We start from the raw sequence: 56,014 nt of genomic DNA on the forward strand, positions 1-56,014 counted from the left end.
GAAGCTGTCCGGCGGTATCCGTACCGCGCTGGCCCAGTACCGTGAACTGGCGGCCTTCGCCCAGTTCGCCTCGGACCTGGACGAAGCCACCCGCAAGCAGCTCGAGCATGGTCAGCGCGTCACCGAGCTGATGAAGCAGAAGCAGTACGCGCCGATGTCGATCGCCAACCAGGCACTGTCGATCTACGCCGTCAACGAGGGTTACCTCGACGACGTGCCGGTCAACAAGCTGCTGGCGTTCGAAGAAGGCCTGCACGCCCACTTCGCCAACACCCAGGGCGAGCTGGTCAGCAAGGTCAACGCCACCGGCGGTTGGGACAACGACATCGAAGGTGCCTTCAAGAAGGGCATCGCCGAGTTCAAGACCACCGGCAGCTGGTAATCGCGGTCCTGTAGAGCGGAGCCTCCGGCTCCGCTGGACCAGATGACAAACGGTTGAACAACGCGGGGCAGCAGCCCCGCGCCACGGGAAACAAGAGATGGCAAGCGGACGCGAAATCAAAACCAAGATCAAGAGCGTGCAGAACACCCGCAAGGTGACGCGCGCCCTGGAAATGGTCTCGGCCTCCAAGATCCGCAAGGCGCAGGATCGGATGAAGACCTCGCGTCCGTACGCGCAGGCGATGAAGCAGGTGATCGGCCACCTGGCCCAGGCCAGCACCGATTACCAGCATCCGTTCCTGGTCGAGCGCGAGCAGGTGAAGCGGGTCGGTTTCATCGTGATCTCCTCCGATCGCGGCCTGGCCGGCGGCCTGAACAACAACCTGTTCCGCAAGATGCTGGGCGAAGCCAAGGCATGGCAGGACAAGGGTGCTGAAGTGGACCTGGTGACCATCGGCCAGAAGGCATCGACCTTCTTCCGCCGCGTGAAGGTCAACATGGTCGGCAGCGTGACCCACATCGGTGACGTGCCGAAGCTGGAATCGCTGATCGGTGTGATCAAGGTCATGCTCGACGCCTTCACCGAAGGCAAGGTCGACCGCGTGTACCTGGTCTACAACCGCTTCGTGAACACCATGGTGCAGAAGGCCAGCTTCGATCAGCTGCTGCCGCTGCCGCCGGCCGAGAAGCAGGTCGCTCACCACGACTGGGATTACCTGTACGAACCCGATGCCGCGACCGTGCTCGAGCACGTGATGACGCGTTACATCGAGTCGCTGGTGTACCAGGCACTGCTGGAAAACGTCGCCTCCGAGCATGCCGCACGCATGGTTGCGATGAAGGCGGCGAGCGATAACGCCAACAAGCTGATCGGCACCCTGCAGCTCGTCTACAACAAGGCGCGCCAGGCAGCGATCACCCAGGAAATCTCCGAAATCGTCGGCGGCGCGGCAGCAGTCTGACCGCGTTCGTTCAAAGCACACATTTAGAGGATGCAGCAATGAGTCAGGGCAAGATCGTTCAGATCATCGGCGCGGTCGTCGACGTCGAATTCCCGCGTGAGTCGGTGCCGAAGGTGTACGACGCACTGAAGGTCGACAACACCGAAATCACCCTTGAAGTCCAGCAGCAGCTGGGCGACGGCGTGGTACGTACCATCGCCCTCGGTTCCACCGACGGCCTGAAGCGCAACCTGGTCGCCACCAACACCGACCGCGGCATCTCCGTGCCGGTCGGCGCTGGCACCCTGGGCCGCATCATGGACGTGCTCGGCCGTCCGATCGACGAAGCCGGCCCGGTGGCCGCCAGCGACAACTGGGAAATCCACCGTGCGGCCCCGTCGTATGAAGACCAGTCCCCGGCCACCGAACTGCTGGAAACCGGCATCAAGGTCATCGACCTGATGTGCCCGTTCGCCAAGGGCGGCAAGGTCGGCCTGTTCGGCGGCGCCGGCGTCGGCAAGACCGTCAATATGATGGAACTGATCAACAACATCGCCAAGGCGCACAGCGGTCTGTCCGTGTTCGCCGGCGTGGGTGAGCGTACCCGTGAGGGCAACGACTTCTACCACGAAATGAAGGACTCCAACGTCCTGGACAAGGTGGCGATGGTGTACGGCCAGATGAACGAGCCGCCGGGCAACCGTCTGCGCGTCGCCCTGACCGGCCTGACCATGGCCGAGTACTTCCGCGACGAGAAGGACGAAAACGGCAAGGGTAAGGACGTCCTGCTGTTCGTCGACAACATCTACCGCTACACCCTGGCCGGTACCGAAGTGTCGGCCCTGCTGGGCCGTATGCCGTCCGCCGTGGGTTACCAGCCGACCCTGGCCGAGGAAATGGGCGTCCTGCAGGAGCGCATCACCTCGACCAAGAATGGCTCGATCACCTCGATCCAGGCCGTCTACGTTCCTGCGGACGACCTGACCGACCCGTCGCCGGCGACCACCTTCGCCCACCTGGACTCGACCGTCACCCTGTCGCGTTCGATCGCCTCGCTGGGTATCTACCCGGCTGTCGATCCGCTGGACTCCACCAGCCGCCAGATGGACCCGCTGGTCATCGGCCACGAGCACTACGACACCGCCCAGCGCGTCCAGCAGACCCTGCAGAAGTACAAGGAGCTGAAGGACATCATCGCGATCCTGGGCATGGACGAACTGTCCGAAGAGGACAAGCAGGCCGTGTCGCGCGCCCGCAAGATCGAGCGCTTCTTCAGCCAGCCGTTCCACGTGGCCGAAGTGTTCACCGGTTCGCCGGGCAAGTACGTGCCGCTGAAGGACACCATCCGTGGCTTCAAGGCCATCGTCGATGGCGAGTACGACCACCTGCCGGAGCAGGCGTTCTACATGGTCGGCGGCATCGAAGAAGCGGTCGAGAAGGCCAAGAAGATGGCCGAGAAGGCCTGATCCGGGACGGGCGGGAGCGAATCCTGCCCGACCTGACGCCGGCGCCGGGCAACCGCCCGCGCCGGTGGAATCCCACGGTGGCATTGCGCCGCCGCGAACAGCGAAGAGATTTGCATGAGCACGATCCGTTGCGACATCGTCAGCGCCGAGCAGGAAATCTTCCGTGGCGAAGCGACCCTGGTCGTGGCCACCGGTGAGCTGGGCGAACTGGGCATCGCGCCCAAGCACGCACCGCTGATCACCCGCCTGAAGCCGGGCAAGGTGGTGGTGACCACGCCGAACGGCGAGCAGCTGGATTTCGCCATTTCCGGCGGTATCCTGGAAGTGCAGCCACAGGTGGTGACCGTGCTGGCCGACACCGCGATCCGCGCGCAGGACATCGACGAGGCCTCGGTCCGCAAGGCCAAGGAAGAAGCCGAGCGCATCCTGGCCAACCGCGGCGAAGCGATGGAAGTGGCCGAAGCCCAGCAGAAGCTGGCCGAAGCCGTTGTCCAGCTGCAGGCCCTGGAACGCCTGCGCAAGACCCTCAAGCACTGAGGTTCACGCGCTGCATCCACGAAAACGCCGGCCCTGTGCCGGCGTTTTTGTTTGGGTGGCTGGGTAGCGTCGGCTACCGCGCGCAGCGCGCGAGCTCCGTGGGCTCACCGTCGAGCAGTCGACTCTGCCGATCCCGATCCCTGCGCTGTATCAGCGATACACCACGTAGCGCATCAACAGGAACGAGACGCAGGCCAGCCCACCTTCCACCAGCGGCTTGGCCAGCCACGCGTACTGCAGGCCCAGTGCGTGGTCGACCAGGCTCACCAGCAGCGTGCTTGCTGCGGTCATCAGCAGCCACAGCGCGAAGAAGCGGGCGAAGCGTTTCCAGCCCAGCCGATGCTTGCCGGCCTCGGCGAAGGTATAGCGGCCGTTGAGCCAGAAGCCGAGCAGCATGCCGGCCAGGCGCCCGGCGACGTTGGCCGGGGCCACCGGCAATCCCAACGCCGTGGCCAGCACGAATACCAGCCAGTCGAGCAGCAGCTGCACAAGCCCGATGACGAGGTAGGCACTTCCCTGGCGAACGAGGCTCATCGGGGTGGTGAAGGGATGGGGATGCCCATGTTAACGGCCCACGCTCTAGAATCATCGGCAACGAACCACGGACTGCCGTTGCCATGACCCAACCCCTGCACGTCATCATCCTCGCCGCTGGCGCCGGCAAGCGCATGAAGTCGGTGCTGCCGAAGGTGCTGCAGCCGATCGCCGGCGAGCCGATGCTGGCACACGTGATCGCCGCGGCGCGCGAACTGGAGCCTGCGGCGATCCACGTGGTCTACGGCCACGGCGGCGAAGCCGTGCGCCAGTACTTCGCCGGCCAGCAGGACTTGCAATGGGCCGAACAGTCACAGCAGCTCGGCACCGGCCACGCCGTCGCGCAGGCGATGCCGCAGGTGCCCGATGCCGCACAGGTGCTGGTGCTGTACGGCGACGTACCGCTGATCCGCGCGCAGACCCTGCGCGACCTGCTGGCGCAGCCGGGCCGGCTGGCGGTGCTGGTGGCCGAGGTGGATGACCCGACCGGTTATGGACGCGTGCTGCGCGATGCCGAGGGCAAGGTGGGGGCGATCGTCGAGCAGAAGGATGCCAGCGACGAGCAGCTGCGCGTACGTATCATCAACACCGGCATCATCGCCGCGGAATCGACCGCGCTGCGCCGCTGGCTGTCGCAGCTGTCGAACAGCAACGCGCAGGGCGAGTACTACCTGACCGACGTGTTCGCGTTCGCCGCGCACGAGTACACCCCGGCCGAGATGGCACTGGTGGCCGACGCGCAGGAAGCCGAAGGGGCGAACGATCCGTGGCAGCTGTCGCAGCTGGAGCGTGCCTGGCAGCGCCGCGCGGTGCGTGCGCTGTGCGCGCAGGGCGCGCGCGTTCGCGACCCGGCACGGCTGGACATCCGCGGCACCGTCACCGTCGGCAGCGACGTGCTGATCGACGTCGACGTGGTGCTGGAAGGCAACATCGTGCTCGGTGACGGCGTCACCGTCGGTCCGTTCAACCGCCTGAAGGACGTCAACCTCGGGCCCGGTACCGAAGTGCGCGCGCATTGCGATCTGGAAGGCGTGGTCACCGAAGGCGCTGCGCAGATCGGCCCGTTCGCGCGGCTGCGGCCGGGCACCGTGCTGGCCGATGGCGTGCACGTCGGCAATTTCGTCGAAACAAAGAAGGTCACGCTGGGCGTGGGCAGCAAGGCCAACCACCTGACCTACCTGGGTGATGCAGTGATCGGCAGCAGGGTGAACATCGGCGCCGGAACCATCACCTGCAACTACGACGGGGTGAACAAGTTCACCACCGCCATCGGCGACAACGCGTTCATCGGCTCCAACAGCTCGCTGGTGGCGCCGGTGACCATTGGCGATGGCGCGACCATCGCCGCCGGTTCGGTCATCACCCGCAATGCCCCGGACGGCAAGCTGACCCTGGCACGTGCACGACAGGAAACCATCGATGGCTGGAAACGCCCGCTCAGGAAGTCCTGAGCCCCGCCTTCCACGCGCCGGGGAACTCGGCGTGCTGCCGGGTATCGAGCAGCGCGCCGGCCAGCTTTTGAAGGGCCATGAGGCCTATCCGGTGTTCGCCGGTCATGGCCTGGATCTGCCGGCACTGCAGGACGGCCTTGAGCGCCGGCAGCTGTGGGTGGTGGATGCGGCAGACGGTGGCATCGCCGGCTATCTGCTTGCCGGCGAGCTGGCCGGTGAGTTTCACATACTGCAGATGGATGTGGACCCTGCGCATGCGCGTCGCGGTCATGGCCGTGCGCTGCTGCGCCATGCGCTGGCACAGGCGCGGGCAGGTGGTTATCGCTCGGCTGTGCTCACCACGTTGTCCGACGTGCCGTGGAATGCGGCCTTCTATGCCAGCGAAGGGTTCGTCACCGTGCCGGAGGAGAAGTGGGGTGCGGGCCTGCAGGCCGTGATGGCCGAAGAAGCCGCGCTGGGGTTTCCGATGCATCTTCGGGTGGTAATGCGGCAGATCTGGTAGATGCCGACCTTGGTCGGCACATCCACGCATGGCGTCGATCCGCCCACGTGGCGCCCCAGGTCGGCAACCGCCGGGACCCGATCGGAGCGCTCAACCCACCGGCAACAGGATCGACACGCATAGCCCACCATCGCCGCGATTCTGCAATGAAACACGACCGCCGTGCGCCTCCACGATCTCGCGGGTCAACGCCAATCCCAGCCCGGTACCATTGCGCTTGGTCGAATAGAACGGCATCAGCGCGTTCTCCAGTACCTGCTCGTTCATGCCCTTGCCGCGATCCAGCACATCCAGGCGCAGCCACTGCGGCAGCCGTGTCAGCTGTACCTGCACATCGTCGTTGGGCGGGTCGGCCTCGGCGCAGGCTTCATGCGCATTCTTCAGCAGGTTCAGCAGAGCCTGCCCGAACTGCGCGATGTCGACGCGGCTGCTCAGCTCTTCGTCCGGTTCGCGATCCATGGTGAACGGGATCTGCTGGCGCATGCTGGACAGGAACGGTGCCCAGTGCACGGTCTGCAGCTGCGGCTGCGGCAGCTTGGCAAAGCGGGCGTAGCCGCGGATGAAGCCTTCCAGATGGCGCGCGCGGTCTTCGATGGTGGTGAAGATCTCCGGCAGCCTGTCGAAGCGTTCGCGCTGAACCAGAACGCCGCCGGAATGGGCCAGCGAGGCGATAGGCGCGAGCGAATTGTTGAGTTCGTGGCTGATCACCCGGATCACCTTCTTCCAGGTCTGCACTTCCTGGCGGCGCAGTTCGGCGGTGAGCAGGCGCACCAGCAGCAGGTCATGCGGGCGGCCGTTGAGCTGGAATGCGCGGCGCGACAGATGGTAGACCTGCTCGTCATCTTCATCACCGTCCTCGCCTTCGGCATGCACCGCGAACAGGCTGTCGCCGCCGCGGGCGATGGCATCGCGCAGTTCCACTGGGACCTGCTCCAGCACATCCTCCAGGCGCTGGCCTTCCAGCTTCCAGCCGCCGTGCAGCAGCTTGCGTGCGGCCAGGTTGGAGAACACCACGCGGGCAATGCCATCACCGCCGGAGGCGATCAGCAGCATTGCCACCGGCGTGTTCTGCACCATGGTATCCAGGAGCAGTTCGCGCTGAACCAGGCCCTGCCGCTGCGCGCGCAGCACGTCGCCCAGCTCGCGGTGGGCCTGCACCAGATCGCCAAGTTCGTCATTGCCCGGCCAGTGCACGCCGAAGTTGTACTCGCCATCGCGGTAGCTGCTGGTGGTGCCGGACAGGGCGCGCATCAGCGAACGCACCGGTGCCGTCGCACGGCGCAGCGTCCACCACATCAGCGACAGCAGGATCAGCGCCGATACCGTGGTCACCACCCAGCCATGATCCATCCAGTAGGCAAGCAGCCACGGCAACGCGGCGGCCAGCGCCAGCACCGGCAGCAGGCGCAGGAACAGGCGGAAGGTGAAGGAGCGCCGTTTCATTCGCGTGGAATGCCGTGGCGGTCCATGCGCCGGTACAGCGCCTGGCGGCTCAGGCCGAGTTCGGCAGCGGCCTGCGCGATGACGCCGTGGTTGCGCGACAGCACGTCTTCGATGCGCGCACGGTCGGGATCGTTGCCGGTGCTGGGCGCGGGGCGCGGTGCGGCCGCGGCGCGCGGCAGATTCAGGTCGGCCACTTCGATGTGGTTGCCGGTGGCCAGCAGCTCGGCGCGCTGGATCACGTTGCGCAGCTCGCGCACGTTGCCCGGCCATGCATGCCGCTGCAGGGCGGTGATGGCGGCGCCGGACAGCGGCTTGCCCGCGCTCAGGAAGCGCTCGGCCAGCGGCACGATGTCGCCGGGGCGTTCGGCCAGCGGCGGCAGCACCAGCTCGACGGTGTTGAGGCGGTAGTAGAGGTCTTCGCGGAAGTTGCCGTCGCGGATCATCGCCGGCAGGTCGGCATTGGTCGCGCTGACCACGCGCACCTTGACCTGGCGTTCGCGGTTGGACCCGAGGCGCTCGAAGCGGCCGGTTTCCAGCACGCGCAGCAGCTTCATCTGCCCGCCCAGCGACAGATTGCCGATCTCGTCGAGGAACAGGGTGCCGCCATCAGCGGCTTCAAACTTGCCTTCGCGCGCCTTGGTCGCACCGGTGTAGGCGCCGGATTCGGCACCGAACAGCTCGGCTTCGATCAGCTCGGAGGGTAGTGCGCCGCAGTTGACCGCCACGAACGCGCCCTTGGCGACCAGCGAATTGGCCTGGATGATCTGCGCGATCTTTTCCTTGCCGGCGCCGTTGGGGCCGGTGATCAGCACCGGCAGTTCCGAGCGTGCGACCTGGCAGGCCAGGGTGACTACACGCTCGCTGGCCGGATCGGCGACCACCGCACCGCACAGGTCGTACTTCGCCTCCAGCGCATTGCGCTGGCGCAGTTCACGCGAGCGCCGGCGGTCCAGCTCGCGGCGTGCCTCGGACAGTTCCAGCAGGTTGTTGACCGTGGTCAGCAGCTTGCGATCGTCCCACGGCTTGGCCAGGTAGTCGGCGGCACCGGCCTTGACCAGGTCCACCGCACTGCTCAGGTGGGTCCAGGCGGTGAGCAGGATCACTGGCAGGTCCGGATGGCGCGCGCGGATCTGCGCGAACAGGGCCTCGCCCTCCTCACCGGAGGTGGTGTCCTCGCTGAAATTCATGTCCTGGATGACCAGGTCGACCGGCTGTGATTCAAGCAGCGCCAGCCCGTCGGCGGGCGTCTGCGCCTGCAGGGTGTCGATGTCGTGCAGGGAGAACAGCACGTCCAGCGCGGTGCCCACGCTGGCGTTGTCGTCGATGATCAGGATCGCAGGCATCAAGCGGTTCTGCAGAAAGGGATGGGCGGCGCCGATGGAGCCGTTCGTGTCCACGCACCGGGAGAGCCCGGCGCCACCCATCAAGCATAGCCAAACCCGTGGCGGTGCAGGAGCGCCCGCCGCTCAGCGCCGGGGTCGAGCCGGGGGCGCTGGCGGCGGCGGTGGCGGAGGTGGCGGTGGCGCGTCCAGCGCCTGGCGCCAGGCCGCCGCGTCGACCGCCACCGTCAGCTCGCGCTTGTCGCGGCGCAGCAACAGATAGGCGGTGGCGGCGTAGGAATGGCGCAGGGCCACGGCCAGATGTTCGACCCGGCGCACCGCCGTGTCGTCCATGCGCAGGATGCGGTCGCCGCGGCGCACGCCGAAGCGAACTTCGGGGCTGGCGGCGTCCACATGCACCTGGCCCTCGGTCGAGCGCAGCGACAACCGCGCGCCATCCTGGCGCCATTCCAGCGTCTGCGCGCTGCCACCACCGGCCAGCGTCGGCAGGGGCAGGAGCAGCATCAGGCAGATCGCGCAGGCGCGCATCACGCGCCCCGCGTGGCGACCGCCGGCGGTACCGCTGCGGCACGCCGCGCCGGCCCGAACACGGCGATCTGGCCCAGAACCCACAGCAGCAGCGCACCCAGCGGCAGGTAGTACAGCGGCATGCGCGGCAGCTCGTACAGGTTCATCAGGGCCAGGTTGATCGCATAGGCCGCCAGCATGCCCAGCACGATGCCCAGCGTGGCCAGCAGGAAGTTCTCGGTCTGGAAGTAGCGCAGGATCTGACCGCGGGTCGCACCCAGCGCACGCCGGATGCCGATCTGCTTGCTGCGCTGCTGCACCCAGAAGCTGGCCAGGCCGATGATGCCCAGCGCAGTGACCACCAGCAGCGAGATGCTGACGGTGATCAGCAGGCCGACCATCGCACGGTCGTTCTTGAAGAAGTCCTTGCGCTGGTCTTCATAGGTCAGCTTGTCGCGCATCAACCGGTTGGGATCGTTGCGTTCCAGCGCGGCGGCACCGGCATCGAGTACCTCCTGGCGGCGTTCCGGCGAAGTGCGCAATACATACGTGCCACCCTTGTCGAAGCTGACCCGGGTCGGCAGCAGCATCGAATTGGTCCAGTTGTCATTCCAGCCATTGGGCGTGCTGAGCGTGTCGACGATGCCGACCACGTGCAGCGACTGCTTGCCCATGTAGTAGGTCTTGCCCAGTGCACTGCCATTGGGCTCCATCTTGGCGGCCGTAGCCTGGGTGAGGATGACCGGGATGGCCTTTTCCTTGGCGCCACCTTTGCTGACGTCTTCGAAGTTCTGGTACTCGTCCGGCAGGAAATCGCGGCCAGCGATCAGGTTGATGCCCATCGTGGCCAGCCCGTTCTCGGACAGGGTGTACATCGAGGCGTTGGTGGTCGGCCGTTCCTGGTCGATCACGCGCGAGATGCTGCTGCTGGAGGAACCGTTGCGGAAGGGGATCTGGTTGATGATGGTGACATTGCTGACGCCGGGGATCGCGCGCAGCGATGCCAGGTCCTCGCGGGTGCGGGCCATGGCGTCGGTCTGCTTGCCGATGCCGCTGACGCGCAGCATCACCAGTTCGTTCTCGGCGATGCCGCTGGGCATGCTGATCTTTTCCACGCGCTGGCTGACCAGGAACAGCGCGTTGCAGACGATGGCGCAGGTCAGGGCGACTTCCAGCACGATCAGGGCGGCAGCGGTCTTGTGCCGGCGCAGCGTGCTGAGGATGGGGCGGATGTCCATGGGAGTCCTCGTTCGGGTGCTTACTGCGACTTGAGCTGGATGGCCGGGGTGACCTGCATGGCGCGCCAAGCGGGCAGGAAACCAGCGGCGAGGCTGGCAAACAGGGTCAGGCCCAGTGCGAGCAGCAGCATGTTGCCGTCCAGGTGCGCCAGCTTGGCGTACTCCACCGGCTGCTGGCGCACCGCGAACAGGCCGAGCAGGGCCAGGCCGATGCCGAGCACGCCACCGACCACGCCGACCGCGCCGGCTTCTACCAGGCACTGCAGGAAGATCTGGCCGCGGCTGGCACCGAGCGCACGGCGCACGCCGATCTCACCGCTGCGGCGCAGGAACTTGGCCAGCAGCAGGCCTACCGTATTGACCAGGCAGACACCGAGGAAGCCCAGCGCCAACCACAGCTGCAGGCGCACGTCGCTGGGGACTGCACCATTGAAGTTCAGCCATTCCATCACGGTGCGCAGGCGCACATTCGGCGGATGCTTGAAGCGGCCGGCCTCGCGCTGCTGGGTCGAGTAGTTCTCCAGGTAGCGGCGGTAGTCGCCGGCCTTGGCCGGGTCCATTTCCACCCAGTACTGCAGCCACGCGCACGGCGCATTGAGCGAGTAGCTGTTGCCGTCGGGATTTTCGCCGAAGCAGTTCATGTTGCCGTTGTTGCCGAGCTTCAGGTCGAACGAGGTGGAGATCGGCAGCAGCAGATCCTCGTTCTTGCCGAAGCTGCCGGTGGTCAGGTCATAGAAGTGCGGCTCCGGGCTCCATTCCTTCATCACGCCGACGATGCGGTAGCTCTGGCCTTCCATGCGCAGGTCCCGACCCACGCTGTTGGCGCCCTGGTACAGCTTGTCGTTGAGCGCCTTGGAGATGACCACCACGCGTGCGCGGCCTTCGTCGTCCTCGCGCGTCCAGGGGCGGCCGTACTGCATGGGCACCTCGAACATCGGGAAGAAGTCGGCCGAGGTCCAGCGGGTGTCGATGCTGAAGGGCTTGAGGGTGCTGTTGTCCGGCTCGATGGTGCCGCCGCCGCCGCTCATCAGCGCCTGACGCTCGCCCTTGGCTTCGCGCAGCAGCGCTTCACCGTCGAAGCGGGTCAGCTGGGTTTCCGGCTCTTCGCCGGCGACGTAGGCACCGGTCGCGGCGTCGAGCTGTACGTAGAACAGGCGGTCGCTCTTGCCGGGAATCGGGTCGCCGGACAACACGTGGAACACGGTCAACGTCGTCATCGAGGCGCCGATGCCGAGCGCGATGGCGATCACCATCAGCGCGGTCAGGACCTTGTTGCGGCGGAAGCTGCGCGCCGCCAATCGGGCGTAGTAGGCGAACATGGTCGGGCCCTCAGTCGTTGACGGCGACGATGTGGCGCACCGGCGTGGCCAGCACCGGCTCGCGCACCAGGTCGGTGACCTGGCCATCGACGATGTGCACGTTGCGCTGCGCGCGTGCGGCCAGTTCCGGGTCGTGGGTGACCATCACGATGGTGGTGCCGGCGGCGTTGATTTCCTCCAGCAGTTCCATCACACCGCGGGCCATCTGCGTATCCAGGTTGCCGGTCGGCTCGTCGGCCAGCAGCAGGCGCGGGCTGCCGGCCAGGGCGCGTGCGATCGCCGCACGCTGCTGCTGGCCGCCGGACAGCTCGTTCGGGTAGTGCTTCATGCGCGAGCCGAGGCCGACCTGTGTCAGCGCCTTCTCGATGCGTTCGCGGCGCTCGTTTGCGCTCATCTTGCGATAGCGCAACGGCACGTCGACGTTGTCGAACAGGTTGAGGTCCGGGATCAGGTTGAAGCCCTGGAAGATGAAGCCGATCTTCTGGTTGCGCAGCCGGCTGCGCGCGTCATCGCCCAGCGTGCTCACGTCCTGGCCGTCGAGCATGTAGGTGCCGCTGGTGAATGTTTCCAGCAGGCCGGCGATGTTGAGGAAGGTGGTCTTGCCGGAACCGGACGGGCCGGTGACGGCGACGAACTCGCCTTCCTTGACCTGCAGTTCCAGCGAGCGCAGTGCGTGGGTTTCCACCTGTTCGGTGCGGAAGACCTTGGCGACCGAACGCATTTCGAGCATGTACATGGGGTGTCCTCTCTCCAGGATTCAGGTATCAGTTGACGGAGACGCGTTCGGCGTCCTTGAACAGGTCGCTGCCGGAGACCACGATGCGGTCGCCCGGTTGCACACCCGACTTGATTTCCACTTCGCCCAGGCTGCTGACGCCCAGTTCCACCGGACGGCGCACGGCGGTGCGGCCATCCATCACGTAGGCCATGCCGTTGCCCTGTTCGACGAACGGGCCGCGCTCGACCTTCAGCACGTTCTTGCGGGTATCGAGCAGCACGCGCACCGACATCCGCTGGCTCTGGCGCAGGCCTTCCGGCTGCGCGCTGGCAAAGCGCACGCGGGCGTTGACTTCGCCGTTGACCACTTCCGGTGACACCGCGCTGATCTCACCCGGGAACGGCTGGCCGTTGCCGCCGGTCAGTTGCGCCGGCATGCCGATCGCGAGGTCGCGGGCGAAGCTCTCCGGCACCTTGATCTCGACTTCGAACTTGGACAGGTCGACCACGCCCAGCACCGGGGCATTGGCGGCCAGGTTGGTGGACTGCACCGCCTGCACCTGGCCGACCTGGCCATCGAACGGCGCGCGCAGCGTCAGTGCATCGACCTGGCGCTGCACCTCGGCCACCACGGCCTTCTGGCGATCGGCCAGCAGGCGCTTGTTGCGGGCATCCAGGTCGGCACCCTGGCTCTGCAGGCGCGCATCAGTGGTGGCGTTGGCCAGGGTGATGTCGGCCTTCTTCAGCGAGTCCTTGGCCTTGGCCAGGTCGATCTGCGGCACCGCACCGCCGTCGTAGCCGCGCTGGTAGCGCTGCAGGTCACGGTCGGCAGCCTGCCGTTCGATGGTGGCCTGGTCGGTTTCCTTGCGCGACTTGGCGCGGGCCAGGGTGGCGTCCAGCGCGGCGCGGCTGGCCTCGGCTTCCAGGCCGGCCAGGGTGGCCTGTTCCTGGGCCAGCTTGCTGCGCAATTCCGGGCTGTCGATGATCGCCAGTTCCTGGCCCTTCTTGACCACGTCGCCGGCGACCACCTTCAGGTCCACGGTGCCGGCTGAGATGGCGTACAGGATCGGGCTGTTGGCGGCGATCACGCGGCCGTCGGCGGCAATGTCACGGACCAGGTCGCCACGCTTCACTTCGGCGATGCGCACGCGGCTGCTGTCGTAGGAACGGCTGGCGTTGGACCAGGCATGCACCGCCCAGCCGATGCCGGCGAGCAGGGCGATCGCACCCAGCGCCGGCCAGCGGTAGCGGTGCCAGTGGGCGCGCGGGGCGCTGGCCGGGGCGGAGGAAACGATCTGGTCCTGGGCGGAAGTGTCGCGGATCATCGGGTGCGTGCCTGACGGTGGTAGCCAGTACCAAGCACGTAGCGTGCCAACTTTATTTCCTTTCCCATCAATGGGTTGGGTGGGTGCCTGAAGTGTCCGGGTGTCCGCGGACACCTTTCCGGACACTTTCATTAAGCGGACAGGAGGGGGAAGCCGGACACGCAGGCTAGAATGCGGCGATCGTCTTCAAGGAAACGCGTGACATGTGTGGAATCGTGGGTGCGATCGCTGATCGCGACGTAGTGCCGGTGCTGATCGAAGGCCTGAAGCGCCTGGAGTACCGTGGTTACGATTCCTCCGGCATCGCGGTGATCGACCAGGCCGAGCGCTCCGAGGTGCGTCGCGTGCGTCGTACCGGTCGCGTGTCGGAAATGGCGATGGCGGCCGAGGCCGAGGGCTTCAACGCAGTGCTGGGTATCGGCCACACCCGTTGGGCCACCCACGGCGGTGTCACCGAAGCCAACGCGCATCCGCACATCAGCCAGGGCGTGGCGCTGGTGCACAACGGCATCATCGAGAACCACGAAGAGCAGCGCGAGAAGCTGCGCGCGCTGGGCTACACCTTCGAATCGCAGACCGATACCGAAGTCATCGCGCACCTGATGCACCATCACCTGAAGAGTGGCGACGACCTGCTGGTGGCGTTGCAGCACACGGTGAAGGAACTGACCGGTGCCTACGCGCTGGCCGTGGTCAGCCGCGCCGAGCCGGAACGTTTCGTCTGTGCGCGCATGGGCTGCCCGCTGCTGGTCGGCCTGGGCGAAGGCGAGAACTTCGTCGCCTCCGACGTCTCGGCGGTGATTTCGGCGACGCGCAGGGTGATCTTCCTGGAAGAAGGCGACACCGCCGAGATCCGCCGCGACGGCGTGCGCATCTTTGATGAGCATGACCAGCCGGTCGAGCGCGACGTGCACCTGTCCGACGTGTCGCTGGCCTCGCTGGAGCTGGGCCCGTACCGCCACTTCATGCAGAAGGAAATCCACGAGCAGCCGCGTGCGCTGGGCGACACCATCGAGGCGGCGATCGACGCCGCTGGTTTCCCGGCCGAGCTGTTCGGCAAGAACGCCGGGGCGGTGCTGTCGGGCATCGAAGGCGTGCAGATCATCGCCTGTGGTACCAGCTACTACGCCGGCCTGACCGCGCGCTACTGGATCGAGGCCATCGCCGGCCTGCCGTGCAGCGTGGAGATCGCCAGCGAGTACCGCTACCGCGCCGCGTATGCCAACCCGAAGCATCTGATCGTCACCATTTCCCAGTCCGGCGAAACGCTGGATACGATGGAAGCGCTGAAGTACGCCAAGTCGCTGGGCCACAAGCACACGCTGTCGATCTGCAACGTGCCGGAAAGCGCGATTCCGCGCGCCAGCGAACTGGTCTGCTACACCCGTGCCGGCGCCGAGATCGGCGTGGCGTCGACCAAGGCGTTCACCACCCAGCTGGCCGCGCTGTTCCAGCTGACCGTGGTGCTGGGCAAGCTGAAGGGCCGCATCGACGCGGCACAGGAAGCGGATTACCTGGAGCAGCTGCGCTTCCTGCCGGGCAGCGTGCAGCACGCACTGAACATGGAACCGCAGATTGCCGCTTGGGCCGAGCGTTTCGCGCGCAAGAGCAGCGCGCTGTTCCTCGGCCGTGGCCTGCATTACCCGATCGCGCTGGAAGGCTCGCTCAAGCTCAAGGAAATCTCCTATATCCACGCCGAGGCCTACCCGGCCGGTGAGCTGAAGCATGGCCCGCTGGCGCTGGTGGATGAGGACATGCCGGTGGTGGTGATCGCGCCCAACGACAGCCTGCTGGAGAAGGTGAAGTCGAACATGCAGGAAGTGCGTGCACGCGGGGGCGAGCTGTTCGTGTTCGCCGACCAGGACAGCAACTTCAACGAGTCCGAAGGCGTGCATGTGATCCGCACGCCGCGCCATGCCGGCGTGCTCAGCCCGATCGTGCACACCATCCCGGTGCAGCTGCTGGCGTACCACACCGCACTGGCGCGGGGCACCGACGTGGACAAGCCGCGCAACCTGGCCAAGAGCGTGACGGTGGAGTAAGGCCCACCGGTGCGGCTGGATGTTGGATGTTGCAAGCGTAGGGGCCCCATGCGGGCCCCTTTCGTTTTCGCCGGGGAGCATGGCAAGTGGGACGACGCAAGGCCGTTCTGTCCGCCCTCGGCAGGACGCAATCAATCTTTAACGCATGGCACCGCCAATATTCAGCGGCGGTTTCAGCCACGGTGCCATTCTCTGGATCGTCGGTTGGTTCCCACGACGAAGTGTCCCATCGATGCCGGTAGTGACCGGGGGACGCAGTCGTAGAATCGATTCGTCCGAGATACGGGTTGCGCGGTTGAACCCGCCTCGTTCGCGTTGCAGCACGTCGTCTGCCGATTTCTTTCCAGTGGCAGCCGGCTGCGCCAGACGTGCGCTGAAAGGTCTGTTCCCGGGGAGGGGGCGTATCGGAAGAGCACACTTTTTTGACTTCAGTGACCTGCACCAGGAAACAAGAATGAACGTCCGCGAACTCCTGCAATCCAAGAAAGAAACTGTCATCACCATCGACGCCGAAGACACCATCGGTGCCGCCGCCCACAAGATGAGTGCGAATAAAATCGCTGCCTTGGTGGTGATGAAGGACGATGCCCCGGTCGGCATCATTTCCGAGAAGGACATCGTGCGCACCTTGGCCGACGACGGCCCGCAGGCCGGCCGCCGGGTGATTTCCAGCGTGCCGACGACCGGCCTGGAAGGCATCGCCCCGGAGGCCACGCTGAAGCAGGCCATGTCGCTGATGACGTATTCGCGTCGGCGCCATCTGATGGTCACCGACGGCAACCGCCTGGTCGGCATCCTCAGCTTGGGCGACATCGTGAAGAACCTGCTGGGCGAGCTGGAACTGGAAAAGGCCGTGCTGCAGGACATCTACATGGCGGCGCACTGACGTTCGCGGTGCTGCAACGAAAGAAGCCGGGCATTGCCCGGCTTCTTCGGTCCTGCGGCGGTGGGGATGTCAGAACGTGACTTTCACCGAATCGGCACTGTAGTTGGCGGGGCCGTGGTACACCACTTCGATGTTGTTGCCATCCGGGTCGAGCACGAACGCACCGTAGTAGCCCGGATGGTATGGGCGTTCACCCGGCGCGCCATTGTCGGTGCCACCGGCGGCGATTGCAGCAGTGTGGAAGGCATCGACGGTGGCGGCATCGCGGGCCTGGAACGCCAGGTGGTGGCGGCCGGTCAGCTGGCCGGCGGCCGCCTCGCTGCTGGCAGTGGAAATGAACAGCTCGTCAGCCCAGAAATAGTCCGGCCCTTCGCCGGCAACCGGAATGCCGATCGTGTCGAACACCGCCTGGTAGAAGCGGCGGCTGGCGGCCAGGTCGCGCACCACCAGCTGGATGTGGTCGATCAGGCGGCCGCGGTGCAGTTCCATCGTTTCCATACGAGCCTCGCAACAAAGGGGATGGAGTTGGTGCCCCTTCCGGGGTCAGGCGTTGGCGATGATCTCGACCCAGTAACCGTCCGGGTCCTTGATGAAGGCCAGGTTCTTCATGCGGCCGTCGGTCAGGCGCTTCTGGAAGGTCACGCCGAGGTCTTCGAAGCGCTGGCAGGCGGCCTCGATGTCCGGCACCGACACGCAGATGTGCCCGAAGCCGCGCGGGTCGCTGTTACCGTCGTGGTAGACCGCGCCGTCCTGGGTCTCGGTGCCGTGGTTGTGGGTCAGTTCCAGCACGCCCGGCAGGCCGGCCATCCACAGGCGGCGCTGGGCATCGTCTTCCGGCACCACCGCGCCGGACGGCACGTAGGCCAGGAAGTACAGGCTGAACTGGGCCTCCGGGAAATCGCGCTTGTCGATCAGCTGGTAGCCGAGAACGCGGGTGTAGAAGTCCAGCGAGGCGGTGATGTCCTTGACCCGCAGCATGGTGTGGTTGAACACGAAGCCGGTGGTCCCGGCCGGGGCCTGGGCGGCGACGCCGGGGACATCGCGCAGGGCGGGAATGGTCATGGGGGAGATCCTTCAGACAGGGCCGTTGCCGGCCGGATGGCACCATTCTACCGGCCGGCACCTGACGGCACCGCGACGTACAATGGCCGGATCGCACCGTTCCGTCCTCACAACGATTGACCGCCATGTCGCAGCGTGAATGGGTGGCTGCCGCCATCCGCAAGATCGAAGCCGATTTCAACCGCTCCGCCGATACCCATCTGATCCCGCTGGCGCTGCCCGGGTTCAAGGGCATCGACCTGTACCTGAAGGATGAATCGAGCCATCCCACCGGCAGCCTCAAGCACCGGTTGGCGCGCTCGCTGTTCCTGTATGCGCTGACCAATGGCTGGCTGCGTGAAGGGCGGCCGGTGATCGAGGCCTCCAGCGGTTCGACGGCGGTGTCGGAGGCTTACTTCGCGCGCCTGCTGGGGCTGCCGTTCATCGCGGTGATGCCGGCCACGACCTCGCCGGAGAAGATCGCGGCGATCGAATTCCACGGTGGCCGCTGCCATCTGGTCGAGCGCGCCTGTGACCTCAACTGTGATTCGGAAAAGCTGGCCCGCGAAACCGGCGGCCACTTCATGGACCAGTTCACCTACGCCGAGCGCGCGACCGACTGGCGCGCCAACAACAACATCGCCGAATCCATCTTCAAGCAGATGGCCGAGGAGCCGAGCCCGATTCCGGAATGGATCGTGTGCAGCCCCGGCACCGGCGGCACCGCCGCCACGCTGGGCCGCTATGTCAGCTACCGCCGGCATGACACCCGCATCCTGTGCGCCGACCCGGAAGTGTCGGTGTTCTTCGATGGCTACCAGGCGGCGGTGGCCGGTGAGCAGGACTGGCGGGGCCTGACCTGCAGCGGTGGCTCGCGCGTGGAGGGCATCGGCCGCCCACGGGTGGAGCCGAGCTTCATCCCGACCAGCGTCGATGCGATGGTGAAGGTGCCCGATGCATTGAGCCTGGCGGCGATGCGCCATGTCAGCCGCCAGCTGGGCCGTCGCGTCGGCGGCTCCACCGGCACCAACTTCATCGGCGTGCTGCAGGCCGCGCAGTGGATGCGCGAGGCGGCCCATCAGGGCAGCATCGTCAGCATCCTGTGTGACAGCGGCGAGCGCTACGCGCACAGCTATTACGACCCGGCGTGGTACGTGCGCCAGGGCATCGACGTGGACGGCGCCGATGCGCAGCTGGCCGCGGCGGTGGCCGGGCAGGGGCTGCCCGAACTGCCGTGGCGCAGCCTGGAAGCGTTGTAGGACGGTCGACGTTGTCGCCGGGCATGGCCTGGCGGTCACGAGGGCGTTTCAATACCCCGCCGCGGTGAACGCATCCAGCACCGCATCACGCAGCGCATCGGGCAGGGCCTCGATGTCCATCGCGCGGTCATCCAGGTGCAGGCCGGGATCGAGGGTACTGGCGCGGCCCTGGGCCAGTGCCTGCAGCCACAGCAGCACGCAGATCACGAACTCGCGCTCATGGCCCAGCCGCAACTGGCTGGCGCCGCGTTCGACCACCTCGAACGGATACCACTCCTGCGTATCGTTGAAGGTACCGCCCTGCTGCAGCACCGTCTGCAATTGCTGCAGGTGGCGCGGGGCGTCGTCGCCGGCATCGCACAGCGCGGCGATCCAGGTCAGTTCGGCCTTACTGGCGGACAGCGCCAGCGACCGTGCCGGTGAGGCGGATGCAACTGCAGCCAGACCTTCCATGTGGGGCCTCGTTCGATACGTACCGCTGCGGACTCCCCCGCAAGCAGAGCTTCGGCGCCGAACCGTAAGGCCGACGTGAATGCCGGCCGTCCATGGGGTGCCCCATCCACGCAGCGCGTGCGCCCCCTTGTCTGTGGCCCTGTCAGCGCCATATCCGAGGAGATGCCCGCCTGCCGGGCCCGCACCCTGGAGATCTGCCGTGACCGTTGCCAACCCCCTGCTCGATTTTTCCGGCCTGCCGCATTTCGAGGCGATCCGCCCGGAGCACGTGGCGCCGGCGCTGGAAGTGCTGCTGGCCGAGGCGGAAGCCGCTGTCAGCGCCGCCGAGCAGGTGCAGCCGGTCACCTGGCAGACCTTCGTGGCCCCGCTGGACGATGCCACCGAGCGCCTCTGGCGCGCCTGGGGCCTGGTCGGCCACCTGCAGGGCGTGGTCAACACGCCGGAACTGCGCGAGGCCTACAACAGCAACCTGCCGCGGGTGACCCGCTTTGCCAGTGCACTGGGCCAGAACCTGGCGCTGTACCGCCAGTACCAGGCCCTGGCCGGCAGCCCCGAGGCGGCGACCTTCGATGAGGCCCAGCGCAAGGTGCTGGACAACACCCTGCGCGATTTCCGCCTGGGCGGTGCCGAACTGGCGCCCGAGGCCCAGCAGCGCTTCGCCGCGATCAAGGAAGAACTGTCGGCGCTGTCGGCGAAGTTTTCGCAGAACGTGCTGGATGCCACCGATGCATGGTCGTTGATCATCGAGGATGAGGCACGCCTGGCTGGCGTACCGGACGACGTGAAGGCGGCCGCGCATGCGGCAGCGGAAAAAGACGGCAACAAGGGCTGGAAGCTGACGCTGCAGATGCCGTGCTACCTGCCGGTGCAGACCTGGGCGGAAGACCGCGATCTGCGCGAGATCCTGTACCGCGCCAGCGCGCAGCGTGCGTCCGAGTTCGGCGATGAGGCGCTTGACAACAGCGGCAACATCGACCGGATCCTTGCTCTCCGTGCGGAACTGGCCGCGCTGCTCGGCTTTGGTTCGTATGGTGATTATTCGGTGGCGACCAAGATGGCGCAGGACCCGGCCGAAGTGCTCGGGTTCCTCCGCGACCTGGCTGCACGTGCCAAGCCGTTCGCGGCCAAGGACCGTGCCGAGCTGGAGCAGTTCGCGCGCGAGCAGCTGGGCATCGAGCAGCTGCAGGCCTGGGACCTGGCCTTCGCCGCCGATCGCCTGAAGCAGGCGCGCTACAGCTATTCCGAGCAGGAAGTGAAGCAGTACTTTACCGAACCGAAGGTGCTGGGCGGCCTGTTCTCGGTGATCGAGCAGCTGTACGGGCTGCGCGTGCAGGAAGACAGCGCGCCGGTGTGGCACGAGGACGTGCGCTTCTTCCGACTGGTCGACGCGCAGGGCGCGCTGGTTGGCCAGTTCTATCTGGACCTGTATGCGCGCGAGGGCAAGCGCGGTGGTGCGTGGATGGATGACTGCCGCAACCGTCGCGTGCGTGCCGATGGCAACGTGCAGACGCCGCTGGTCTACCTGGTGTGCAACTTCGGTCGCGGTGCCAATGGCAAGCCGGCCACCTTCAGCCACAACGAAGTGACCACGCTGTTCCATGAAATGGGCCATGGCCTGCACCAGTTGCTGACCCGCATCGGTGAGCTGGGCGTGGCTGGCATCAATGGCGTGGAGTGGGATGCGGTGGAGCTGCCCAGCCAGTTCATGGAGAACTTCTGCTGGGAATGGGAACACCTGCAGGGCATGACCGCGCACGTGGACACCGGCGAGCCGCTGCCGCGCGCGCTGTATGAGCGCATGCTGGCCGCGCGGAACTTCCATAGTGGCATGGCCACCGTTCGCCAGCTGGAGTTCGGCCTGTTCGACATGCTGCTGCACAGCCAGTTCGAGCCGGCGCAGGACAGCGTGCTGGCACTGCTCGATCGCGTGCGGGCGGAAGTGGCGGTGAATCATCCGCCGGCCTGGAACCGCTTCCCGCACCAGTTCAGCCATATCTTCGCCGGCGGCTATGCGGCAGGCTATTACAGCTACAAGTGGGCCGAAGTGCTCAGCGCCGATGCCTACGCTGCGTTCGAGGAAGCACCGCAGGCGCTGGCTGCGACCGGCGCACGCTTCCGCGATGAGATCCTGTCGCGGGGTGGCAGCCGTCCGGCGGCGGAAAACTTCAAGGCCTTCCGCGGCCGCGCACCGCAGATCGACGCGCTGCTGCGCCATTCGGGCATGGCCTGACCGCCGTGGTGGGTGCCAGCCTTGGCTGGCACTTTCTGGCAATGGTACGGACCAAGGTCCGTACCCACCGAAAAGCGGCGCTTATTCGGCGTAGATCATCTTCCGGGTCATGCCGCCGTCGACGATGAAATCCTGGCCGGTGCTGAAGCTGGACAGCGAGGACAGCAGGTACACCGCCAGCGCGCCGATGTCCTCGGGCTGGCCGACCCGGCCGACCGGGTGCTGGGCGTGGTCGTTGGCCGAGTAGTCGGGCGGGTGACGGCGCGATGGCGCCTGCCAGGCCGTGGTACCGATCCAGCCCGGGCTGATGCTGTTCACCCGCACCGCCGGGCCACTGCTGATCGCCAGCGCATGGGTGAACGCGACCAGCCCGCCTTTGGCCGCCGCATACGCTTCGCTGTGCGCCTCCGACTGCCAGGCGCGGGTCGAGGCGATGTTGATGATCGCGCCCGCGCTACTGGCCGAGAGCGCGGGCAGCGCGTGCTTGCTGCACAGGAAGGCGCCGTGCAGCGAGGACAGGCGGCGTTGCCACTCGTCCCAATCCATGTCCTGCAGCAGCGTGCCGTGCGGCCCGGCGATGCCGGCGTTGTTGACCAGCCCGTCGATGTGGCCGAAGCGACGCAGCGCCTCGGCGATGAACGCGCGCACGCTGTCTTCGTTGGCGATGTCCAAGTGCTGGTACGCGGCGTCCTCACCACGCTGCCATTCGGCCAGGCAGGCGTGGCCGGCTTCGTCGTCCAGATCGCCGATCAGCACGCGGCCGCCCGCGCCGAGCACGGCCTGGGCGATGCCGCGGCCGATGCCGTTGGCGCCCCCGGTGATCAGTACCACCTTGCCCGACAGCGGCACGGCCGGCCATGTGGCAATTGGCGGCACCGTGCTCATGACAGGTCGTCGCCACGCAGGCGGCGGTACCAGCCGTCCACGCCGATGCGGTCCAGGGTCTGGATGTTGCGCTCGACGATCACGTCCGGGTCGGGATAGACGTCCACCGCGCGAGCCACGCTGTCTTCGCGCAGCAGGTGCAGGGTCGGGAACGGCGCGCGATTGGTGTAGTTGCTGGCGTCGTCCGGGGCCACGCCTTCGAACTGGTAGTCCGGATGGAAGCTGGCCACCTGCAGGATGCCCTGCAGGTCCAGCGCCTCGATCGCGGCATCGGCGTTGTCGAGGAAGTCGTTGTAGTCGAGGAAGTCGGTCAGCACCTGCGGGTGCACGATCAGCGTGGTGTCGATCTGCTCGGCCGGCGTATCACGAAGCAGCACCAGTTCCTCGGCCAGCTGTTCGACCAGCGCTTCGGGCGTGGTCGCATCGCTGAGCACGAGGCGGACCTGGTCCTTCACGTACACCGCCTTGGCGAACGGGCACAGGTTCAGGCCGATGACGATGCGTTCCAGCCAAAGGCGGGTGGCGGCGATCGGGTCATCGCTGGGCAGGTGGGCATCGGTCATGGCGGGCACGTCGGCTGGCGGGGGCCGCCATTGTAGGCAGTGTGCCGCCGCTGCGCTGTTCACTGTGCAGGAACTGGACAGTCGGCATGCTGGAAATCTCCGCCGATTCAAGCCTTTGCGGGCGACCGTTGGATGGCCGATTGCCGACTGCGGGTGGCGGGCGTGGAATGGACGCACGACACAGGAGGACACCCATGACTGCATCTTCCCCGTGGCTGCCGGACACCCTCTGGGCCGGCGCCTTCTTTGATGGTCACTGGCAGGTGGCCGCGCAACGGCAGCCGGTGATCGAGCCGGCCACCGGCCAGACGCTCGGCCAGATCGGGCTGGCCGACCCGGCGCAGGTGGCGCGCTCGGCGGCGACCGCTGCCCAGGCGCAACTGGCGTGGGCGTCAGCGCCCTACGAGCAGCGCGCTGAGGTCATGCGCAAAGCGGCGCGCCTGGCAGAAGAAAACATCGACACCCTGGTCGAGTGGCTGGTGCGCGAAAGCGGCTCGACCCGGCTCAAGGCCGGCTTCGAGGCCAAGGTCACCATCAAGGCGTTGCATGAGGCCGCCGCGCTGCCGTCGCGCAGCACCGGCGAGATCCTGCCGTCCGAGCCGGGTCGGCTGAACCTGGCGCGGCGCCGGCCCCTGGGCGTGGTCGGCGTCATCTCGCCCTTCAACTTCCCGCTGTACCTGGCCATGCGCGCGGTGGCGCCGGCCATCGCGCTCGGCAATGCCGTGGTGCTCAAGCCGGACCCGCGCACGGCCGTGTGCGGTGGCGCGGTCATCGCCCGCCTGTTCGAACAGGCGGGCCTGCCGGCAGGCGTGCTGCACATGCTGCCCGGCGATGGCGCTGCGGGTGCGGCACTGACCAGTGACCCGCATGTGGCAATGATCCAGTTCACCGGGTCCACCGCCGCAGGCCGCAAGGTCGGCGAAGCCGCCGGCAAGCACCTGAAGAAGGTCTCGCTGGAGCTGGGCGGCAAGAACTCGCTGATCATTCTGGACGATGCCGACCTCGATTTGGCGGTGGCCAACGCCGCGTGGGGCGTCTACCTGCATCAAGGACAGATCTGCATGGCGACCGGCCGCGTGCTGGTGCATCGGAAGATCCATGATGCTTTCCTGCAGAAACTGGTGGCCAAGGCCAATTCGCTGAAGGTGGGCGACCCGGCGCGCGAAGACGTGGCGATCGGCCCGCTGATCAACGCCGGCCAGCGCGACCACGCCGCGCGCCTGGTCGAACAGGCGGTGCAGGCCGGTGCCTCGCTGGAGGCGGGCGGTACCCATCGTGATCTGTTCTTCGCGCCGACCGTGCTTGGCAACGTCTCTGCCGACAATCCGGCGTTCAACGAAGAGATCTTCGCACCGGTGGCGGTGGTCGTGCCGTTCGACGATGACGACGATGCCGTGCGCCTGGCCAATGACAGCGAGTACGGCCTGTCGATGGCTATCGTGTCCAGCAATGTCGGGCGCGCGCTGAAGCTGGGTGAGCGCCTGCGCACCGGTCTGCTGCACATCAACGACCAGACCGTGAACGACGACGTGATCAATCCCTTCGGCGGCGTCGGTGCATCCGGCAACGGCACCAGCATCGGTGGCCCCGCCAACGGGGAAGAGTTCACCCAGTGGCAGTGGTTGACCGTCAAGGGCGAAGCGCCCGCTTACCCGATCTGATCGAAGGAGCCATCACGATGAACGACAACACCACAACTCGCGAGATCACCGCTGCCGTGGTACGCGGCAAGGAGCAGCCCTTTGTCATCGAGCAGGCCCGGCTACGTGGCCCGCAGGACGACGAGGTACTGGTGAAGGTGGTTGCCACCGGCCTCTGCCATACCGACCTGATCGTGCGCGACCAGTACTACCCGGTGCCGCTGCCGGCAGTGCTCGGCCATGAGGGGGCAGGTATCGTCGAGGCGGTGGGCCCGAACGTGCGCGACCTCAAGGTGGGCGACCATGTGGTGCTGACCTATGGTGCCTGCGGTCACTGCAATCCCTGCCGGGGCGGCCACGGCGCCTACTGCAAGGATTTCTTCGCACTGAACTTCGGTGGCGATGATGGCCACGGTCATACCGCGATCACCGATGCGCAGGGCGAGCCGCTGCACGACCATTTCTTCGCGCAGTCTTCGTTTGCCACCTTTGCCATCGCACGCGAGATCAACGCGATCAAGGTGCCCGACGATGCGCCGCTGGACCTGCTGGGCCCGCTGGGCTGCGGCATCCAGACCGGTGCTGGTGCGGTGCTCAATTCGCTGCAGGTGCGCTCGGGCAGCAGCTTCGCCAGCTACGGCGCGGGCGCGGTGGGACTGAGTGCGGTGATGGCGGCGAAGGTGGCCGGTGCCACCACCATCATCGCGATCGACGTGGTGCCGTCGCGGCTGGACCTGGCGCTGGAGCTGGGCGCCACCCACGTGGTGAACAGTCGCGAGACCGATGTGATCGAGGCCGTGCGCGCGATCACCGGCGGTGGCGCGGATTTCGCGCTGGAATCGACCGGTCGCCCGGAGGTGCTGTCGGCTGGCATCGAAGCGCTGGGCGGTTTGGGCGTCATGGGCGTGGTGGGTGCACCGAAGCTGGGTACCACGGCCAGCTTCGATGTGAACAACCTGCTGCTGGGCGGGCGCAGCATCCGCGGCATCGTGGAAGGTGACAGCGTGCCGCAGGTGTTCATTCCGCAGCTGGTCACGCTGTTCCTGCAGGGCCGCTTCCCGTTCGACAAGCTGGTGAAGTTCTATCCGCTGGAACAGATCAACCAGGCGGCCGAAGACAGCACGAAGGGAATCACGCTCAAGCCGATCCTGCGGATCGCGGCGTAAGGGTGGGGAGGGTTTGCAGGGCTGCGCCCTGCACCCGCCGAAGCAACGTCCACAGCAACGGCAAAGCGGGCATTCCGTGGGATGGCGGGGTGGGTCCGGTTGCGGGGGACGCCGTAAACCCTTTCCTGGGGGCTTGGCAGCCGCATCCATGCGGCTGACACCCCCGCAACCGGACCCACCCCGCCTTCGACAGGTTCCCTCTGCTGTTGGTGGACGCCGACCGTTGGTCGGCACGCGGTCGAATCCGTTTTCCAAAGGAAAACGGCTCTGACCCCGTGTTTGAACCGTTGGCGGAAACAATCCGTTGTCGGAGCGTAACGTGGCGTTGCCGCCGACGGGTGTACGCTGCTTCCATGATGGCCACGACAGTCGGGCAGCAGCAGTTGGTGGCGGCACGTGCCGCCTTCGCCGAGGGCGATGCGCGTTCATTGGGCGTGCTGCCACTGCCGCTGCAGCAGTCATGGGTGCGTTCGCGCGCGGCGGGCCTGCTGCCCGGGCAGGAGCCGGACTACCGTCCGCTGCTGGGTGATGGCCGGCATCTTTCCGATCCCGGCGACCGTCGGCTGGCGCGCTGCGTGCGGCCGGAGCTGGAGCAGCTGTGGGCCGCCTTTGGCGGGCGTGGCTGGACGATGTTCTGTGCCAACCGTGAGGGCATGGTGATCGCGCAGCAGGCCCATGGCCTGGAAGATGCGCCGCTGCTGCGGCCGATCCAGGTCGGGCGGAGGCTGGGCGAGGGCGAGATCGGCACCACGGCACCGGCAGTCAGCCTGGCCGACGACCTGCCTGCGCTGGTACGGGGCAATGAACACTACCTGCAGCGTTTCGCCCCGGTGTTCTGCCTCAGCGAGCCACTGCACGATCTCGATGGGCAGGTATGCGGGGTGATCGATATCACCGGCCTGGGTGAGCGCGATCCCTCGTTGCTGCAGGGTTACTTCCGGCAGGCCGCGCTGGCCAGCGAGAACCGGCTGTTCCACAACCTGGGCGATGTACACCTGCTGGCACTGCAGCACGATCCACGCTGGCTGGCGTCGTCGCTGCAGGGGCTGCTGGCGGTGCAGGAGGACGGCCAGCTGCGTGCGGCCAACCGTGTGGCCCGGCGCCTGCTGGGGCTGCCGCGGCGCGGTCCATTGCCGTTGTTGAATCTTGAGACGGTCTTTGCCGGTGCCAGCGCTGCGCAGCGGCGACGCCTGCTGCAACCCGGAGCGCCGCATCGGGTGCGGGTAGGCGAGAGCAGTGCGGTTTACCTGCAGCACCTGCAGGCGCCGCGCAGGGTCGCTGGCCGCAGCGCGCCACGGCCTTCAGCGGCGACGATGGCGGCGCCGCTGCTGCGCGATCAGCAGCGTGAGGCGGCGCGCCGTGCGGCGCAGGCGGCGGACGGCAATGTGAGCCTGGCCGCTCGCCAGCTGGGCATCTCGCGCACCACGCTGTACAAGCTGCTGCGCGATTGATGTTGCAGTCCGCCGGGCCATGCCCGGCGGGCAGATCAATCGCGGAAATTGTTGAACTGCAGCGGCAGCTCGAACTTGCCGGCCTTGAGCACCGCAATGGCGTCCTGCAGATCGTCGCGCTTCTTGCCCTGCACGCGCAGCTTGTCGCCGTTGATCTGGCTCTCCACCTTCAGCTTCGCTTCCTTCAGCGCGGCGGCGATCTTCTTGGCGATCTTCTGCTCGATGCCCTGCTTGACGGTGATCTTCTGCCGGGCTTGGGCCAGGTTGGTCTCGATGTCGCCGAACTCCAGGCTGAGCACGTCGATGCCGCGCGCGGCCAGGCGTGCACGAAGGATGTCGTTCATCTGCTTGAGCTGGAACTCGGTTGGCGCGGTCTGGTTGATGACATCGCCATCGCGCTCGAACCTGGCGTCCACGCCCTTGAAGTCGAAGCGGGTGGCCAGTTCACGGTTGGCCTGGTCGATGGCGTTGGTCAGCTCGTGGGTGTCGACTTCAGACACGACGTCGAAGGAAGGCATGGGCGTGGCTCCGCGGAATTCAGTGGCGGCCATTCTATCGCGGCGCCCATGCCCGGCGCCCGGCGGGGCGCGCGGTCGGCGATAATGGGCCATGAACGTGCAACGCTCCCCTTCGCGCGCGGTGGCCTGGATGGTCGCGGCGGTCGCTTGTTTCTCGCTGATGGACGCTGGCATGAAGCAGCTGTCGGCCAGTTATCCCACGCTGGAAGTGACCTTCCTGCGCGGTGCGGCCTCATTGCCGTTCGTGCTGGTGTGGGTGCTGGTCAGTGCCGGGCCGCGCTCGCTGGTGCCGCGGCGCTGGGGCCTGCACCTGCTGCGTGGCGCGCTGGGCATGGCGATGATCGGCTGCTTCGTGTTCGCCCTGCGCGATCTGCCGCTGTCTACCGCCTACACCATCTACTTCGTTGCGCCGCTGCTGATCGCGGCGTTGTCGGTGCCGCTGCTGGGTGAGCGGGTCGGGCCGCGGCGCTGGGTGGCCATCGGCATCGGCCTGATCGGCGTGCTGGTGGTGCTCCGGCCGGGCGTGGATGGCTTCATCTCGGTGCCCGGCCTGATGGTGCTGGCTGCGGCGACGGCCTATGCCGTGGCCGCGATCACGGTCAGCCTGCTGACCCGCACCGATACGTCGCAGTCGATGGTGGTCTGGTTCCTGGTGATCATGGCAATCGGTGCCGGCCTGCTGGCCCTTCCTGGCTGGGTGCCGTTGCAGCTGGCGCATGCGCCGCTGATTGCCGGCATGGGCCTGGCCGGGGCGCTGGGCCAGATCGCTCTGACCAAGGCCTTCCAGCTGGGCGAAGCGTCGATGATCGCGCCGCTGGAGTACAGCGGCCTGGTCTGGGTGATCGGCTGGGACTTGGCCTTCTGGGGCCAGCTGCCGGACGGCTACACCTGGGTCGGGGCCGCGATCATCGTGGCTTCGGGCCTGTACCTGCTGCACCGCGAGCGGGTCAACCGGCAGGAACCGCCGAAGCCGCTGGATCATCCCTGATCGTGGGGTGGTGCCGGAGGGAGCGCTGAAGTTGCCGGCCAGCAGCCGGCACTGCCGATCACGAGGCTTCACGGCGCCCTTAGAACCAAAAGGAATAACATTCTGGCCCATGGCGCGGGCGCGCGAGCGCCAGCGCTGGTAGGCTGCACGCCCCCTTCCGTCACCCAGCCGGTGAGCCACGCCCGTGATCGAGTTCCAGCGCCTGCACAAATCCTATGCCGTTGCCGGCCGCGAAGTCAGCGCGCTGCAACCGCTGGACCTGACCATCGAGGCCGGTGAGGTATTCGGCATCATCGGCCATTCCGGCGCCGGCAAGTCGACCCTGATCCGCATGATCAACCGCCTGGAAGAGCCCAGCGGTGGCCGTCTGCTGATCGGTGGCGAGGATGTCACTGCACTGGACGCGGACGGCCTGCGCGCGCTGCGCAGGCGCATCGGCATGATCTTCCAGCACTTCAACCTGCTGTCCTCGCGCACGGTGGCCGGCAACGTGGCGTTCCCGCTGGAACTGGCCGGCACGCCGAGGGCGGAGATCGACGTGCGCGTGGCCGAGCTGCTGCAGACCGTGGGCCTGGAAGCGCATGCGCAGAAGTACCCGGCGCAGCTGTCCGGTGGCCAGAAGCAGCGCGTAGGCATTGCGCGTGCGCTGGCGACCCGTCCGCAGATCCTGCTGTGTGATGAAGCCACCAGCGCGCTCGATCCGCAGACCACAGCGTCGGTGTTGTCGCTGCTGTCGAAGATCAACCGCGAGCTGGGCCTGACCATCGTGCTGATCACCCACGAAATGGATGTGATCCGCCGCGTCTGCGACCGCGTCGCCGTGCTCGACGCCGGCCAGATGGTCGAGACCGGACCGGTCACCCGGGTGTTCCTGCACCCGCAGCACCCCACCACGCGCCGCTTCGTGAGCGAATCGGAGCATGTGGACGAGGGCGCGCTGCACCGTGATTTCGACGTGGTCGGCGGCCGCATCGTGCGCCTGACCTTCCTCGGTGGCGACACCTACGAGCCCTTGCTGGGCAGCGTCGCGCGCGAGACCGGCGTCGATTACAACATCCTGTCCGGCCGGATCGACCGGATCAAGGACACCCCGTATGGCCAGCTGGTGGTCGCCCTGGTGGGCGGCGACCAGTCCGCCGCGCAGGCCGCGTTCGTGGCCGCCGGCGTGCATGTTGAGGAACTGCGTCGATGATCGTCGCCACTGCTGAAGGTTTCTTCCGCCACCTGGATGCGGACAAATGGGTGGATATCGGCAAGGCCACCATCGAGACGCTGCTGATGATGGCCGGCTCGCTGCCGCTCACCCTGGCCATCGGCCTGCCCATGGGCGTGCTGCTGTATGTGTTCGGTGCGCCGCAGATGAAGCGCCGGCCGCTGGCTTACGGCGTGCTGGCGATCGTGGTGAACCTGCTGCGCTCGGTGCCCTTCATCATCCTGATGGTGGTGCTGATTCCCGTATCGCTGTGGCTGATGGGCCAGTCGATCGGCGTGCTCGGCACGCTGCCGGCGCTGGTGATCGGCGCGGCGCCGTTCTATGCGCGCCTGGTCGAAACCGCCCTGCGCGAAGTGGACCGCGGCGTGGTCGAGGCGGCGCAGTCGATGGGCGCCACCACTTGGCAGCTGGTCACCCGGGTGCTGCTGCCTGAAGCCCGGCCGGGCCTGATCGCGGCCGCTACGGTCACCACGGTGGCCCTGGTCGGCTTCACCGCCATGGGGGGTGCCATCGGCTCCGGGGGCCTGGGCGATCTGGCGCTGCGCGAAGGCTACCAGCGCAACCGTACGGACGTGGCCCTGGTCACCGTGGTGGTGCTGCTGATCCTGGTGCAGCTGCTGCAGATGCTCGGCGACCGCCTGGTCGCGCATTACAGCCGCAAGTAGCGAGGCGCCCCGGCCGCATCAGGGTTGCCGGCCAGCGGCCGGCTCTACCGCCATTGCATGGAAACAGCAGTGCCGGTCGCTGGCCGGCAATTCCACGTGCGATCAGCGCGCGTTCGGCACTTCGTAGCCCAGCTTGCCCACTTGCTCCGGGTGCTGCGGCACGCGCTTGAGCTTGTCGGTGTTCACGCCGTACTCGTCGCGCAGGCGCTCGGCCAGCTCCTTGTACAGCGCCTTGTCCATGTCCGGGGTGCGCGAGAAGATCCAGGCCATTTCACGGCCCGGGTAGCCGATCAGCGCCCAGGAATAATCCGGTGCGACTTCCAGCACCCGCGAATGGGTCGGCACGACGCGGTAGAACCAGGTACGCCAGCTGTGGTTGCCGCTGTCCGGATCGACGCTGGCGCGGGCACGCACTTCCTGCAGCGGTTCGCCGAAGCCATCGCGGTAACGGTAGGTGATGCCGACCTTGTGCGTGTCACGCAGTTCGTACTCGTTGACGCTGGCGACGTGGCCACGTTCGATGAAGTTCGGCACGCGGCCGATCACATACCAGGTGCCCATGAAGCGCTTGAGGTCGATCGGCGCGTCCAGGGCGGCTGCGCGCGAGGCGCCGGCGCGGGGCGAGGGCGGCTCGCTGGCAGCCGCGGCGGAGCCCGCCAGGGACAGGGCCAACAGCACGGCGCAGAGCGGGCGGATCGAAGTCATGCGGGAGCGGGCTCCAGTGGGCTTGCACGCGCATGGTCGACTGTGTGCACGCGATCCGTCAATGGTGTCGCAACCTGTGAGAAGGGCGTTGCCCAAGCTGTGTTGCATTGTCCACCGGAGAAGCCGCATGAACATACGTTCCGTCCGCCGCCCCGCAACTGAACGCGTCAGCCTGGAGCGCGCCGACCCACGCCTGCTGCGCAGCGTGCAGCAGGTGGCCCTGGCCGGTTTGGCACTGGTACTGGTCTGGCCAGCGGCGCGTGGCAGCAACGCCTGGCTGGGCTGGCTGCCGATGTGGCTGGTGGGCATGCCGCTGGCGGCATGGTGGGCGCTGCTGCGCTTCCCGCTGCCACGCCTGTCGTGGCTGCGGCTGGCGCGTCGTACCGGTGGACAGGCGCGCCGCCGCACCCGTGGTGCGGCCCGTGGCCGCCGTGGCTCGACGGCCGCGGCCTGACCTTCGACACGGGGGCGGCCGTGGCGATCCGTGCTAGCGTTCCCCGGCTTATGACTGCCTGGAGCTGCAATGTCACGACTCGCTTCCGCCTGCCTGCTGGCCGGCATGATGACCGCTGCCTCGGTGGGGACCGCCGTGGCCGCTGAAGACACCGATCGCTACGCCTGGCTTGAGGACGTCACCGGCGACAAGCCGCTGTCCTGGGTCAAGGAACAGAACGCCAAGTCCGAGGCGCGCCTGGCGCAGACCCCGGCCTTCAAGCAGATGGAGACCAGCATCCGCGAGGTGCTCGACTCCGACGCCAAGATTCCCGCCGTGCAGAAGATCGGCGACTACTACTACAACTTCTGGAAGGACCAGCAGCACGAGCGCGGCTTGTGGCGGCGCACCACCCTGGCCGAGTACCGCAAGGCCTCGCCGCAGTGGGAAACCGTGCTCGACCTGGATGCGCTGAACAAGGCCGAGGGCGAAAACTGGGTCTGGCACGGCGCCGACTGCCTGCGCCCGGACTACAGCCGCTGCCTGATCGCACTGTCGCGTGGTGGTGCCGATGCCGACGTCACCCGCGAGTTCGACCTGGCCAACAAGACCTGGATCAAGGACGGTTTCTTCCGTCCGGAATCGAAGGGTGGCCTCAACTGGATCGATCGCGACACGGTGTTCGTCTACACCGACTTCGGCGCGGGCTCGATGACCACTTCCGGCTACCCGCGCGTGGCCAAGCTGTGGAAGCGCGGTACGCCGATGGCCTCGGCCAGCGTGGTCTACGAGGGCAAGCCGGAAGACATGTACATCGCGGCGATGCACGATGACACTCCGGGCTTCGAACGCAACCTGGTCAGCCGCACGCTGGCGTTCTACAACAACGAGATCTACCTGCGTGGCGACGATGGCACGCTGACCAAGATCGACGCGCCGAACTCGGCCGAGAAGGGCCTGCACAAACAGTGGCTGACCCTGGAACTGCGTGATCCGTGGACGGTCGGTGGCAAGACCTATGCGTCGGGTTCGCTGCTGGCGACCCGGCTGGACGACTTCCTGGCCGGCAAGCGCGAATTCGACGTGCTGTTCACCCCGACCGCGACCACCTCGCTGGCCAGCGCCACCTGGACCAAGAGCCATCTGGTGCTGAACGTGCTGGACGACGTCAAGAACCGCCTGTCGGTGCTGACCCCGGGCGCCAACGGCTGGCAGACCAGCCGCTTCGTCGGTGCGCCGGCCTTCGGCACGCTGGGCGTGGCCGCGGTCGACAGCAATGACAGCGACGCGGTGTGGCTGACCGCCACCGACTACCTGACCCCGACCACGCTGGCACTGGCTGAAATCGGCCAGGCGCCGGAAACGCTGAAGACCATGCCGGCCTTCTTCGATGCCAAGGGCAAGGTGATCGAGCAGCACTTCGCCACCAGCAAGGATGGCACCCGCGTGCCGTACTTCGTGGTGCACGACAAGGCGATGAAGCTCGACGGCTCCAACCCGACCCTGCTGTACGGCTACGGTGGCTTCGAGATCTCGCTGACCCCGAGCTATTCCGGTGGCATGGGCCGCGCCTGGCTGGACAAGGGCGGCGTGTACGTGGTCGCCAACATCCGCGGTGGTGGCGAGTATGGCCCGCGCTGGCACCAGGCGGCGCTGAAGCAGAACCGCCACAAGGCCTATGAAGACATGGCCGCGGTGGCACGCGATCTGGTCAAGCGCAAGATCACCACCGCCAGGCACCTGGGCGTGCAGGGCGGCAGCAACGGTGGCCTGCTGACCGGCAACATGCTCACCCAGTACCCGGAACTGTTCGGTGCGGTGGTGGTGCAGGTGCCGCTGCTGGACATGAAGCGCTACAGCCACCTGCTGGCCGGCGCCTCGTGGATGGCCGAGTACGGCAACCCCGACACCAGCGACTGGGAGTTCATCAAGACCTTCTCGCCGTACCACCTGTTTGACGCGAAGAAGAACTACCCGCCGGTGCTGTTCACCACCTCCACCCGCGATGACCGCGTGCACCCGGGCCATGCCCGCAAGATGGCGGCGAAGATGATCGACGCCGGGAAGGACGTGACCTACTACGAGAACATCGAAGGTGGCCACGGCGGTGCAGCCAACAACGCGCAGGCCGCACACATGTCGGCGCTGGCCTACAGCTTCCTGTGGGAACGCCTCGGCGGTAAGTGATGGAATGGAGAACGCCGCCCCCGGGCGGCGTTCTTCTTTACCGTCAACGTGATCCTTGCCAACGCTTCAACCCGCGCGCAATCCGCGCCACCGCCTCCTGCAACCGCGGCACTTCCTGCGTGTATGCCAACCGCACATGCTGGTTGGCACGGTGGAAGCCGAAATCCAAGCCCGGGGTGAATGCCACATGCTCGGTTTCCAGGAAATGCGCGCAGAACGCCTGCGCGTCGTCGGTGAACGCGGTGACATCGGCGTACAGGTAGAACGCGCCCTGCGGCTCAACCTCGATGCGGAAGCCCAGTTCGCGCAACGCGGGTAGCAGGAAGTCGCGGCGCTGCCGGAACGCTTCGCGGCGCTGCTCGAAGATCGCCATCGATTCCTCGCTGAAGCAGGCCAGCGCCGCGTGCTGGGCAATGCTCGATGCGCTGATGTACAGGTTCTGCGCCAGTTTCTCCAGATCGGGCACCGCCGCCGGCGGCGCCACCAGCCAGCCCAGCCGCCAGCCAGTCATGCCGAAGTACTTTGAGAAGCTGTTCAGCACGAACGCGCTGTCATCCACCTGCAGCACGCTGGGCGCGTCCAGCCCGTAGGTCAGGCCGTGGTAGATCTCGTCCACCACCAGGTGGCCGCCGCGCGCTTGCAGCGTCTTCGACAGGGCCGTCAGTTCGTCAGCGGACAACACGGTGCCGGTGGGGTTGGCCGGTGAGGCGACCAGCGCGCCGACGCTGTCCGCGTTCCAGTGCTGCTCGACGAGCGTTGGGGTGAGCTGATAGGCGGTCTCCGGCCCGACCGGCACCAGCTGCGCGCCGCCTTCAACCAGACGCAGGAAATGGCGGTTGCACGGGTAGCCGGGGTCGGCCAGCAGCCAGTGGCGGCCCGGATCGACCAGCAGGCTGCTGGCCAGCAGCAGTGCGCCCGAGCCGCCGGGGGTGACCAGGATGCGTTCGGGGTCGATGTCCAGCGCGTAGTGGCTGCGATAGAAGCCGCTGATGGCCTGTCGCAGGGCCGGCAGGCCGCGTGCTGCGGTATAGCGGGTGTGGCCGGCAGCCAGTGCGGCCTGGCCGGCGCGCACGATGGGTTCGGCGGTGGTGAAGTCCGGCTCGCCGATCTCCAGATGGATCACATCGTGGCCCGCCTGTTCCAGCGCCTGCGCGCGGGCCAGCAGCGACATCACGTGGAACGGGGCGATTTCATGACTGCGCCGGCTGTAGCCCGGCGTGTGGGGCAGGGTACTCATGTGCCCATGGTACGCCGCACGCCGGGGTCGGATCCCGTTTGACTGCAAAAGGGCTTTGACCCCGGCAGAAACCGCACCATGACGATCCGCAGGGTTGCCGCATCCCCGCGATTGGGGTCAGATCCCTCATCGGGTAAAGGGATCTGACCCCGTCGAAGACCATTGCATTGATGCACCTGGAGCCATATTTCATGAAATCCACCCTCTGCCTGTTGCTCGCCAGCCTGATGACCACCACTGCCAACGCCGCTCCCCTGCCTGTTCCGCCAGACGCTGCCAAGCATCCGCATGTGGTCAAGGCGCCGTTCGGCGCGACCCGCAACGATGACTACTACTGGCTGCGCGACGACAAGCGCGAGAACAAGGACATGCTGGCCTACCTGCAGGCCGAGAATGCCTACGCCGACCAGCTGCTGGCCCCGCTGAAGCCGCTGGAAGACACCCTGTACAAGGAGATCGTCGGCCGCATCAAGCAGGACGACTCCAGCGTGCCGGCGCGCGAGCGCGGCTACTGGTACTACAGCCGCTTCGAAACCGGCCAGGACTACCCGATCCATGCGCGCCGCAAGGGCAGCATGGAGGCCGCCGAAGAAGTACTGCTGGACGTCAACGCGATGGCCGCCGGCAAGGGCTATTTCAGCGTCGGTTCGATGGAAGTCAGCCAGGACAACCAGCTGCTGGCCTGGGCCGATGATGACGTCGGCCGCCGCCAGTACACGATCCGCTTCAAGGACCTGGCCACCGGCAAGGTGCTGCCCGACGTGATCACCGGCAGCTCCGGCGACCTGGTTTGGGCCGACGACAACCGCACCGTGTTGTACGTCGAGAACGACCCCGAAACGCTGCTGACCGTACGCGTCAAGAAGCACGTGCTGGGCACCCCGGCCAGCGCCGACACCGTCGTCTACGAAGAGAAGGACGACAGCTTCTACATGGGCATCGGCCGCACCCGCGACGATCGCTTCATCACCATCGGCGTGCACAGCACCGTGTCTTCGGAAGAGCGCTATGCCCCGGCCAGCGACCCGACCACGTTTACCGTGCTGGCGCCGCGCCAGCGCGATGTGGAGTACGACGCCGACCACTACGACGGCCGCTGGGTGATCCGCACCAACGACGGTGCGAAGAACTTCAAGCTGGTCACCGCACCGACAGATGCGACCTCGCGCGCGCAATGGAAGGACTGGATCGCGCACGACGATGCCGTGTTCATCGAAGGCTTTGAGCTGTTCGACAGCTACACCGCCATCGCCGAGCGTTCGCAGGGCCTGGAGCGCATCCGGCTGCTGTTCAAGGATGGTCGCAGCGACTACGTGAAGGCCGATGAGCCGGCGTATTCGATGGGCCTGGGTGACAACACCGAGGCCGACACGCCGTGGCTGCGCTACGTCTATACCTCGATGACCACCCCGACCACGGTGTTCGAACTGAATACCGCCACCGGCGAGCGGCGCCAGCTGAAGGTGCAGCCGGTGATCGGCTATGACGCCTCGAAGTACGAGACCGACCGCGTCTGGATCACCGCGCGCGATGGCGTGAAGGTGCCGGTGTCGCTGGTCTACCGCAAGGGTTACCAGAAGGACGGCCAGGGCGCGCTGTTCCAGTACGCCTACGGCAGCTACGGCATGTCGATGGACCCGTACTTCAACCAGACCGCGGTGAGCCTGCTCGACCGTGGCGTGGTGTATGCCATCGCCCATATCCGCGGTGGCCAGGAAATGGGCCGCGACTGGTACGAGAACGGCAAGCTGCTGCACAAGCAGAACACCTTCAACGACTTCATCGACGTCACCCGTGGCCTGGTGGCGCAGGGCTGGGCGTCGAAGGATCGCGTGGCGGCCTCCGGCGGCAGCGCCGGTGGCCTGCTGATGGGCGCGGTGGCCAACCAGGCGCCGCAGGACTACCGCGTGATGGTGGCGCAGGTGCCGTTCGTCGACGTGGTCACCACCATGCTCGACCCGACCATTCCGCTGACCACCAACGAGTACGACGAGTGGGGCAATCCGGAGCAGAAGCCGTACTACGACTACATGCTGTCCTACTCGCCCTACGACAACGTCAGGAAGCAGGCCTACCCGGCGCTGTTCGTGGGCACCGGCCTGTGGGATTCGCAGGTGCAGTATTGGGAACCGGCCAAGTGGGTGGCCAAGCTGCGTGACGACAACACCGGCCATTACCCGATCCTGTTCCGCACCAACATGGAAGCCGGCCACGGCGGCAAGTCGGGGCGCTTCCAGCGTTACCGCGAACTGTCCGAGTCGTATGCGTTCGTGCTGCAGCAGCTGGGCATCGCCCAGCCGTGACGGTGAACGGGGTGCCGGGCGTTGCCTGGCACCCTGAACCGGTATCCTTGCGGCCATGAGCGCGCCAGATCCTTCCGCCCCTCGCGACGCCACCACGACGTCGCGCGTGGTGCGTTTCCGCTGGGCGTGGTGGCTGCTGGCCTACGCCAGCCTGGGCACCGGCATCGTCGGCATCTTCGTGCCGGGGCTGCCAACCACCGTATTCATCCTGATCTCGGCCTGGGCCGCCTCGCGTGGTTCCGAGCGGCTGCACAACTGGCTGCTGCAGCATCCGCGCTTCGGCCCGGCCATTGCCAACTGGCAGGCCCATGGCGCGGTCAGCCGCTACGGCAAGTGGATGGCCACGATCACCATGGCGGTGTGCGCCGGCATCATGCTGTGGTGCGTGCCGATCGCCTGGGTGAAGTGGTTCTCGATCGGCAGCATGACCGTGGTGGCGATCTGGCTGTGGACCCGGCCATTGCCGCCGCCGGAGGGCTGAACATGGCCCGCCAGCGGCGCCCGAGGGGGCGGTAAGGGGTAGAGTCGACTGTCAGTCGACTGCTCTTGCAACGGCCGCGAAACCCTGCGCTGCGCGCGATGGTCGACTAACAATCGACTCTACCAACCGCTCAGCCACCAATGGCTATACTCGGGGCATGAAGATCCCCCATCGAAACGTCATCCTGATTCCGCTGGCAGCGGCCTCGCTGCTGTTCCTTGCCGCCTGCGGCAACAAGGGCCCGCTGGTACTGCCGCAGAAGCCGGTGCCGGTGGAAGAGACCGTGGAACCGGCGGCCGCGCCTGAAGCGACCCCGACGCCCCCCCCGGCCGCCACCCAGCCGACCAGCGACGGCAGCCCCTCGGTCACCCCGGACCCGATCAAGCCGGTGGACGGCGGGAATGAGTAAGGCCGGTTCCAAGGCGCTGCGCTTCAGCAAGATGCACGGCGCGGGCAATGATTTCGTAGTGATCGACCTGCGCGACGGCACGCTGCCGCCGACGCCCGAGCGGGCCGCGCGCCTGGCTGACCGTCATACCGGTGTTGGCTGCGATCAGATCCTGACGATCGAAGCGCCGCGTGCGGAAGGCTCGGTGGCGTCGTACCGGATCTGGAATGCCGATGGTTCCAACTCCGAGCAGTGCGGCAACGGTGCGCGCTGCATTGCTGCCTGGCTGGTACGCGAGGGCAGTGCGCAGGGCGACGTGTTCGTCATCGACAGCCCGCTGGCCAGCCATGAAGTGAGGGTGCTGGGTGATGGCCAGTTCGCGGTGACCATGGGCGTGCCCGCGTTCGAACCGGCCAACGTGCCGTTGGTGGGCTTTGCCCATCCGCGCGAGGAATACCTGTTGCCGCTGCAGGGCGAGAGTGTGCGGTTCGCTGCGGTGTCGATGGGCAACCCGCATGCGGTGATCGAAGTGGGCCTGATCGATGCGGCACCGGTCGAGCGCGTCGGCGCGTTGCTGCAGCAGCATGCGTCGTTCCCGCGTTCGGTGAACGTGGGGTTTGCCCAGGTGATGGGCCCGGAACATGCGCGCCTTCGCGTGTTCGAGCGTGGCGTCGGCGAAACCCTGGCCTGCGGCAGTGGCGCCTGCGCCGCCGCGGTCACCCTGATGCAGCGCGGCCGACTGCAGCGTGATGCACGCATCAGCCTGCCCGGTGGCGATCTGCGCATCCAGTGGCCGGGCGATGGCCAGCCGGTGGTGATGGCGGGCCCGACCGCATTCGTCTTCGAAGGGGAGTGGATCGCATGACCGAAACCGTCGACAAGCTCGGGGCCCACGAAGTCGCTGCCTGGTTGCGGCGCCATCCGGGTTTCCTCAAGCAGTTCCCCGACCTGGCATTGACCCTGGTGGTGCCGCGCGATGACGGCCCGACCGCGTCGCTGGCCAGCTATCAGCTGGAAGTGCTGCGCGAGAAGAACCGCGAGCTGGCGCGACGGTTGGCCGACCTGGGCGCGACCGCCCAGGTCAACGAACGCCTGGCGGTGCGCACGCATCAGCTGACTCTGGCGTTGATGAAGCAGGACAATGCTGCCGACACCCTGCGTGCGATGGCGGCTTCATTGCATGAAGACTTCGCCGGCGACCTGGTGCGGCTGGTGGTGCACGCGCCGGTGCCCGGGCTGGAGCAGGCCGACTGGCTGCAGGTGATTGCTGCCGATGATCCGCAGCTGGCGCCGTTCCGTGATTGCCTGAAGGATGGCGAGCCGATCTGCGGCCGCCTGCAAGCGGAAAAGAACACGGTGCTGTACGGCGTGCGCAGCGAGGAAGTGCAGACCACCGCATTGCTGCCGCTGCCGGGCGTCGGCCTGATCGCGGTCGGCAGCCACGACCCGAACCGCTTCTATCCGGGCATGGGCACGTTGTTCCTGCGCATGATGGGCGATGCCCTCACCACCGGTCTGAAGCGCTTCGCGGACTGAGCAGGACATCACGACGATGAGCGCGGTACAGGCCTTCCTGCAGCACCTGCAGGTGGAGCGGCGGATGTCGGCGCATACGCTCGACGCCTACCGCCGCGACCTCGACGCGTTGGCGGTCTGGGCTGAGCCGCGCGGCGTGGCGGTGGAGGCACTGGATACCGAGGCTGTGCGCCAGTTCGTGGCCGATGAACACCGGCGCGGTCTGTCGGCCAAGAGCCTGCAGCGGCGCTTGTCGGCCTGCCGCAGTTTCTACGCATGGCTGCTGAAGCACGGGCGCATCGAGGCCAGTCCGGCGGCCACGTTGAAGGCACCGCGTGCGCCGCGGCGGCTGCCACAGGTGCTGGATGCCGATGAAGCCGTGCAGCTGGTTGAACTGGAACCCGAAGGTGAACTCGGCCGCCGTGATCGCGCGCTGCTTGAGCTGTTCTATTCCTCCGGCCTGCGCCTGAGCGAAGTCTGTGCGCTGACCTGGCGCGACCTGGATTTCGCCAGTGGCCTGGTCAACGTGATGGGCAAGGGCAACCGCCAGCGCCGCGTACCGTTCGGGCGGCCGGCACGCGAAGCGCTGCAGGCGTGGCGTGCGGAAAGCGGTGGCGGCCCGGCCTCGCCGGTGTTTCCCGGGCGCAACGGGCCGATCAGCCAGCGCGCGGTGCAGATCCGCATCCGCCAGCTGGCGCAACGCCAGGGCCTGTTCAAGCACGTGCATCCGCACATGCTGCGGCACAGTTTTGCCAGCCATATCCTGGAATCGTCCGGTGACCTGCGTGGCGTGCAGGAGCTGCTCGGCCACGCCGACATCGCCACCACGCAGATCTACACCCACCTCGACTTCCAGCATCTGGCCAAGGTCTACGATGCCGCGCATCCGCGCGCCAAGCGCCGCAACGGCAATGCGGGCGGCGGAGAAAGCTGAACGTTGTGCCTGCGGCAGCCGGTCGCGGGTGGCTTGAAGGACGCGGGGCAGTCCCCACCTCTGGTTCTGTCACCCCGGAGGCATCATGGACCCCAGTCAGAACCCCAACGTTTTCCACGCCACCACCATCGTCTGCGTCCGTCGCGGCGAGCACGTGGCCATTGCTGGCGACGGCCAGGTCACGCTGGGCCACACCGTGATGAAGGGCAACGCGCGCAAGGTGCGCCGCCTTGGCCGCGATGGCCAGGTGCTGGCCGGCTTCGCCGGTGCCGCCGCCGATGCCTTCACCCTGTTCGAGCTGTTCGAGGCCAAGCTGGAAAAGCATGGCCAGCTGCAGCGCGCCGCCGTCGAGCTGGCCAAGGATTGGCGTACCGAACGCCGCCTGGGCAAGCTGGAAGCCCTGCTGGCCGTGGCCGACAAGGAAACCTCGCTGATCATCAGCGGCACCGGCGATGTGATCGAGCCGGAGGACGGCATCATCGCCATCGGTTCCGGTGGCTCGTACGCCCTTTCGGCTGCGCGTGCGCTGATGGCACACACCGAGCTGGATGCACGCACCATCGCCAGCGAGGCGATCGGCATTGCCGGTGACATCTGCATCTACACCAACCGCAACGTGGTGGTCGAGGAGCTGTAACGCCTCCCGATCCGCCGGGCATGGCCCGGCGCTACCGACAACGAATCCGTGAGCACATCCATGTCGAAGATCGAAGTTTCCTCCGCCACCATGACCCCGCGCGAGATCGTGCAGGAACTGGACCGGCATATCGTCGGCCAGCACGACGCCAAGCGCGCGGTGGCCATCGCCCTGCGCAACCGCTGGCGCCGCATGCAGCTGGTCCCTGAGCTGCGCAATGAAGTGATGCCGAAGAACATCCTGATGATCGGCCCCACCGGCGTCGGCAAGACCGAGATCGCGCGCCGCCTGGCCACCTTGGCCAACGCGCCGTTCGTAAAGGTCGAAGCGACCCGCTTCACCGAAGTCGGCTATGTCGGCAAGGACGTGGAGCAGATCATCCGCGACCTGGCCGATACCGCAGTGAAGCTCTATCGCGAACAGGCCAAGGTGCGCGTGCGTACCCAGGCCGAAGAACGCGCCGAAGACCGCATCCTCGATGCGCTGCTGCCACGCCGCAGCGGTGGCATCGGTTTCGATCCGGAAGTGGCGCGCAACGAGCCGTCGGCGCAGGACAATGAGACCCGCATCAAGTTCCGCAAGATGCTGCGCAACGGCGAGCTGGACGAGCGCGAGATCGAGCTGGACCTGGCCGCGAACGTGAGCATGGACATCATGACCCCGCCGGGCATGGAGGAAATGGGCCAGCAGCTGAAGTCGATGTTCGCCAACCTCGGCGGCGGCGCCAAGGCGCACAAGCGCACGCTGACCATCAAGGCCGCGCGTCCGCTGCTGATCGAGGAAGAGGCCGGCAAGCTGGTCAACGAAGACGACATCCGCACCGCGGCGATCGAAGCCTGCGAGCAGCACGGCATCGTGTTCATCGACGAGATCGACAAGGTCGCCAAGCGCGGTGACAACGTCGGTGGTGGCGACGTGTCGCGCGAAGGCGTGCAGCGCGACCTGCTGCCGCTGGTGGAAGGCTCCAACGTGTCCACCAAGTACGGCACGATCAAGACCGACCACATCCTGTTCATCGCCTCCGGCGCGTTCCACCTGGCCAAGCCCAGCGACCTGATTCCGGAGCTGCAGGGCCGCTTCCCGATCCGCGTCGAGCTGGGCGCGCTGAGCAAGGGTGACTTCGTGCGCATCCTGACCGAGCCGAAGGCCGCGCTGACCAAGCAGTACGAAGCGCTGCTGGCCACCGAAGGCGTCAAGGTCAGCTTCACCGCCGACGCCATCGAGCGCTTGGCCGAGATCGCCTTCCAGGTGAACGAGCGCCAGGAAAACATCGGTGCGCGTCGCCTGCACACGGTGCTGGAGCGCCTGCTGGATTCGCTCAGCTACGAGGCACCGGACCGCGACGGTGAGACCCTGGCCATCGACAGCGCCTACGTCGATGCACACCTGGGTGAGCTGGTGCAGGACCCGGACCTGAGCCGCTACATCCTGTAATGCCAGGTTCCCCACAGCAGAAGGCCGCCGAAAGGCGGCCTTTTTTGTTTGTCCGTTCGCATCAATGCATGGCGTGGATCTACCACGGCAGCGCCGGGCCACGCCCGGCGACCCTCACGCCTCCGGCAGTGGCTCGGGCACCGTGCCCGGCACGAACACGCCGTCCTTCACGTACGCGGCCAGGGTCATGTCCAGCGCGAGCATGCCGTCGCGCTTGAGGTCCATCAGGTCCGGTTCGACCATCGCGCCGTGCAGCACGCCCAGGATCGTCGCGTGCAGCATGCGCGCAGCAATCTTCGGGTCGGCGCCGTCGCGCAGCTGGCCCAGGTCGCCCGCCCGGCGCAGCGCACGCTCCATGCGCTCCAGCGCATCGCGGAAACCGGCCTGCTGCAGTTCGGTCAGCACCTTGGTGTCGGCCGAGGCATCGCTGCGCAGCATGATCTCCATGGTCTTGCGCAGGCGCTCATCCTCGGACAACTCGATGAACGAGTGGATCATTACCGCGCGCAGGTCGTGCACCGGCGTGTCGCGCTGGTCGCTGGCGGTGCGCTCCAGTTCCTGCATGAAAGGCAGGTGCACGCGCTCGACGATCGCGGCCAGCACCTCGCCCTTGTTCTTGAAATGCCAGTAGACCGCGCCACGGGTATAGCCGGCGCGGGCACCGATCATCTCCAGCGTGGTACGGGCCACGCCGTGTTCATGGAAGCAGGCTTCGGCGGCGTCAAGGATGCCTTCCCGGGTTGCCTGGGTGTCCTCTTTGGTCTTGCGGGCCATGGGTGGGTACGAGTGCAGGTGAAACGTGGCTGAATTGTACCGGTTTACAAACAAACAAGCATGTATGTATATTTCCGTCCCATCATTCCCGCCGTGTGCGTGGCAGGCCGTTCGGGCTGCTGCTTCCCGCCGGTGAGCGTTGCCTGCTGGCGCTTTCGGCCGGTATCAGCGCTTTTTGAGATTCCTTTCCCTAAGAGTCTTTCCGTCATGTTGCTGAGCCGAATCCGACCCATCGCGCTGTCGCTGGCCATCGCCGCGACCGTGGCTGCCTGCGGCGGCCAACCCCAGGCCCCCGAGCAGGGACCGGGCGAGGTCACTGTGGTCACGCTGAAGTCCGAGACCGTGGGCCTGACCCGCGAACTGCCGGGCCGCACCAATGCCTTCCTGGTCGCCGAAGTGCGCCCGCAGGTCAGCGGCATCGTCGCCAAGCGCCTGTTCACCGAGGGCGGCATGGTCAAGGCCGGCGAACCGCTCTACCAGATCGAGGACGCCAGCTACCGCGCCCAGGCCAACAGCGCCCGCGCCCAGCTGGCCCGTGCCGAAGCCACCGCAAACGCTGCCCGCCTCAGCGCCAAGCGCATCACCGAGCTGGCCAAGGTCGACGCGGTCAGCCAGCAGGATCTGGAAAACGCCGTGGCCGCGCAGAAGCAGGCCGAGGCCGACGTCGGTGCCGCCAAGGCCTCGCTGGACGCGGCCAACGTCACCCTCGGCTATGCCCGCATCACCGCGCCGATCAGCGGCCGCATCGGCAAGTCCAGCGTCACCCAGGGTGCGCTGGTCAGCGCCGGCCAGGCCAATGCGCTGGCCACCGTGCAGCAGCTGGACCCGATCTACGTCGACCTGACCCAGTCCTCGGCCGAGCTGTTGCAGCTGCGCCGCGAACTGGCTGCCGGCCGCCTGCAGGACAACCAGACCCTGCCGGTCAGCATCCTGATGGAAGACGGCAGCACCTTCGAGCACAAGGGTTCGCTGGAGTTCTCCGAAGTCAGCGTCGACCCGGCCACCGGCAGCTTCGGCCTGCGCGTGAAGGTGGACAATCCGGACGGTCTGCTGATGCCGGGCATGTACGTGCGCGCGGTGATTGGCGGCGGCGTGCGCAGCGATGCGGTGCTGGTGCCGATGCAGGGCATCGCCCGCGATCCGAAGGGCGACACCACGGCGATGGTGGTCGGCAAGGACAACAAGGTTGAAGTGCGCCCGGTCAAGGTCAGCCGCACGGTCGGTGACAAGTGGCTGGTCGAGGACGGCCTGAAGGCCGGCGACAAGGTCATCGTCGAAGGCCTGCAGAAGATCGGCCCCGGCATGCCGGTCAAGGCCACCGAGAAGGGCGCTGCTCCGGCCAAGCCGGCAGCCGCCGCCCAGCCTGCCGCCCCGGCCGGCGACGCGAAGTAAGCGGAGAACCCCATGGCACGCTTTTTCATCGATCGACCCATCTTCGCGTGGGTCATCGCCATCATCATCATGCTCGCTGGCGGCCTGGCCCTGTTCAAGCTGCCGGTCTCGATGTACCCCAACGTCGCTCCGCCGGCGGTGGAAATCAGCGCCACTTACCCGGGTGCATCGGCCAAGGTGGTCGAGGACTCGGTGACGCAGATCATCGAGCAGAACATGAAGGGCCTTGATGGCCTGATCTACTTCTCCTCCAACAGCTCGTCCAACGGCCAGGCCACCATCACCCTGACCTTCGAGAGTGGCACCAACCCGGATATCGCCCAGGTGCAGGTGCAGAACAAGCTGCAGCTGGCCATGCCGCTGCTGCCGCAGGAAGTGCAGCGGCAGGGCATCAACGTGGCCAAGTCCAGCTCGGGCTTCCTGAACGTCATTGCGTTCGTGTCCGAGAACGGCAGCATGGACGCCAACGACATCGCCGACTACGTCGGCTCCAATGTCGTCGACCGCCTGAGCCGCGTGCCGGGCGTGGGCAACATCCAGGTGTTCGGTGGCAAGTACGCAATGCGCATCTGGCTGGACCCGAACAAGCTGCACACCTACGGCCTGTCGGTTGCTGAAGTGACCGCAGCGGTGAAGGCCCAGAACGCGCAGGTGGCGATCGGCCAGCTCGGCGGTGCGCCGTCGGTGAAGGGCCAGCAGCTCAATGCCACCATCAACGCGCAGTCGCGCCTGCAGACGCCGGAACAGTTCCGCAACATCATCGTGCGCGGTGCACAGGACGGTGCCGAACTGCGCCTGGGCGATGTCGCCCGCGTCGAGCTGGGTGCCGAATCGTACGACTTCGTTACCCGCTACAACGGCCAGCCGGCCAGCGGCCTGGCGGTCACCCTGGCCACCGGCGCCAACGCGCTGGATACCGCCGCCGGCGTAGACGCCGCGCTGGAAGACATGAAGGGCTTCTTCCCGGCGGGGCTGAAGGCCGAGATCCCGTACGACACCACCCCGTTCGTGCGCGTGTCGATCAAGGGCGTGGTACAGACCCTGCTCGAAGCGATCGTGCTGGTGTTCGTGGTGATGTACCTGTTCCTGCAGAACTTCCGCGCCACCCTGATCCCGACCATCGCCGTACCGGTGGTGCTGCTGGGTACCTTTGGCGTGCTGGCGATGCTCGGCTTCTCCGTGAACATGCTGACCATGTTCGCGATGGTGCTGGCGATCGGCCTGCTGGTGGACGATGCCATCGTGGTGGTGGAGAACGTCGAGCGCATCATGTCCGAGGAAGGACTGTCGCCGCTTGAAGCGACCCGCAAGTCGATGGGCCAGATCACCGGCGCGCTGGTAGGCATCGGCCTGGTGCTGTCGGCGGTGTTCGTGCCGATGGCCTTCATGAGTGGTTCCACCGGCGTGATCTACCGCCAGTTCTCGGCCACGATCGTGTCGGCGATGGCGCTGTCGGTGCTGGTGGCGATCGTGCTGACCCCGGCGCTGTGCGCGACCATGCTCAAGCCGCTGAAGAAGGGCGAGCACCATGTTGCCCACCGCGGCCTGGCCGGTCGCTTCTTCAATGGCTTCAACCGCGGTTTCGACCGCACCAGCGAACGCTACCAGCGCGGCGTGCGCGGCATCATCCATCGTCCGTGGCGCTTCATGGGCATCGTGGCGGCGCTGTTCGTGCTGATGGGCGTGCTGTTCGTGCGCCTGCCCAGTTCGTTCCTGCCCAACGAAGACCAGGGCGTGCTGATGGCGCTGGTGCAGGCGCCGGTCGGTGCCACCCAGGAACGCACGCTGGAATCGATCGCGGCGCTGGAAAACCACTTCCTGCAGAACGAAAAGGATGCGGTGGACTCGGTGTTCTCGGTGCAGGGCTTCAGCTTCGCCGGCATGGGCCAGAACGCGGGCATGGCGTTCGTGAAGCTGAAGGACTGGAGCGAGCGTGACGCCAACAATGGCGTGATGCCGATCACCGGTCGCGCGATGGCAGCACTGGGCCAGATCAAGGATGCCTTCATCTTCGCTTTCCCGCCGCCGGCCATTCCGGAGCTGGGTACCGCTTCGGGTTACACCTTCTTCCTGAAGGACAACAGTGGCCAGGGCCACGAGGCTCTGGTGGCTGCACGCAACCAGCTGCTGGGCCTCGCTGCGGGCAGCAAGAAGCTGGCCAACGTGCGCCCGAACGGCCAGGAAGACACGCCGCAGTTCCGCATCGACATCGACGCGGCCAAGGCGACCTCGCTGGGGCTGTCGATCGACCAGATCAACGGCACGCTGGCTGCCGCATGGGGCAGCTCGTACATCGATGACTTCGTTGATCGCGGCCGTGTCAAGCGCGTGTTCGTGCAGGCCGACCAGCCGTTCCGCATGGTGCCGGAGGACTTTGATCTCTGGTCCGTGAAGAACGACAAGGGCGAGATGGTGCCATTCAGCGCGTTCGCCACCAAGCACTGGGATTACGGTTCGCCGCGTCTGGAGCGCTACAACGGTGTGTCGGCGATGGAAATCCAGGGCGAACCGGCCCCGGGTGTCGCCTCCGGTGACGCCATGGCCGAGATCGAGCAGCTGGCCAAGCAGCTGCCGGCGGGCTTCGGCATCGAGTGGACGGCGATGTCCTACCAGGAACGCCAGGCCGGCTCGCAGACGCCGCTGCTGTACACACTGTCGCTGATGATCGTGTTCCTGTGCCTGGCAGCGATGTATGAAAGCTGGAGCGTGCCGACCGCGGTGCTGCTGGCGGCCCCGCTGGGTATTCTCGGCGCGGTGCTGGCCAATACCTTCAAGGGCCTGGAACGCGACATCTACTTCCAGGTGGCGATGCTCACCACGGTGGGCCTGACCAGCAAGAACGCGATCCTGATCGTCGAGTTCGCCAAGGAGAACCTGGAGAAGGGCGCAGGCCTGATCGAGTCGATCATGCATGCCGTGCGCGACCGCCTGCGCCCGATCGTGATGACCTCGCTGGCCTTCGGCATGGGCGTGGTACCGCTGGCGATCTCCACCGGCGCCGGCTCCGGCGCCAAGCAGGCAATCGGCACCGGCGTGCTTGGCGGCATGATCGTCGGCACCGCGCTCGGCGTGTTCTTCGTGCCGCTGTTCTTCGTGGTGGTGCAGCGCGTGTTCAAGCGCAAATCCACGACGTAATCGAAACGGTAGTGCCGGCCGCTGGCCGGCACCGCCTCCTGCCTTCCGGCAGTACCGATGGAAGTCATTCACATGAAAAGTGCATCCCTGTTCCTTTCCATCGCCGCCGTGCTTACGCTCGCCGGCTGCTCCACCCTTGCCCCGAAGGGCACCGCCGTTGCGCCGGCCATTCCGGCGCAGTGGCCGTCCGAGGCGGCACAGGGCCAGGTGGCCGATGTCGCTGCCGTCGGTTGGCGCGACTTCTTCACCGATGCGCGCCTACAGCAGGTGATCGACCAGTCGCTGCAGAACAACCGCGACCTGCGCGTGGCCGTGCTCAACGTCGAGCGCGCGCGTGGCCAGTACCGCGTGCAGCGCGCCGATCGTGTGCCCGGCGTGGCAGTGACCGGCCAGATGCAGCGGCAGGGAACCAATGCCGGTGTCACCGAGCAGTTCAGCGCCGGTGTCGGCGTGGCCGAGTTCGAGCTGGACCTGTTTGGCCGCGTGCGCAATCTCAGCGAAGCGTCGCTGCAGCAGTACTTCGCCGTCGCCGCCAACCGCCGCAATGCGCAGCTGAGCCTGGTGGCCGAGACCGCCACCGCGTGGCTGACCTACGGGGCCGACGCGCAGCAACTGAAGATCGCTGAGGCGACGCTGAAGACCTACGAGGATTCGCTGCGCCTGGCCGAAGCGCGCCATGAACGCGGCGGCAGTTCGGCGCTGGAGTTGACCCAGACCCGTACACTGGTGGAAACCGCGCGCACCGACGCCGCGCGCCTGCGTGGCCAGCTGGCCCAGGACCGCAACGCCCTGGCCCTGTTGGCCGGTGGCCAGCTCGATCCGGCGCTGCTGCCGGACAGCATCGAGCCGCAGCTGCTGGCCCTGGCCCCGCCGCCGGCCGGCCTGCCCAGCGACGTGCTGCTGCAGCGCCCGGATATCATGGCCGCCGAACACCAGCTGCTGGCGGCCAATGCCAACATCGGTGCGGCGCGCGCAGCCTTCTTCCCGAGCATCTCGCTGACCGGCAGCATCGGCAGTGGCTCGAATGAACTGTCCAACCTGTTCGACAGCGGCACGCGTGTGTGGAGCTTCCTGCCGAAGATCACCCTCCCGATCTTCCAGGGCGGCAAGCTGCGCGCGAACCTGGCCATCGCCAATGCAGATCGCGATATCGCTCTGGCGCAGTACGAGAAATCGATCCAGGTGGGTTTCCGCGAAACCGCCGACGCACTGGCGCTGAATGTCAGCCTGGATGAGCAGGTGAGCGCGCAGCAGCGCCTGGTGGAAGCCGCCGAACAGGCCAATCGCCTGTCGCAGGCGCGCTACGACGCGGGCCTGGACAGCTTCGTCACCCTGCTCGACGCACGGCGCACCGCCTACACTGCGCAGCAGACCCAGCTGCAGGCGCAGCTGGCGCAGCAGGCCAACCGCATCACCCTGTACAAGGTGCTGGGCGGCGGCTGGCACGAGCGCAGCTGAGCCGCAATTCGATGGCGGTAGCGCCAGGCCTCGCCCGGCGGCTTCTCGTTCCTGCATGCCTGGCGTCTGGGGCGGACCGCGTGATCGAAATAGCTCGGTTGCCACAAAGACGTCTGCATGCCGAACTGCTGCCCCAGCAACCGGCTGCTGCGGGATTTCACCGTTCCAATCCGGCGCGGCAGTGATCCGCCGCGCACCTGCTTCAGCCAATGCAGATGGTCAGGCATTCGGCCGAGGGCGATGGCGCGTGTGGGATTCTTCGGGGTATCGCGCTCGCCGGGCATGGCCCGGTGCTACCGTCAGACCGCTTCATCATCGCGCGGCGCGGCGCGGCAGGCGCGCACGCGCAGCAGCGCATCGCCGGCTTCGCGCGCCATGCGCTCGTACTCGGCGCGGATCTCTTCCAGCCGCTCCTCGTCCAGCTCTTCCAGATCCAACAGTTCGTTGTTGGCTTCGGCCGTCGCCCGGATCAGCTCGTCCAGCTTGATCTGCATCGCGGCCGTATCTGCGTCCTGCGTGTGCTGGATCAGGAACACCATCAGGAAGGTGATGATGGTCGTGCCAGTGTTGATCACCAGCTGCCAAGTGTCGTTGAAACCGAACACCGGGCCAGTGATACCCCAGATCACCACGATCGCGACTGCAGCCAGGAAGGTCCACGGCGAGCCGGTGGCGGCCGCGGCCTTCTTGGCGATCGTATTGAACAGGTTTCGTACTTTCATCGTCGTCGCCCCACTCAGGTGACGAGGATGATCGGCAGTGGCCCGTGCAGGCGCCGTGCAGCGGCGATCAGGCGCGCATGCGCTGCAACCGCGGGGCCTGCAGGCTGCGCACCGGACTGCTCTGGTAGACGTGCTGCCAGCAACGGTCGACGAACTCGCGGGCCTGCGCTTCGCTCAGCCGCGGCATGATCTGCAGGGCGTACTGGGTCTGGAACATCTCGTCACGTTCGGCTTCGCTGGCGCGCGGCTGGGTGATCAACGAATCACAGGCGAACTTGATCCACGGCACGTACGAGCCGAACGAGTTGTGCGGCAGTGCGCCTTCGGCATGTTGGCGGCGCCAGTGGTCAAGCTCGGCGTCTACGTTGATGACCGGAGGAATGGTGGGAACTTCAGCGTGCATGACAATCCAGTTCGGTTGAGTGGAAAGAGAGTGGGGGTTAATCCGAGTGTGGCCGATGAGGCAGTGGAAGCCGCGTCAGCGCGATGTGCAGCTGGCGTTGCGATTGCCTATCAGTTGCGCATGCTCGACCGCGCCGAGGTCTTCGGCCATGTCGGCCATCGCATTGCACAGGCGCTCATGGTCGAACGGTTGGCCGCGTACCAGTTCCAGCTGCAGGCCCTGGTAGGCAGTCCAGAACAGCGCGCCACGCCGGTGAAGCGCGTAGTGCTGCTGCAGGCGCTTGCGGATGGCGTCGAGGATCGGGTCGGGCATAGGGCGTACGGCGTGCGCGCACATGGCTGGCTCCGCCGGGGAAAGGAGTCCCGGTAACCCCACCCTAGGCGCGACCGCCAGGTGGGGTGTTATCGCAGCGTGTGCACGTTGCGCAGCTGACTGTGCACGGGTTCACGGCAATGGCCGCAAACGCTGCCGGCACAACGGGGTGCCGGCACTGAAGCATTCATTAAGCAGGTTCAATAGGCACTGCACGTTGCTTATTCACCGATGTCTTCGTTCCAGATCTCCGGATGCTGCGCAATGAAGCCGCCGAGCAGATCGACGCATTCCTGGTTGTCGAGGTCGATCACGTTGACGCCGTTCTCGCGCAGCCAGTCGATGCCGCCCTGGAAGGTGCGCGATTCGCCCACCACCACGGTGCCGATGTTGAACTGGCGCACCAGGCCCGAGCAATACCAGCACGGGGCCAGGGTGGTGACCATGATGGTGTCCTGGTAGCGGCGCTGGCGGCCGGCCTTGCGGAAGGCATCGGTTTCGCCGTGCACGGACGGGTCGCCTTCCTGTACGCGGCGGTTGTGGCCGCAGCCGAGCAGGCGGCCATCGTTGTGGTACAGCGCCGCGCCGATCGGCACGCCGCCTTCGGCCAGCCCCTGGCGGGCTTCGGCGATGGCGGTCTGCAGCAGGGCCTGGTAGTCGGGCGTGGTGATCATGCGGGGGCTCCGGTAAGTCGTGGCCCGCCATGATACGGGCAGGGGGTGCCGCTGGCCCCCGGCGGTGCGATAATCAGGGCCATGAGCGAATCCCCCTACAAAGCCGGTACCACCCATTTCGGGTTCCGCGACGTCGCCGCCAAGGACAAGCAGAAGCTGGTCGGCCAGGTGTTCACCTCGGTCGCGCGCAACTACGACCTGATGAACGACCTGATGAGCCTGGGCGTGCACCGGGCGTGGAAGCGCTACTACGTGGCCACTGCGCAGGTGAAGCCGGGCGATCGCGTGCTCGACCTGGCGGGCGGTACCGGCGACATCGCCGCGCTGCTGAAGGAGCGCGTCGGCGCCGAGGGCTCGGTGGTGCTGGGCGACATCAACGCCGGCATGCTGTCGGTCGGCCGTGACCGCCTGACCAACCGCGGCCTGGTGCTCGGCCTGGACTACGTGCAGTGCAATGCTGAAGCGCTCCCGTTCCCGGACAACAGCTTCGACCTGGTCACCATCGCCTTCGGCCTGCGCAACGTGACCGACAAGGACGCCGGCCTGCGCGAGATGTACCGCGTGCTGAAGGTGGGCGGCCAGGCCCGCGTGCTGGAGTTCTCCGAGGTCACCGCAGACTGGTTCAAGCCGATCTACGATTTCCACTCGTTCAGGATCCTGCCCAAGCTGGGCAAGCTGTTTGCCAATGACTCGGACAGCTACCAGTACCTGGCCGAGAGCATCCGCAAGCACCCGCCGCAGGAAGAACTGAAGGCGATGATGGGGCAGGCCGGCTTCGAGCGCTGCCATTACAAGAACCTGACCGGTGGCATCGTTTCGATCCACTCCGGCTACAAGCTGTAAGCCCTGCTCCGGTGGGTGCCAACCTTGGTTGGTACTCGCCCGCTGCGGGCGCTGACACATCCGTGCCAACCAAGGTTGGCATGTGCCCGCGGCGCAGCATCGGCCTTGCCCGCCATTACCCCGCACCGCGCAACGCCTGCGGGGCCGGAGGGAGTTACCATTGGGGTTTGATCCCCGTAACGGTCCCGATTCATGCGTAATCCGCTGATGCTCCTTCCGCTGGCCGTGGCCCTGGCCGCCGGCTGCTCCCAGGAGGCGGCCGCGCCCGCCGCCGCACCGACTGCCGAAAAGGCCCCCGCCGCCCCCGTGAACGCCGAGAACCGCAGCCACGACGAAAGCTCGTACGCCGAGCCGGACAAGGTCGCCATCAAGGACATCGCGCTGGATCTGAAGCTGGACTTCGACCAGAAGCAGATCGGCGGCACCGCCACCTATACCTTGGAATGGAAGCAGAAGGACGCCAAGCAGCTGGTGCTCGACACCCGCGAGCTGACCGTGTCCAAGGTCGAGGCCGTTGCCGCCGATGGCGCGCGCAGCCCGCTGAAGTTCGAGCTGGCCGCCGCTGACAAGGTGTTCGGCAGCAAGCTGACCATCGAGGCTCCGGAACAGCCGTCCAAGGTGGAAGTGACCTACCACACCGCGCCGACCGCCTCGGGCCTGCAGTGGCTGGCACCGTCGATGACCGAGGGCAAGAAGCTGCCCTTCATGTTCAGCCAGTCGCAGGCCATCCACGCCCGTTCCTGGGTGCCGCTGCAGGACACCCCGAGCGTGCGTTTCACCTACAGCGCGCACGTGGTCTCGCGCCCGGACGTGATGGTGCTGATGAGCGCCGACAACGATCCGAAGGCCGCGCGTGACGGTGACTACACCTTCAAGATGCCGCAGCCGATTCCGTCGTACCTGCTGGCCATCGCCGCCGGCGACCTGGTGTTCGAGCCGATCTCCGGCCGCTCCGGCGTCTGGGCCGAGCCGACCATGGTCAACAAGGCCGCCAAGGAATTCGAAGACACCGAAAAGATGATCGGTGCCGCCGAGAAGCTGTACGGCGAATACCGCTGGGGCCGCTACGACATGCTGGTGCTGCCGCCGTCGTTCCCGTTCGGCGGCATGGAAAACCCGCGCCTGACCTTCGCCACCCCGACCGTGATCGTCGGCGACAAGTCTCTGGTCTCGCTGGTCGCCCACGAACTGGCGCACAGCTGGTCGGGCAACCTGGTGACCAACGCCAGCTGGAAGGACATCTGGCTCAATGAAGGCTTCACCACCTACGTCCAGGGCCGCATCACCGAAGCCCTGTACGGCAAGGAGATGGCCGAGATGGAAAAGCAGATCGACCAGACCGACCTGCTGGCCGAAGTGAAGGACATGAGCCCGGCCGACCAGGCGCTGGCGCTGCCGCCGCTGAACGAGCGTGACCCCGACGAAGCCCTCAGCCAGGTCGCCTACGTCAAGGGTTCGTGGTTCCTGGAGTTCCTGGAACAGCGCTTCGGCCGCGAGACCTTCGATCCGTTCCTGCGTGGCTGGTTCGATGACCATGCCTTCCAGAGCGCGAACACCGACCAGTTCGTCGACTACATGAAGAAGAACCTGCTGCCGAAGAATCCGTCGGCAGTGACCGAGGCCGAGCTGAAGGCGTGGCTGGACGAGCCGGGCATTCCGGCCTTCGCCACCAAGGCGCAGTCGCGCAACTTCAGCAGCGTCGATACCGCGCGCATCGCGTTTGCCAGCGCCGGCACCGTGCCCAGCAGCCAGGTCATCGCCGACTGGAGCACGCAGGAATGGGTGCGCTTCATCGACGGGCTGGGCGCCACCCAGCCGCTGGACAAGCTGGCCACGCTGGACAAGGCCTTCCACTTCACCGGCACCCCGAATGGCGAGATCGCCATGCGCTGGTACCCGCTGGCGATCCGCAGCGGCTACGAGCAGGCCAATGAAGGCGCGGCTGCGTTCATCGAGCGCGTCGGCCGTCGCAAGCTGATCATGCCGATCTACGCCGAACTGGTGAAGACGCCGAAGGGTCTGGAGCTGGCCAAGCAGGCCTTCGAAAAGGCCAAGCCGGGCTACCACCCGATCACCACGGCCTCGGTGCAGGACATGCTGGCCAAGGCTGAAGCCAAGTAAGCGGTGGTGCCGGCCGCTGGCCGGCAACCGGTCATTGCTTCACCACCAACGGCGGGGAAACCCGCCGTTGGTGTATCCGCTTTTCGCTGCCGATAGAATCGGGATGCACCCGCAAAGGACCTCCGCCATGAAACGACTGATGCTGCTCACCGCTTGCACCCTGGCCCTGGCCGCCTGCAGCAATCCCGAGGAAGAGCGCAAGGCGCAGGAAGCCGCTGCGGCGGCCGTGCAGGCGCAGAAGGAGGCCAAGGCCGAGGACGTCGCCAAGCAGTACGACATGGCCGTTGCCGCGCAGGACTGGGAGCGCGCGCGCCTGCATGGCGCCTCACTGCTGGACCAGTACAAGGACACCGCCGCCGCCGAGCGCATCGCCGCCGGTTTCGATGAAGTAAAGGCCAAGGGCGATGCCGCGCGCGACCTGCGCCGCATGCAGGGGCTGTGGCAGTACAACCAGATTCCGGTCGGCAGCAAGGGCAGCCAGGTCTCGGCGTCGATCTACAGCAAGGAACGGGTAGATGTGGACGGCAGCGGCGCCAAGCCGGTGCAGCTGGTGTTCCGCGATCACCCGGAGTGGAAGCGGCACGCTTACCTGGTGCTGCAGGCCGGTGATTTCCGCTGCCCGCAATGCACGGTGAAGGTGACCGTGGACGACGGCAAGCCGGTGTCGATGGCGGCCTGGCGCCCGAAGACCGATGAAGCCATCGCGATGTTCATCACCGACCAGAAGGCGCTGTGGAAGCTGGCGCGCAAGGGCAAGTCGATCAGCATCGAGTTTCCGGTCAAGGCGGGCGGCACGCGCACGGCCGTGTTCGAGACCGGGGGCGTCGACGCCAGCCGCATGCCGCAGTGGTGGCAGTGACGGCTGCGGCGGGCAATGCAGTGCACGCGTTGTCCACGATCCGGCACTGGGTGTTCGACATGGATGGCACGCTGACCATGGCCGTGCATGATTTCGCCGCGATCCGCCATGCGCTGCAGATCGCTGCCGAGGAAGACATCCTCGACCATATCGCGGCGTTGCCGGAGGCAGCGGCGCAGGCCAAGCGCGCGTGGCTGCTGGATCACGAACGCGCGCTGGCCGAGGACGCGTTGCCGGCCCCGGGCGCAGTGAAGCTGCTGCGTACGCTGGCAGCCGACGGTTGCCGGGTGGGCATCCTGACCCGCAACGATCATGCGCTGGCGAAGCTGACGCTGCACGCGATCGGGGTTGGGGAACTGTTCGACG

The 56,014-nt window shown here is 66.6% G+C and carries 53 protein-coding genes and 2 pseudogenes (1 of these 55 cut by a window edge); 33 read left to right on the forward strand and 22 right to left on the reverse strand.

Features of this window, described 5'->3' with window-relative positions; all coding sequences use genetic code 11:
* From QZ853_RS08780 to QZ853_RS08795, 4 genes and pseudogenes are all read left to right on the forward strand, one after another.
* A pseudogene (locus QZ853_RS08780) lies at positions 1-382 on the forward strand (F0F1 ATP synthase subunit alpha); the annotation flags it as partial.
* A gap of 97 nt (positions 383-479) precedes the next feature.
* Entirely contained in the window at positions 480-1,343 is an 864-nt protein-coding gene (gene atpG / locus QZ853_RS08785) for a F0F1 ATP synthase subunit gamma (protein ID WP_010481324.1), read from the forward strand.
* A 38-nt stretch (positions 1,344-1,381) separates the two neighbouring features.
* The gene (atpD, locus tag QZ853_RS08790; protein ID WP_295572065.1) at positions 1,382-2,788 is read left to right on the forward strand and encodes a F0F1 ATP synthase subunit beta; all 1,407 of its coding nucleotides are present in this window, start codon (positions 1,382-1,384) and stop codon (positions 2,786-2,788) included.
* A 114-nt stretch (positions 2,789-2,902) separates the two neighbouring features.
* Positions 2,903-3,325 (forward strand): F0F1 ATP synthase subunit epsilon, encoded by a 423-nt coding sequence (locus QZ853_RS08795; protein ID WP_005411127.1) that lies wholly within the window; start codon positions 2,903-2,905, stop codon positions 3,323-3,325.
* 150 nt (positions 3,326-3,475) lie between these two features.
* Here the strand turns inward: QZ853_RS08795 and QZ853_RS08800 are convergent, their stop codons facing one another.
* Positions 3,476-3,859, reverse strand: a complete 384-nt coding sequence (locus tag QZ853_RS08800) for a GtrA family protein (protein ID WP_295572067.1) — start codon at positions 3,857-3,859, stop codon at positions 3,476-3,478.
* Positions 3,860-3,942: 83 nt separating this feature from the next.
* Between QZ853_RS08800 and glmU the strand changes: the two genes are divergently transcribed.
* Entirely contained in the window at positions 3,943-5,310 is a 1,368-nt protein-coding gene (glmU, locus tag QZ853_RS08805; protein WP_295572068.1) for a bifunctional UDP-N-acetylglucosamine diphosphorylase/glucosamine-1-phosphate N-acetyltransferase GlmU, read from the forward strand.
* Entirely contained in the window at positions 5,279-5,812 is a 534-nt protein-coding gene (locus tag QZ853_RS08810) for a GNAT family N-acetyltransferase (protein WP_295572069.1), read from the forward strand. The genes glmU and QZ853_RS08810 overlap by 32 nt, the downstream gene beginning before the upstream one ends.
* A gap of 90 nt (positions 5,813-5,902) precedes the next feature.
* Here the strand turns inward: QZ853_RS08810 and QZ853_RS08815 are convergent.
* The 7 genes and pseudogenes from QZ853_RS08815 to QZ853_RS08845 form a co-directional block, all read right to left on the reverse strand.
* A pseudogene (locus tag QZ853_RS08815) lies at positions 5,903-7,327 on the reverse strand (HAMP domain-containing sensor histidine kinase); the annotation flags it as partial.
* A complete protein-coding gene (locus QZ853_RS08820) occupies positions 7,252-8,598 on the reverse strand; it encodes a sigma-54 dependent transcriptional regulator (protein ID WP_295572070.1) in 1,347 nt (448 codons plus the stop codon). The pseudogene QZ853_RS08815 and the gene QZ853_RS08820, both read right to left, overlap by 76 nt.
* Positions 8,599-8,721: 123 nt before the next feature.
* On the reverse strand, positions 8,722-9,123 hold the full coding sequence (locus QZ853_RS08825) for a PDZ domain-containing protein (RefSeq protein WP_295573449.1): 402 nt from the start codon (positions 9,121-9,123) through the stop codon (positions 8,722-8,724).
* On the reverse strand, positions 9,123-10,340 hold the full coding sequence (locus QZ853_RS08830; protein WP_295572071.1) for an FtsX-like permease family protein: 1,218 nt from the start codon (positions 10,338-10,340) through the stop codon (positions 9,123-9,125). Before QZ853_RS08830 ends, QZ853_RS08825 begins: the two co-directional genes overlap by 1 nt.
* Positions 10,341-10,360: 20 nt before the next feature.
* The gene (locus tag QZ853_RS08835; protein ID WP_295572072.1) at positions 10,361-11,659 is read right to left on the reverse strand and encodes an ABC transporter permease; all 1,299 of its coding nucleotides are present in this window, start codon (positions 11,657-11,659) and stop codon (positions 10,361-10,363) included.
* 10 nt (positions 11,660-11,669) lie between these two features.
* The gene (locus QZ853_RS08840; protein WP_295567020.1) at positions 11,670-12,395 is read right to left on the reverse strand and encodes an ABC transporter ATP-binding protein; all 726 of its coding nucleotides are present in this window, start codon (positions 12,393-12,395) and stop codon (positions 11,670-11,672) included.
* A 28-nt stretch (positions 12,396-12,423) separates the two neighbouring features.
* Positions 12,424-13,701, reverse strand: coding sequence for an efflux RND transporter periplasmic adaptor subunit (locus tag QZ853_RS08845; protein WP_295572074.1), 1,278 nt, complete (start codon positions 13,699-13,701; stop codon positions 12,424-12,426).
* A gap of 203 nt (positions 13,702-13,904) precedes the next feature.
* Here QZ853_RS08845 and glmS point away from each other — a divergent pair, with 203 nt between their 5' ends.
* Both glmS and QZ853_RS08855 read left to right on the forward strand, forming a co-directional pair.
* Positions 13,905-15,743 (forward strand): glutamine--fructose-6-phosphate transaminase (isomerizing), encoded by a 1,839-nt coding sequence (gene glmS, locus QZ853_RS08850; protein ID WP_295572075.1) that lies wholly within the window; start codon positions 13,905-13,907, stop codon positions 15,741-15,743.
* A 454-nt stretch (positions 15,744-16,197) separates the two neighbouring features.
* A complete protein-coding gene (locus tag QZ853_RS08855; protein ID WP_295572076.1) occupies positions 16,198-16,629 on the forward strand; it encodes a CBS domain-containing protein in 432 nt (143 codons plus the stop codon).
* Positions 16,630-16,698: 69 nt separating this feature from the next.
* Here QZ853_RS08855 and QZ853_RS08860 read toward each other — a convergent pair whose 3' ends face one another.
* Together QZ853_RS08860 and gloA are read right to left on the reverse strand one after the other, a co-directional pair.
* Positions 16,699-17,127: a VOC family protein gene (locus QZ853_RS08860; protein ID WP_295572077.1), complete on the reverse strand. Its 429-nt coding sequence runs from the start codon at positions 17,125-17,127 to the stop codon at positions 16,699-16,701.
* Positions 17,128-17,172: 45 nt separating this feature from the next.
* Positions 17,173-17,691, reverse strand: a complete 519-nt coding sequence (gene gloA / locus QZ853_RS08865) for a lactoylglutathione lyase (RefSeq protein WP_295572078.1) — start codon at positions 17,689-17,691, stop codon at positions 17,173-17,175.
* Positions 17,692-17,816: 125 nt separating this feature from the next.
* Here gloA and QZ853_RS08870 point away from each other — a divergent pair, with 125 nt between their 5' ends.
* Entirely contained in the window at positions 17,817-18,929 is a 1,113-nt protein-coding gene (locus QZ853_RS08870) for a PLP-dependent cysteine synthase family protein (protein ID WP_295572079.1), read from the forward strand.
* Between the two features lie 48 nt (positions 18,930-18,977).
* Here QZ853_RS08870 and QZ853_RS08875 read toward each other — a convergent pair whose 3' ends face one another.
* A complete protein-coding gene (locus QZ853_RS08875) occupies positions 18,978-19,382 on the reverse strand; it encodes a hypothetical protein (protein ID WP_295572080.1) in 405 nt (134 codons plus the stop codon).
* A gap of 199 nt (positions 19,383-19,581) precedes the next feature.
* Here QZ853_RS08875 and QZ853_RS08880 point away from each other — a divergent pair, with 199 nt between their 5' ends.
* Positions 19,582-21,612: a M3 family metallopeptidase gene (locus tag QZ853_RS08880; protein WP_295572081.1), complete on the forward strand. Its 2,031-nt coding sequence runs from the start codon at positions 19,582-19,584 to the stop codon at positions 21,610-21,612.
* An 81-nt stretch (positions 21,613-21,693) separates the two neighbouring features.
* Here the strand turns inward: QZ853_RS08880 and QZ853_RS08885 are convergent, their stop codons facing one another.
* The gene (locus QZ853_RS08885; protein ID WP_295572082.1) at positions 21,694-22,497 is read right to left on the reverse strand and encodes an SDR family oxidoreductase; all 804 of its coding nucleotides are present in this window, start codon (positions 22,495-22,497) and stop codon (positions 21,694-21,696) included.
* The gene (locus QZ853_RS08890) at positions 22,494-23,060 is read right to left on the reverse strand and encodes a DUF1415 domain-containing protein (protein ID WP_295572084.1); all 567 of its coding nucleotides are present in this window, start codon (positions 23,058-23,060) and stop codon (positions 22,494-22,496) included. Before QZ853_RS08890 ends, QZ853_RS08885 begins: the two co-directional genes overlap by 4 nt.
* Positions 23,061-23,254: 194 nt before the next feature.
* Here QZ853_RS08890 and QZ853_RS08895 point away from each other — a divergent pair, with 194 nt between their 5' ends.
* From QZ853_RS08895 to QZ853_RS08905, 3 genes are all read left to right on the forward strand, one after another.
* A complete protein-coding gene (locus QZ853_RS08895) occupies positions 23,255-24,721 on the forward strand; it encodes a benzaldehyde dehydrogenase (RefSeq protein ID WP_295572086.1) in 1,467 nt (488 codons plus the stop codon).
* A gap of 17 nt (positions 24,722-24,738) precedes the next feature.
* On the forward strand, positions 24,739-25,866 hold the full coding sequence (locus QZ853_RS08900; RefSeq protein WP_295572090.1) for an NAD(P)-dependent alcohol dehydrogenase: 1,128 nt from the start codon (positions 24,739-24,741) through the stop codon (positions 25,864-25,866).
* A gap of 353 nt (positions 25,867-26,219) precedes the next feature.
* Positions 26,220-27,317, forward strand: coding sequence for a helix-turn-helix domain-containing protein (locus tag QZ853_RS08905; protein ID WP_295572093.1), 1,098 nt, complete (start codon positions 26,220-26,222; stop codon positions 27,315-27,317).
* Positions 27,318-27,352: 35 nt separating this feature from the next.
* On the opposite strand, the gene QZ853_RS08910 is transcribed toward QZ853_RS08905, so the two are convergent.
* Positions 27,353-27,835 (reverse strand): YajQ family cyclic di-GMP-binding protein, encoded by a 483-nt coding sequence (locus QZ853_RS08910; protein WP_164136587.1) that lies wholly within the window; start codon positions 27,833-27,835, stop codon positions 27,353-27,355.
* Between the two features lie 91 nt (positions 27,836-27,926).
* On the opposite strand from QZ853_RS08910, the gene QZ853_RS08915 reads away from it, so the two are divergent.
* The 3 genes from QZ853_RS08915 (at position 27,927) to QZ853_RS08925 (ending at position 30,701) form a co-directional block, all read left to right on the forward strand.
* Entirely contained in the window at positions 27,927-28,823 is an 897-nt protein-coding gene (locus QZ853_RS08915) for a DMT family transporter (RefSeq protein ID WP_164136586.1), read from the forward strand.
* A gap of 184 nt (positions 28,824-29,007) precedes the next feature.
* Complete coding sequence (locus QZ853_RS08920) at positions 29,008-30,015, forward strand: methionine ABC transporter ATP-binding protein (protein WP_295572098.1); 1,008 nt, start codon at positions 29,008-29,010, stop codon at positions 30,013-30,015.
* Entirely contained in the window at positions 30,012-30,701 is a 690-nt protein-coding gene (locus tag QZ853_RS08925) for a methionine ABC transporter permease (RefSeq protein WP_049411008.1), read from the forward strand. The genes QZ853_RS08920 and QZ853_RS08925 overlap by 4 nt, the downstream gene beginning before the upstream one ends.
* Before the next feature lie 102 nt (positions 30,702-30,803).
* Here the strand turns inward: QZ853_RS08925 and QZ853_RS08930 are convergent, their stop codons facing one another.
* Complete coding sequence (locus tag QZ853_RS08930) at positions 30,804-31,406, reverse strand: lipocalin family protein (protein WP_295572101.1); 603 nt, start codon at positions 31,404-31,406, stop codon at positions 30,804-30,806.
* Between the two features lie 127 nt (positions 31,407-31,533).
* Between QZ853_RS08930 and QZ853_RS08935 the strand changes: the two genes are divergently transcribed.
* Both QZ853_RS08935 and QZ853_RS08940 read left to right on the forward strand, forming a co-directional pair.
* Entirely contained in the window at positions 31,534-31,860 is a 327-nt protein-coding gene (locus tag QZ853_RS08935) for a hypothetical protein (RefSeq protein ID WP_295572104.1), read from the forward strand.
* 69 nt (positions 31,861-31,929) lie between these two features.
* Positions 31,930-34,026 carry a prolyl oligopeptidase family serine peptidase gene (locus QZ853_RS08940; protein WP_295572106.1) on the forward strand — a complete coding sequence of 699 codons (2,097 nt, stop codon included), beginning with the start codon at positions 31,930-31,932 and terminating at the stop codon, positions 34,024-34,026.
* Between the two features lie 43 nt (positions 34,027-34,069).
* Here the strand turns inward: QZ853_RS08940 and QZ853_RS08945 are convergent, their stop codons facing one another.
* The gene (locus QZ853_RS08945) at positions 34,070-35,263 is read right to left on the reverse strand and encodes a pyridoxal phosphate-dependent aminotransferase (RefSeq protein ID WP_295572109.1); all 1,194 of its coding nucleotides are present in this window, start codon (positions 35,261-35,263) and stop codon (positions 34,070-34,072) included.
* A gap of 191 nt (positions 35,264-35,454) precedes the next feature.
* Here QZ853_RS08945 and QZ853_RS08950 point away from each other — a divergent pair, with 191 nt between their 5' ends.
* The 8 genes from QZ853_RS08950 to hslU all read left to right on the forward strand — a co-directional run bounded on the left by QZ853_RS08950 (position 35,455) and on the right by hslU (position 42,955).
* A complete protein-coding gene (locus QZ853_RS08950) occupies positions 35,455-37,566 on the forward strand; it encodes a S9 family peptidase (RefSeq protein WP_295572112.1) in 2,112 nt (703 codons plus the stop codon).
* 55 nt (positions 37,567-37,621) lie between these two features.
* The gene (locus QZ853_RS08955; protein ID WP_295572114.1) at positions 37,622-38,047 is read left to right on the forward strand and encodes a YbaN family protein; all 426 of its coding nucleotides are present in this window, start codon (positions 37,622-37,624) and stop codon (positions 38,045-38,047) included.
* 157 nt (positions 38,048-38,204) lie between these two features.
* On the forward strand, positions 38,205-38,456 hold the full coding sequence (locus QZ853_RS08960) for a lipoprotein (RefSeq protein WP_295572116.1): 252 nt from the start codon (positions 38,205-38,207) through the stop codon (positions 38,454-38,456).
* Positions 38,449-39,300, forward strand: coding sequence for a diaminopimelate epimerase (dapF, locus tag QZ853_RS08965; RefSeq protein ID WP_295572119.1), 852 nt, complete (start codon positions 38,449-38,451; stop codon positions 39,298-39,300). The genes QZ853_RS08960 and dapF overlap by 8 nt, the downstream gene beginning before the upstream one ends.
* A complete protein-coding gene (locus QZ853_RS08970; protein WP_295572121.1) occupies positions 39,297-39,971 on the forward strand; it encodes a DUF484 family protein in 675 nt (224 codons plus the stop codon). Before dapF ends, QZ853_RS08970 begins: the two co-directional genes overlap by 4 nt.
* 16 nt (positions 39,972-39,987) lie before the next feature.
* Positions 39,988-40,884 (forward strand): tyrosine recombinase XerC, encoded by an 897-nt coding sequence (xerC, locus tag QZ853_RS08975; RefSeq protein ID WP_295572124.1) that lies wholly within the window; start codon positions 39,988-39,990, stop codon positions 40,882-40,884.
* Between the two features lie 85 nt (positions 40,885-40,969).
* Complete coding sequence (gene hslV, locus QZ853_RS08980) at positions 40,970-41,521, forward strand: ATP-dependent protease subunit HslV (protein WP_005411093.1); 552 nt, start codon at positions 40,970-40,972, stop codon at positions 41,519-41,521.
* 60 nt (positions 41,522-41,581) lie between these two features.
* Positions 41,582-42,955 carry an ATP-dependent protease ATPase subunit HslU gene (hslU, locus tag QZ853_RS08985; protein ID WP_087924230.1) on the forward strand — a complete coding sequence of 458 codons (1,374 nt, stop codon included), beginning with the start codon at positions 41,582-41,584 and terminating at the stop codon, positions 42,953-42,955.
* A gap of 114 nt (positions 42,956-43,069) precedes the next feature.
* Here the strand turns inward: hslU and smeT are convergent, their stop codons facing one another.
* Positions 43,070-43,729 carry an efflux transporter SmeDEF transcriptional repressor SmeT gene (gene smeT / locus QZ853_RS08990; protein WP_295572127.1) on the reverse strand — a complete coding sequence of 220 codons (660 nt, stop codon included), beginning with the start codon at positions 43,727-43,729 and terminating at the stop codon, positions 43,070-43,072.
* Between the two features lie 207 nt (positions 43,730-43,936).
* Here smeT and smeD point away from each other — a divergent pair, with 207 nt between their 5' ends.
* Genes smeD through smeF form a run of 3 tightly spaced genes read left to right on the forward strand, consistent with a single transcriptional unit; the run spans position 43,937 to position 49,714 of the window.
* The gene (gene smeD, locus QZ853_RS08995) at positions 43,937-45,121 is read left to right on the forward strand and encodes a multidrug efflux RND transporter periplasmic adaptor subunit SmeD (RefSeq protein WP_295572130.1); all 1,185 of its coding nucleotides are present in this window, start codon (positions 43,937-43,939) and stop codon (positions 45,119-45,121) included.
* Between the two features lie 12 nt (positions 45,122-45,133).
* The gene (gene smeE / locus QZ853_RS09000; RefSeq protein ID WP_295572132.1) at positions 45,134-48,256 is read left to right on the forward strand and encodes a multidrug efflux RND transporter permease subunit SmeE; all 3,123 of its coding nucleotides are present in this window, start codon (positions 45,134-45,136) and stop codon (positions 48,254-48,256) included.
* A 57-nt stretch (positions 48,257-48,313) separates the two neighbouring features.
* Positions 48,314-49,714: a multidrug efflux RND transporter outer membrane subunit SmeF gene (smeF, locus tag QZ853_RS09005; protein WP_295572134.1), complete on the forward strand. Its 1,401-nt coding sequence runs from the start codon at positions 48,314-48,316 to the stop codon at positions 49,712-49,714.
* On the opposite strand, the gene QZ853_RS09010 is transcribed toward smeF, so the two are convergent.
* From QZ853_RS09010 to QZ853_RS09030, 5 genes are all read right to left on the reverse strand, one after another.
* Positions 49,612-49,998 (reverse strand): transposase, encoded by a 387-nt coding sequence (locus QZ853_RS09010; protein WP_295572136.1) that lies wholly within the window; start codon positions 49,996-49,998, stop codon positions 49,612-49,614. The genes smeF and QZ853_RS09010 overlap by 103 nt on opposite strands.
* A 15-nt stretch (positions 49,999-50,013) precedes the next feature.
* Positions 50,014-50,436, reverse strand: coding sequence for a low affinity iron permease family protein (locus QZ853_RS09015; RefSeq protein WP_295572138.1), 423 nt, complete (start codon positions 50,434-50,436; stop codon positions 50,014-50,016).
* A gap of 67 nt (positions 50,437-50,503) precedes the next feature.
* Positions 50,504-50,839 carry a hypothetical protein gene (locus tag QZ853_RS09020; protein WP_005411085.1) on the reverse strand — a complete coding sequence of 112 codons (336 nt, stop codon included), beginning with the start codon at positions 50,837-50,839 and terminating at the stop codon, positions 50,504-50,506.
* 75 nt (positions 50,840-50,914) lie between these two features.
* Positions 50,915-51,175, reverse strand: a complete 261-nt coding sequence (locus QZ853_RS09025; protein ID WP_295572140.1) for a hypothetical protein — start codon at positions 51,173-51,175, stop codon at positions 50,915-50,917.
* A gap of 197 nt (positions 51,176-51,372) precedes the next feature.
* Positions 51,373-51,825, reverse strand: coding sequence for a nucleoside deaminase (locus QZ853_RS09030; protein WP_049399252.1), 453 nt, complete (start codon positions 51,823-51,825; stop codon positions 51,373-51,375).
* An 81-nt stretch (positions 51,826-51,906) separates the two neighbouring features.
* Between QZ853_RS09030 and ubiE the strand changes: the two genes are divergently transcribed.
* From ubiE to QZ853_RS09050, 4 genes are all read left to right on the forward strand, one after another.
* The gene (gene ubiE / locus QZ853_RS09035) at positions 51,907-52,668 is read left to right on the forward strand and encodes a bifunctional demethylmenaquinone methyltransferase/2-methoxy-6-polyprenyl-1,4-benzoquinol methylase UbiE (protein ID WP_008267586.1); all 762 of its coding nucleotides are present in this window, start codon (positions 51,907-51,909) and stop codon (positions 52,666-52,668) included.
* Between the two features lie 192 nt (positions 52,669-52,860).
* Entirely contained in the window at positions 52,861-54,789 is a 1,929-nt protein-coding gene (locus QZ853_RS09040) for a M1 family metallopeptidase (RefSeq protein WP_295572145.1), read from the forward strand.
* Positions 54,790-54,916: 127 nt separating this feature from the next.
* Complete coding sequence (locus QZ853_RS09045) at positions 54,917-55,648, forward strand: hypothetical protein (protein WP_295572147.1); 732 nt, start codon at positions 54,917-54,919, stop codon at positions 55,646-55,648.
* Positions 55,636-56,014 carry the 5' portion of an HAD family hydrolase gene (locus QZ853_RS09050; RefSeq protein ID WP_295572150.1) on the forward strand. It continues 254 nt past the right edge of the window, so the window shows 379 of its 633 coding nt (coding positions 1-379); the start codon lies at positions 55,636-55,638; its stop codon lies off the right edge, out of view. Before QZ853_RS09045 ends, QZ853_RS09050 begins: the two co-directional genes overlap by 13 nt.

Source organism: uncultured Stenotrophomonas sp. (genome assembly GCF_913778665.1).
GTDB lineage: Bacteria > Pseudomonadota > Gammaproteobacteria > Xanthomonadales > Xanthomonadaceae > Stenotrophomonas.

Coding starts and splice junctions, on each gene's coding strand:
- QZ853_RS08955 (WP_295572114.1), top strand. CDS start 37,622: ATGAGCGCGCCAGATCCTTCCGCCCCTCGCGACGCCACCACGACGTCG.
- QZ853_RS08800 (WP_295572067.1), bottom strand. CDS start 3,859: ATGAGCCTCGTTCGCCAGGGAAGTGCCTACCTCGTCATCGGGCTTGTG.
- QZ853_RS08870 (WP_295572079.1), top strand. CDS start 17,817: ATGTCGCAGCGTGAATGGGTGGCTGCCGCCATCCGCAAGATCGAAGCC.
- QZ853_RS08860 (WP_295572077.1), bottom strand. CDS start 17,127: ATGGAAACGATGGAACTGCACCGCGGCCGCCTGATCGACCACATCCAG.
- QZ853_RS08960 (WP_295572116.1), top strand. CDS start 38,205: ATGAAGATCCCCCATCGAAACGTCATCCTGATTCCGCTGGCAGCGGCC.
- smeE (WP_295572132.1), top strand. CDS start 45,134: ATGGCACGCTTTTTCATCGATCGACCCATCTTCGCGTGGGTCATCGCC.
- QZ853_RS08950 (WP_295572112.1), top strand. CDS start 35,455: ATGAAATCCACCCTCTGCCTGTTGCTCGCCAGCCTGATGACCACCACT.
- QZ853_RS08875 (WP_295572080.1), bottom strand. CDS start 19,382: ATGGAAGGTCTGGCTGCAGTTGCATCCGCCTCACCGGCACGGTCGCTG.
- QZ853_RS08900 (WP_295572090.1), top strand. CDS start 24,739: ATGAACGACAACACCACAACTCGCGAGATCACCGCTGCCGTGGTACGC.
- QZ853_RS09015 (WP_295572138.1), bottom strand. CDS start 50,436: ATGAAAGTACGAAACCTGTTCAATACGATCGCCAAGAAGGCCGCGGCC.
- QZ853_RS08845 (WP_295572074.1), bottom strand. CDS start 13,701: ATGATCCGCGACACTTCCGCCCAGGACCAGATCGTTTCCTCCGCCCCG.
- QZ853_RS08925 (WP_049411008.1), top strand. CDS start 30,012: ATGATCGTCGCCACTGCTGAAGGTTTCTTCCGCCACCTGGATGCGGAC.
- dapF (WP_295572119.1), top strand. CDS start 38,449: ATGAGTAAGGCCGGTTCCAAGGCGCTGCGCTTCAGCAAGATGCACGGC.
- QZ853_RS08810 (WP_295572069.1), top strand. CDS start 5,279: ATGGCTGGAAACGCCCGCTCAGGAAGTCCTGAGCCCCGCCTTCCACGC.
- QZ853_RS08795 (WP_005411127.1), top strand. CDS start 2,903: ATGAGCACGATCCGTTGCGACATCGTCAGCGCCGAGCAGGAAATCTTC.
- gloA (WP_295572078.1), bottom strand. CDS start 17,691: ATGACCATTCCCGCCCTGCGCGATGTCCCCGGCGTCGCCGCCCAGGCC.
- xerC (WP_295572124.1), top strand. CDS start 39,988: ATGAGCGCGGTACAGGCCTTCCTGCAGCACCTGCAGGTGGAGCGGCGG.
- QZ853_RS09040 (WP_295572145.1), top strand. CDS start 52,861: ATGCGTAATCCGCTGATGCTCCTTCCGCTGGCCGTGGCCCTGGCCGCC.
- glmS (WP_295572075.1), top strand. CDS start 13,905: ATGTGTGGAATCGTGGGTGCGATCGCTGATCGCGACGTAGTGCCGGTG.
- smeF (WP_295572134.1), top strand. CDS start 48,314: ATGGAAGTCATTCACATGAAAAGTGCATCCCTGTTCCTTTCCATCGCC.
- smeT (WP_295572127.1), bottom strand. CDS start 43,729: ATGGCCCGCAAGACCAAAGAGGACACCCAGGCAACCCGGGAAGGCATC.
- QZ853_RS09020 (WP_005411085.1), bottom strand. CDS start 50,839: ATGCACGCTGAAGTTCCCACCATTCCTCCGGTCATCAACGTAGACGCC.
- QZ853_RS09010 (WP_295572136.1), bottom strand. CDS start 49,998: ATGCCCGGCGAGCGCGATACCCCGAAGAATCCCACACGCGCCATCGCC.
- atpG (WP_010481324.1), top strand. CDS start 480: ATGGCAAGCGGACGCGAAATCAAAACCAAGATCAAGAGCGTGCAGAAC.
- hslU (WP_087924230.1), top strand. CDS start 41,582: ATGTCGAAGATCGAAGTTTCCTCCGCCACCATGACCCCGCGCGAGATC.
- QZ853_RS08940 (WP_295572106.1), top strand. CDS start 31,930: ATGTCACGACTCGCTTCCGCCTGCCTGCTGGCCGGCATGATGACCGCT.
- QZ853_RS08825 (WP_295573449.1), bottom strand. CDS start 9,123: ATGCGCGCCTGCGCGATCTGCCTGATGCTGCTCCTGCCCCTGCCGACG.
- QZ853_RS08930 (WP_295572101.1), bottom strand. CDS start 31,406: ATGACTTCGATCCGCCCGCTCTGCGCCGTGCTGTTGGCCCTGTCCCTG.
- QZ853_RS09030 (WP_049399252.1), bottom strand. CDS start 51,825: ATGATCACCACGCCCGACTACCAGGCCCTGCTGCAGACCGCCATCGCC.
- ubiE (WP_008267586.1), top strand. CDS start 51,907: ATGAGCGAATCCCCCTACAAAGCCGGTACCACCCATTTCGGGTTCCGC.
- QZ853_RS08905 (WP_295572093.1), top strand. CDS start 26,220: ATGATGGCCACGACAGTCGGGCAGCAGCAGTTGGTGGCGGCACGTGCC.
- QZ853_RS08890 (WP_295572084.1), bottom strand. CDS start 23,060: ATGACCGATGCCCACCTGCCCAGCGATGACCCGATCGCCGCCACCCGC.
- QZ853_RS09045 (WP_295572147.1), top strand. CDS start 54,917: ATGAAACGACTGATGCTGCTCACCGCTTGCACCCTGGCCCTGGCCGCC.
- glmU (WP_295572068.1), top strand. CDS start 3,943: ATGACCCAACCCCTGCACGTCATCATCCTCGCCGCTGGCGCCGGCAAG.
- smeD (WP_295572130.1), top strand. CDS start 43,937: ATGTTGCTGAGCCGAATCCGACCCATCGCGCTGTCGCTGGCCATCGCC.
- hslV (WP_005411093.1), top strand. CDS start 40,970: ATGGACCCCAGTCAGAACCCCAACGTTTTCCACGCCACCACCATCGTC.
- QZ853_RS08970 (WP_295572121.1), top strand. CDS start 39,297: ATGACCGAAACCGTCGACAAGCTCGGGGCCCACGAAGTCGCTGCCTGG.
- QZ853_RS08895 (WP_295572086.1), top strand. CDS start 23,255: ATGACTGCATCTTCCCCGTGGCTGCCGGACACCCTCTGGGCCGGCGCC.
- QZ853_RS08820 (WP_295572070.1), bottom strand. CDS start 8,598: ATGCCTGCGATCCTGATCATCGACGACAACGCCAGCGTGGGCACCGCG.
- QZ853_RS08935 (WP_295572104.1), top strand. CDS start 31,534: ATGAACATACGTTCCGTCCGCCGCCCCGCAACTGAACGCGTCAGCCTG.
- QZ853_RS08885 (WP_295572082.1), bottom strand. CDS start 22,497: ATGAGCACGGTGCCGCCAATTGCCACATGGCCGGCCGTGCCGCTGTCG.
- QZ853_RS08855 (WP_295572076.1), top strand. CDS start 16,198: ATGAACGTCCGCGAACTCCTGCAATCCAAGAAAGAAACTGTCATCACC.
- QZ853_RS09025 (WP_295572140.1), bottom strand. CDS start 51,175: ATGTGCGCGCACGCCGTACGCCCTATGCCCGACCCGATCCTCGACGCC.
- QZ853_RS08945 (WP_295572109.1), bottom strand. CDS start 35,263: ATGAGTACCCTGCCCCACACGCCGGGCTACAGCCGGCGCAGTCATGAA.
- QZ853_RS08910 (WP_164136587.1), bottom strand. CDS start 27,835: ATGCCTTCCTTCGACGTCGTGTCTGAAGTCGACACCCACGAGCTGACC.
- QZ853_RS08840 (WP_295567020.1), bottom strand. CDS start 12,395: ATGTACATGCTCGAAATGCGTTCGGTCGCCAAGGTCTTCCGCACCGAA.
- QZ853_RS08830 (WP_295572071.1), bottom strand. CDS start 10,340: ATGGACATCCGCCCCATCCTCAGCACGCTGCGCCGGCACAAGACCGCT.
- QZ853_RS08915 (WP_164136586.1), top strand. CDS start 27,927: ATGAACGTGCAACGCTCCCCTTCGCGCGCGGTGGCCTGGATGGTCGCG.
- QZ853_RS08835 (WP_295572072.1), bottom strand. CDS start 11,659: ATGTTCGCCTACTACGCCCGATTGGCGGCGCGCAGCTTCCGCCGCAAC.
- atpD (WP_295572065.1), top strand. CDS start 1,382: ATGAGTCAGGGCAAGATCGTTCAGATCATCGGCGCGGTCGTCGACGTC.